We start from the raw sequence: 47,700 nt of genomic DNA, 5'->3' as shown, positions 1-47,700 counted from the left end.
ACTTCCTGTAGTGTATCTGAAGTGGGTTAAAGTGTCCAAGTGGATAAGGGGGCTAAATAGGGAATGCCTTCCGTGGAGGCGTAAAGGCCCCCGCCGGTCCAAGGGAAGGCAAAAATGCCTTCCGTGGAGGCAGGAAGGCTCCCGCCGTGCCCCCTCGCTCCCTGCCATAGTTTGCTCCTCACTGGGCCCCTCTTTCGGCTGCCGCTCCCCCGCGGCTCCCACTGTCTGCCGCCAGGCTCGCGCCCGCCTGGTTTCGGAGGCTCTAGGTGGTTGTCCGCTCAATCAGCTCAAAACACAGCTCAGCCTGTGGCATGTCAATGCCCCGCAACGGGCCGGACAGGAGATGGAAGGCATTTTGGGCCTGGGCAGCGATCGGGTTGCGGATCGTCGTAATCCCCAAGGTGTGGGACAGCTCGGTGTCGTCGAAGCCGACGATCGCCAGGTCCCCGGGCACACGCAGGTGCTGGCGGCGGGCTTCGCACAGAACGCCTGCTGCCACATGGTCGTTCGAGCAGAGGATGGCACTAGGCAGTGCCTCGCTTTGCTGGAGCATGGCACGCATCACCCGCTCGCCGTCCAGAATGGTGTACGTAGAAGGATAATAAAACTGGCGTAATACGGGAAGATTATATTTTTGCATCGCTTGTTCATAGGCTTGCTGCCGGCTGCGGGTATTGATGCTGTAGGTTCTGCCCAGAGCATTTGCGATCCGCGTATGTCCTTTAGGAATTAAATGATCAAGCGCCAAAGTATACCCCTTGAACTGGTCCATCGCTACCGAGCCAATGGCCGGGTTGTCCATGCGCTGCCAGGAGACAATCGGTCCGTATTTGCAGTAGGACTCCACCTCCTTGGCGCTGGTTACACAGGAAATAATGACGAGAGCGTCCACTCTTTTTTGTCTCAGATCTTCAAAGGCCTGCCGCTCTTTGCTCGTATCATCATTTGTTGTATAGATGATTGTCTGGAACCCGTGCTGCTCCGCTACTTCGACAAATCCGTTCAGGAACGGCAGCATAATCTCGTTGATGGAAGATGTAATCATTCCGATCTGCAGGGTCTGGCCTGTGGACAGGGAGATAGCGTTGCGGTTGGGCACATAGTCCAGCTCTTTCATGATTTGCAGGATTGTGGCTCTGGTTTCCTGGCTGACATGAGGAGAATGATTGAGAACCCGGGAGACAGTGGCTTTTGAGAACCCGGATAGTTTTGCTATGCGTTCAAGATTCGACATAATCCTGCTCCTTGTAGAAAAAGATATTTGACATGTAACGCGTTTCATCCTTTAGGATGCACAAGAGGACGATAACCACAGTTTATCATAAGTTCTGAAGCGGAAATTATATGAAGATTACGAATTCAAGAGAAGGCGGGGATGAAGAATGGGTTTGCAATTTCCAGACGGTTTTTTGTGGGGCGGGGCAGTTGCTGCCAACCAGCTCGAAGGGGCCTACAATGAAGACGGCAAAGGCTGGTCCACGCAGGACGTATCACCGAACGGCATAAAGGGGCCAATTACAGAGACCCCCACCGAGGATAATATGAAACTGGTCGGTATTGATTTTTATCACCGGTACAAGGAAGATATTAAGCTGTTTGCAGAGATGGGCTTCAAGGTATTCAGAACGTCGATTGCCTGGTCGCGGATTTTTCCAAAGGGGGATGAGCTGGAGCCGAATGAACAAGGCCTGCAATTCTACGACGATCTTTTTGACGAGTGCCATAAATACGGGATCGAGCCGCTGGTGACCATTTCCCACTATGAGACTCCGCTGCATTTGTCCAAGCACTATAACGGCTGGGTCAACCGCAAGCTGGTGGAATTCTATGAACGTTATGCAAGAGTGGTGTTCAGCCGCTATAAGAACAAGGTGAAGTACTGGCTGACGTTTAATGAGATTAATTCTATTCTGGAGGAACCGTTCATGAGCGGGGGTATTTATACTCCGAAAAAAGAGCTGAGCAAGCAAGATCTCTACCAGGCCGTTCATCACGAATTCGTGGCCAGTGCGATGGCAGTCAAAATCGGTCATGAGCTTGCTCCCGGTGCTCAAATCGGCTGTATGGTGCTCAGTATGCCGACCTATCCGCTGACACCGAACCCGGATGACGTGATTGCCGCTATGGAGTTTGAGCACAAGAACTATTTCTTCGCCGATGTTCATGTACGCGGGTATTATCCAGGTTACATGAAACGTTATTTCAGAGAAAATAACATTTCGATTCATATGGAGCCCGGCGATGAGGAAATCCTTAAGCACACGGTAGACTTCATCTCATTCAGCTATTATGTGAGCACCTGTCAAACAGCGGACCCTGTCAAGCTGGAGGCGCGGGGGGGCAACCTGATCGGCGGGGTGGCGAATCCGTATCTGCAGGCGAGTGAATGGGGCTGGCAGATTGATCCGCAAGGCCTGCGCTACGTGATGAACATGTTCTATGACCGCTACCAGAAGCCGCTGTTTATCGTGGAGAACGGGCTTGGCGCAGTTGATCAGCTTATTACTAACGGCCATGGAGAAAAGACCGTCGAAGACGACTACCGGATCAAATACCTGAATGATCATCTGGTGCAGGTAGCCGAAGCGATTGCTGATGGAGTTGAAGTAATGGGCTATACTTCCTGGGGCTGCATTGATCTCGTCAGCGCTTCTACAGCCGAACTCAAAAAACGCTATGGCTTTATCTATGTGGACCGCCATGACGACGGGTCAGGCACACTGGAAAGGTACCGGAAGAAATCATTCCATTGGTATAAAGAAGTCATTGCCACAAACGGCCAAAGTCTGCAGCGCTAAGGGAGTGTAATAAGAAACGCAATCTGTATGTCACTATTGAAAATATCCTTAAAAAGCCCCCGGCATTTCTCCAGTAAGGAGAGGTGCCGGGGGCTTGATTATTCAAGAGACCGGCTAGGCCGGCTCTTTCGGGTTATTCAACCGGAAGGGCGTTGTCTGTAGTGGTTGCGTCCGCCAGCATTTGGCGAAGCACAGTCTGCAGAATACCGCCATTGCGGTAGTAATCAATATCTACTGTACTGTCAAGCCGTGCGATAACCGGGAAGTCAAATTGGGTACCGTCTTCGCGGGTGGCGGTAACCGTCACTTCCTGACCCGGCAATACCTGATTGCTCAGCCCCGTAATGTTGAAGGTCTCGCGTCCGGTCAGTCCCATGCTGGTCCAGCCATGGCCTTCCTGGAATTGGAGCGGAAGAACGCCCATGCCGACAAGGTTGCTGCGGTGAATCCGCTCGAAGCTCTCGGCGATGACTGCTTTGACTCCTAGCAGGAGGGTTCCTTTTGCGGCCCAGTCACGCGAGCTGCCTGTGCCGTATTCTTTACCGGCGATAACTACAAGATTCTGTCCGGCCGATTGATACAGCATGGAAGCATCGTAGATGGACATAACTTCTTCGCTTGGTAAGAAGGTGGTAACTCCGCCCTCTGTGCCTGGCGCAACGGCATTCCGAATGCGGATATTGGCAAACGTACCGCGCATCATGACTTCATGGTTACCCCGACGGGAGCCGTAGGAGTTGAAGTCGGCCCGTTCTACGCCATGTCCGCGCAGGTATTCACCGGCAGGACCCGAAGTGGTGATGTTGCCGGCCGGCGAGATATGGTCGGTCGTCACGGAATCGCCGAGCAGGGCAAGGACGCGGGCATTGGTAATGTTCTCAATATCACCCAGACCGTCAGCCAGATGCTCGAAGAATGGCGGATTCTGAATGTACGTGGAATTATCATCCCACTCGTACAGTTCACCTTCCGGTACAGGAATCGCGTTCCAGCGTTCGTTGGCTGTAAATACGTTCTCGTATTTGCGGCGGAACATCTCCGGACTTAGGGAGAGGCCGATTGCTTCGCGTATCTCGGCAGTGGTTGGCCAGATGTCCTTGAGGAAAACTGGCTCGCCTTGCGGATCATAGCCCAGCGGTTCTGTCTGCAAGTCGATATCCACGGTTCCTGCAAGCGCGTAGGCAACCACAAGCGGCGGTGATCCCAGGTAGTTGGCTTTCACCTGAGCATGGACACGGCCTTCAAAGTTCCGGTTGCCGGAGATTACCGCAGCTACCGTCATGTCATTATCGGTGATGGCCTGGCTGACTTCATCCGGCAGCGGGCCGGAGTTGCCGATACAGGTTGCGCAGCCGTAGCCGGCCACATAGAAGCCCAATGCTTCCAGCGGCTTCAACAGACCCGCTTTTTCCAAATATTCAGTAACGACAAGCGATCCCGGGGTCAAGCTGCTCTTAACATATCCCGGTTTGGTTAAGCCGCGTTCCACGGCCTTCTTGGCCAGGAGACCCGCGCCTAGCATAACGCTTGGGTTGGAGGTGTTGGTGCAACTTGTAATAGCCGCAATTACAACTGCTCCGGCCTTAAGCTTGCTGGTGGTGCCATTTTTGTGCTGAACTTCTACAGTTTGAGCGATTTTCTCGTCACTGAGGCCATAGCCGCCTTTGTCCACAGGAGTTCGGATAATCCCTTCCCAGTTCTCTTTCATGTGGGTCAGCTCAATCCGGTCTTGCGGACGTTTTGGTCCTGCCAAGCTCGGCACTACGGATGCCAGATCCAGCTCAATGATATCGCTGAACTGCGGGTCCTGTGTATCCGAGGTGCGGAACATGCCTTGTGCTTTATAGTAGTTCTCCACCAGTTCCACGAGGTCATCGGGACGTCCGGTGTTGCGCAGGTAAGCCAGCGTCTCCTCATCTACAGGGAAGAAGCCGATTGTTGCTCCGTATTCCGGTGCCATGTTGGCTACCGTTGCACGGTCCGCCAAACTGATGTTGGCCAGACCCGGTCCGTAGAATTCGACAAATTTGCCGACTACGCCTTTTTTGCGCAGCATTTGGGTAACTGTCAGGGCCAGATCGGTTGCCGTAGCCCCTTCTACCAGGCTGCCTGTCAGCTTGAAGCCAACTACATCAGGAGTGACAAAATAGAGCGGTTGTCCCAGCATGCCCGCTTCCGCTTCGATACCGCCAACACCCCAGCCCACAACGCCGAGGCCGTTGATCATGGTAGTGTGGGAGTCGGTGCCTACCAGGGAATCAGGGTACACTTCGGTTTCGCCATCGATGGTTTTGGTAGCAGCCACGGATGCCAGATACTCCAGATTCACCTGATGCACGATGCCGGTAGCAGGAGGAACTGCACGGAAATTATTAAAAGCAGTCTGCGCCCAACGCAGGAAACGATAACGCTCCTCGTTGCGTTCAAACTCGATATTCATATTGTATTCCAAAGCATCTGCGGTGCCGAAAGCATCCACCATAACCGAGTGGTCGATAACGAGATCCACGGGTACGAGCGGATTGATCTTTTTGGGATCTCCGCCGGCTTTCTTGACGGTATCGCGCATAGCGGCCAAATCAACCACCACTGGTACGCCGGTGAAATCCTGCAGCACAATGCGGGCAGGGATAAAAGGAATTTCCTTGTTGCGGTCGATGTCGCCGGCCCAGCCAGCGAGCTGCTTCACATGTTCTTCCGTGATTGCCCGTCCATCGAACTGGCGGACTGCGGCTTCAAGTAAGACTTTGATGGAAAAAGGCAGGGAGGAGATGTCACCCAGACCTTGATCTTCAAGGGATTTAAGATCGTAGTAACGATAGTTTTTGCCGCCCGACTCCAGGGTGCGGGCCAACGAAAAATGATCCTTGCTTGGCATATATGCGCCTCCTTGTTTCATCTGTTGAAACACCATTTCAATATTGCATCTATTATTAAGTATAACGGTTACACAGGGGCGAGTAAAGTTTTTTTTGCTGTTTTTAAGCCCATATTTAGCTTACCCACTCTATTGTTTCCGCTTTCAGCATCCGGTGGAAATAAGCGGAAAATAACCTTATAGATGTGGCGGGAATATGCATGTGTAGCCGGAATAGTTGTAACTGGAACGATAGAGGTTGGAAACAATAGTGACTGAAACTCAGCCTATATAGATACAAGCCATCCCCCCCCGATGGGAACGGGCCGGATTGGCTCGGATGAAAGGCAAAAATGCCTTAGAATGTGGCGCCCGGGCCGAATTGGCCCAAACGAAAGGCAAAAATGCCTTAGAATGTGGCGTCCTGGCTGAATTGGTCCAAACGAAAGGCAAAAATGCCTTAGAATGTGGCATCCGGGCTGAATTTGCCATAACGAAAGGCAAAAATGCCTTAGAATGTGGCGTCCTGGCTGAATTGGCCCAAACGAAAGGCAAAAATGCCTTAGAATGTGGCATCCTGGCCGAATTGGCCCAAACGAAAGGCAAAAATGCCTTAGAATGTGGCGTCCTGGCCGAATTGGCCCAAACGAAAGGCAAAAATGCCTTAGAATATGGCGCCCGGGCCAGCGGAGCTTGCGGGTGCACTCATTGAGGGACACACGGCTCCAGAGGAAATCATACGCCCCGCCGATTCTATCTGTATAGCGGCCACTTTCTCTTCATATACATAGAAGGAGCAGCAAACAGGGAAAGAGGGGCGGGAAATATAATGGAACAGCAGTGGAAGAAGTGTCTGTACACATATGTAGATCAGATGAACAAGGGGCGGGTAGCCCCCGGGTCCGAGCCGGGCCGGACTACGGTCAAAGATCCCCGTTACTTGGTGGAGCAGGGGGAACGTTCACGGCGGCTGGCAGAATGGTATAGCCAAAGGGGCCTTGTGCCGCTGCGCGCAGAGACCGGAGTGAAAACCTTGCGGACTCTCCGGCAGACGCCGTCCGAGGTGGTGGCAGAGGTGGAGCTGCACAGTGCACTGTATTACGAAAAGGGCGGGATCAAACACCGTGAAGACAAGGTTGAGACGGAGCAGCTCACTTTTGTGCGGGAAGGAAACGACTGGTTGATTGCTGTGGTGGAGCGCAGTGTACCGGAAAGGAGCTCCATACGCCAGCAGCCGCCGGAGCTTGAACTCTCCGGGAGGTACTCCAAATGGGGAGAGGTCTTGCCGGTACCACAGCCGTCACAGCCGCTTCTGAACCGGAATATACTGAAGGGGAGCGGGGGATCACGGGAAGTCCGTTACCGGCGCGAGGAAGCTGCGGCTTATGCGGACCGCTGGTGGAAGGATGGGAATCCGGCCTTCGAAACCTTTGATGTGGACTGCACCAATTATGTGTCCCAATGCCTCTTTGCAGGGGGAGCACCGATCAACTATACTGGTAAAAGAGAAACGGGCTGGTGGTACAAAGGCTACAACGGCTCTCAGGAATGGTGGAGCTTCAGCTGGGCCGTATCGGACAGCCTGCACCGCTATTTAAGCGGGAAACGGGGCAGTGGATTACGTGCCGAGATGATGGATCTGCCGGAGCAGCTGATGCTGGGCGACATCATTCAGTATGATTGGGACGGCAACGGCCACTATCAGCACAGCACGATCGTCACAGCTTTTGATGCCGGAGGCCTACCGCTGGTGAATGCCCATACGGTGAGCAGCCGACACCGGTTCTGGGATTATAAGGATTCCTATGCATGGACCGATAGAACGGCCTACCGTTTTTTTCATATTAGCGACTATCTATAAGTAGAAAGAGGTTATTAGTGTATGAAGAACGACAAATTAACCGTAGGCTTGGTGTACGGGGGCAAATCCGGGGAGCATGAGGTTTCGCTGCAGACCGCTTTTGCCGTAATGAACGCTTTTGACTACGATAAATATGAGCTTGTGCCCTTCTACATCTCCAAAAAGGGGCTGTGGAAAGTCGGCGCGACCCTGACAGCTCCTTACAGCGGTATAGAGCAGCTCAAGCTCGAAGATGCATCGGAGGATGTGGGCGCTGCCCTGAACGTAGTGTTCAGCGGATTGGCCGGTGGGGAGAAGACGGTGGATGTCATGTTCCCGCTGCTGCACGGCACCTACGGAGAGGACGGGACCATTCAGGGCTTGTTCGAAATGGCTAATATTCCTTACATAGGAGCGGGCGTATTGGCTTCATCCGCAGGGATGGACAAGGTTGTAATGAAGAAGTTGTTCGGCGAGGCAGGACTGGATCAGTGCGAATACTGCTATTTCAACCGCAGCTCCTGGAAGCAAAAGAGCCACGAACTGGTTATGGGAGTGGAAGATAAACTGGGCTACCCGGTATTTGTAAAGCCGGCCAACCTGGGTTCGAGCGTGGGGATTTCCAAAGCGGTGGACAAGGAAAGCCTGGTCAAAGCCGTCGAGCTCGCCTTGCGCTATGATACCAAGGTGATTATTGAAGAGTTCGTGGATGCCCGCGAGGTGGAAGTCGCCGTACTCGGCAATGATGAGCCGGAAGCTTCGGTTCCGGGTGAAATTGTCTCTTCCGGAGAATATTACGACTATTCTGCCAAATACACCGACGGCAAGTCGCAAATGCTGATCCCCGCTCCGGTCGATTCCGAAATTGCGGATCGTCTGCGTGACGCGGCGCTGCTGGCTTTTCGGGCGATCGAGGGCAGCGGCATTACCCGGGCGGATTTTTTCCTCCGCAAATCGGACGGCAAAATTCTTATCAATGAAGTGAATACAATGCCCGGCTTCACCCCATACAGTATGTATCCGCTCTTGTGGCGCGAGACCGGCGTATCTTACAGGGCGCTGCTGGACCGTATGATTGAATTGGCACTGGAACGTTACACATTCAAGCAGAACCTAAAATACGACAACGAACAATAACCAGCTTAAGTGGCGGGATGATCCCGGCCGGAAGGAGCGAGGAATATGGGTTTTTTGGCAGAGTACAACACCATATGCAAGTTCAAGAATGAGCAGGAGCTGTACGAGCTTTTGGAATATGGCCGCACCAAAATGGTGAAGCAGGGCTTCCGCGTCTATCCGACCGGCCAGAAGGTCATCGCGTACACCCCGGAGAATGTGGCGGTTGCGATCGTCAAAATATCGGCCTCTATTGCCGAGATCAATTTTCAGGGGCAGGAAGTGACAGCCGTTGAGATGGACCTCGTCCGCAAGCTGAATGAAGAAGAATCCCGCGTGCAGAGCGCACTTGCGCTGGAGATGTTTTTTGGTGAGCAGGGATGATTGTCCGTTTCGGATATGTGGCTATGTCTACGGTGATTCCGGACTGTTCCCCTTCCAAAACAATGACCCTGGCTTCCTTCAACAAATTGGCGGACCGGGAAGCTGCTGTGCGCCGGCTGGAAAGTATCGCCCGCGGCAACCTGCATAACACCCTTCGGCTGCTGAGGCATAACGTAGGATCAGATATCCAGGTGTACCGCCTGACCTCCAAGCTGATTCCGCTGGCCACTCATCCTGATCTGCAGGACTGGGATCCGTTTGCGGGGCTGGCGGATGCGTTCGAGGAAGTGGGACAATATGTGTTGAACCACCGGATGCGGGTGTCCTTTCACCCCGATCATTTCACGGTGCTCAGTACGCCGCGTCCCGAGGTTCTGGAGAGCTCGATCCGCGATTTGCAGCATCATGTGAATATGCTGAAGGCCATGCGCCTGCCGGCAACGGCCAAGAACAATATCCATATCGGCGGAGCCTATGGGGACAAGCCTGCGGCGGCGGAACGGTTCGGGGAGCATTTTCGCAGATTGCCGGCAGAGATTCAAGAACGCATTACGCTGGAGAATGACGATAAGACCTTCAATGCCGTGGAGACGCTGGCGGTGAGCCGGAATCTGGGCCTGCCGATGGTGCTGGACATTCATCACCAGTGGGTGAACAACGAAGGCGAGCTTCCTTGGGAGCTGTGGCCGGATATTCAGCGGACCTGGACAAGCGGACTGGCGCTGAAGGATGTACAGCCCGGCGAGCTGCTGCCGCCCAAGATCCATGTCTCCAGCCCGCGCAGTCCCTCGGACCCGCGCAGCCATGCCGATGGCGTAGAGTCGGCACCGCTGCTGGCTTTTCTGAAGCGGATTGCTGCCGATACGCCGGCGGTGGACGTTATGATTGAGGCCAAACAGAAGGACGGTGCCCTATTTGGACTAATGGAGGCGCTGAAGGAGCTGGCTGAGGCCGGGAACGGAATTACTCTTTTAGACGGAGCCAGCGTTAATATAGAGCCATAAACAGGGACCAATGGAGGCGTGAGGCAAAGAAACAGGCCGACCCATCACTTGATATGTATTCTGAAATAGGGTACGTTGAAGGAAAGTCAATGAGAAGGAGCAAGCGACATGGGAGATTTGCTTACGGGTAAAAATATTGTCGTAATGGGCGTTGCCAACGAACGCAGCATCGCATGGGCGATTGCCGGAAGCTTGGCCGAACAAGGGGCCCGTCTTGCCTTTACATATGAGAATGAGCGGGTGGAGAGCCGTGTGCGCAAGCTGGCCGAGACGATTCCCGGCTCGGTTATTCTGCCTTGCGACGTGACGGTGGACGGGGATATCGATATTCTTGCCGGGGAACTGAAGGAACGTTTTGGTGTACTGCATGGGCTTGTGCACAGTATTGCTTTTGCCAAGGGAGAAGATCTGGAGGGGCGGTTCTCCGATACTTCCCGTGCCGGCTTTGCCCTGGCCCATGATATCAGCGCCTATTCACTGGTGGCCGTAGCGCAGCGTCTGCATCCTTTGATGACGGAGGGCGGATCAATCGTGACCATGACTTATATGGGCTCCGAACGGGTGATGCGCAATTATAACGTGATGGGTGTGGCCAAAGCGGCACTGGAAGCTTCTGTCCGTTATCTGGCCAGTGATCTGGGGCCGGGCAACATCCGCGTCAATGCGATTTCAGCAGGACCGATCCGTACGCTGGCAGCCAAGGGGATCAGTGACTTCAATTCCATTCTGCGGATCGTAGAGGAGAAAGCGCCGCTGCGGCGCGGCACGGACACGGCAGAGGTTGGCGATACGGCGATGTTTCTGATGAGCCGGCTGTCACGCGGTATTACCGGTGAAGTGATTTATGTCGATGGAGGATACCACATCATCGGCGGTTAACATGCCTGATTGCAGTCACCCGTCAGGAAGACGGGGCCTTAAGATGACGAATATGTTTAAGAAAGTAGAGTGAAGCTATGAATCCTTTAAATCCTGATAGCCGAAAAGAACGGGAACCCTATGTAGTGACCAGCAAGGGCCATACTGCAGTAGCGATTAATGCTGCGGCCAAGGCCGGTGAATGGATCAAGAGCAGACAGGGTCTGGTAAAGGAACTGGGCACCAAGACTTCGGCTCAGGATCTGGTGACGGAAGTGGATAAAGGCGTGGAGCAAATGATCCGCCGGCTCATTCTGACCCATTATCCGGATCATGCCATCCTGGGCGAGGAGGGAGTTGAACCGGGTGATGAGGCAGCGGCAGCTGCAATCACGGAAGCACGGAAACATGAGTATTTGTGGATTGTGGACCCGGTGGACGGCACGACGAACTTTGTTCACGGCTTCCCTTTCTATTGTGTATCGATTGCCTTGGTCATTCGCGGTGATCTGACGGTAGGGGTGATTTATGATCCGATCCGTGATGAGATGTTTGTTGCAGAAAAAGGCAAGGGAGCCTATATGCACGGTGTCCCTACTTCGGTCTCTTCGGAAAGCGAACTTGCCGGCAGCCTGCTGGCCATGGGCTTTCCGCCGGACCGGGAATTTGCCCAACCGGCCAATATGGCCGGGCTGCAGAGCCTGTTGCCGCAGATTCGCGGAATTCGTGCAGGCGGTTCGGCCGCGCTGCATTTGGCTTATGTGGCGGCAGGGCGTGTGGATGGATACTGGGAGGTCGGCCTGAAACCTTGGGATTGTGCCGCAGGGGTGCTGCTGGTGCTGGAGTCAGGCGGCAAGGTTACCGATACGCTGGGACGCGCCTATGACATCGGCACATGCCATGTAGTCGCCAGCAATGGCCGGATCCATGAAGATTTGGTAGCGTCGCTGAAAGAAGCGGATGCTACAGGATATAAGCTTTAGGAGGAATGAGTGCATGAGCGAGCAGGATAATCTGGAGCGTAAGCTTAGTGAACTGCTGGAGGACGGTGAAATGGCGCCGGAGGACAAGGTAGCCAGGGAAGTCCGGCAAATCTCCCCCAAGTACGAAATTCGTATCCAGACCAAACTTGATCCTATAGTCGAAGAGACGCTGCGATACCGCAAGATCGGCCGTGAGCTGGATGACCGTTATGACAAATACCTGGAACGGGCCGGTCAATCACCGGGTCCAAAAGATGATTCCCAAGACCGGGAGTCCTGATCAGTGGGATGGAACACAGGTGCATAAGAAGTGGCTTCTGGAGTAAAGAGTAGTTTCCCGAAAGTTTGGGGAGCTGCTCTTTTGCGTACATGGCGGGGATGGTAGAATGGAAATATAACCATTAAGGGGGAACACAATGCTGAATGTATGGAAAAAGGCTCTGACCGCCGGCACAAGCAGCTTGCTGTTGTTGGCAGTGCTGATAACTGCAGGTGGAAGGACGGCTGAGGCTGCCGAGGCTACAACCCCTGCGCAAATCCCGCAGTCCGATGTTTTTCGCATCGTCACACTGGGAGATTCGATTACAGCCGGATATGAACCGGGAATGACGGATCCGAATATCAAGCCCTACGGGTATGCGGAGAGACTGCTGGAGCAGGCTTGGTACCACGGAAGAAGCGCTTTGAGCAACTACGGCATTCTTGGTTTGACTACAGAAGGCTTGCGTAATTATACGGAAGCCATCAAGGATGGGGCGGCCACGCTTCCCGACCGGATTCAGATTGGCATCTCCGATCCGCGGATCGGTCAATTTGCAGCCCAGGCTCCAGGGGTAAAATCAGAGCTGGCTGAGGCCGATCTGGTGACCATTACCATTGGCGGCAACGATGTGAGCAGCCTGCTTTTCCAGGCGCGTGATTTGACCGAGGCTGATTTCAACGCCAGAGTAGAGCAGGTTCTTGCCGCTTACTCGGTCAACGTGAAGGCTGCGCTGGAGAATATACGGATGGTGAATCCGCAGGCGACGATCATGTTGGCCGATCAGTATCAGCCGGCCTCCAAGCTTGCCGCAGGCCCAGCCTATACCAAGCTCATGAGTGCGGCGGCACGTTTTACGGCTAATACGGAGCAGGTGGCCGCAAGTACGACCCGCGACGGGGCACCGGTGGTGGTGGCGCATGTAGCTTCACAGTTTGCCGGGGTAGAGGGACCGCTGACGCACATTATGCGCCTGGAGGCATCGGATTTCCATCCTACGCAGCTTGGCTATGAGAAGATAGCCGGTGTTTTTGCGGGCCTGCAATGGGGCCAATACCGGACGCCGGACGCCACAGCCTTGGCGGACACATCCGCACCAATGTCGATCGTGGTGAAGGGAGCAGAGCTGAACACACCGAATAAACCCATATTAAAGAATGGGCAGAACTTCCTGGCGCTTAGGGATATTCTGAATGCCGTTGGAGCAGAGGGGAAATGGGACAACAAAACCTCAAGCGCCACGATTACTTATGGTGGCAGAACGGTGGTTATTACGATCGGCTCCAAAGTAGTACAAGTGAACGGACGGGATGTAGCCATTGAGACTCCGGCATTTTTGCAAAAGGCCGGCAAAGAAGACAAGACCTATCTTCCTTTAGCATCTTTGGCTACCGGCCTTGGGTTCGATGTGAATTACAGCAGTCATTTGCGGACCGCATTTATTAATCCATAACCCATTTATCTGAAGGCAAAGGTGGATGAAACGTTGTCTATTACAAAATATAACGCTGATTATATCATTACGATGGATGATATCGTTCGGGAAGGGCATCCGGTGCTTCGTACCGTGACGGAACCGGTAGAGCTGCCCTTGCAGGAGAAAGACCGCGCGGCGCTGCAATGTATGATGTTATTCCTGAAGAACAGCCAGGACCCGGAGATGTCGGCGAAATACAAGCTGCGCCCCGGTGTGGGGCTGTCGGCCAATCAGGTCGGACTCACACAGCGGATGTTCGTTATGTATGTAAAGGATGAGAAAGGTAATCCCGTGGAACATGCCCTGGTCAATCCCAAAATCATCAGCCATTCCGTGTCTATGGTCTATCTGCCGGAAAGTGAAGGCTGTCTGTCCGTAGACCGGCCGGTCGATGGTTTCGTCCCCAGATATGAGAAGGTGAAACTGAAGGCCTATGATCTTTCCGGCAAGGAAGTTGTGCTCAGATTCAAGGGCTATCAGGCCATCGTGGTTCAGCATGAAATCGACCATCTGGATGGCATCATGTTCTACGACCGGATTAACCAGACCCATCCCTTCAAGCTGCCGCAAGGTGTGGACATCCGCAGTTTGTATGAGCAGAAGGGGAATTAAAGAGAAAACCGGGCCGCTGTTCCTCCCCGAGGAATGGCGGCTTGTTTGTTATTTATTGTATTTTTATGGGATAATCAAGTGGATGAGCTATATTTAATAACAAATTGGATGGGACTAAGGAGGCTGCAAACATGGGCTGGAGTGAGTTAAGAGTGATACCGAATAATTACAACGGAGAAACGCAGAGAATCGATGAGCAGATTCTGGGTTTGGTTAAACAGCGCAGAGCAATGGCCGGCGGTAAGCGGTTTGTGCCGGGTGCGGAGCTGCTGGAGGAATGGGCGGCCAAATTCGGCATGGAGACGGACCAGCTGATGTTTATCCTGCACAGCCTGAACGATCAGGAGCGGAATTATCATTTGAGGGAGCCGGGAGAACTTCTGGCGGTACTGCCGCTGATGAAGAAGACCATATCCGGTGACTGTGAGTATATGCTGACCCATGTTATGCAGCATAAAGAGGCCAGCCTGGTGACGCTCGAAATCAAATATTTGCTAGAAGAGGATGCCGGCGAGGTCTATCTGAAGCCAAATTTGACACTGGAAGTACTGGGCGGGGAGGAATACAACATTCGCAGACATGGGAGTCATGGAGGCGGGCTGCATACCCAAATGCAGTTCATGATCATACCGCCGCTGCCGGATGACCTGGCGGGTCTTGAATTCTCACTGGTGCCGAGTGCAATATTCCTGGAACGGAAATTGAAGGAAGTGAAGCTGGACCAGCAGGTAGACTTCTATTAAGCCGGAAAGAGGGTGCCACTAGGCCATAGGCCAAGGGCACCCTCTTCATGTTAAGCAGGATTCTATTTCTCCGCAGCCATGGCGCGGAAGGAGTCTTCCGCAGCAGCCAGTGTAGCGTCGATATCCGCATCCGTATGTGCCGTGGTCAGGAACCAGGCTTCATATTTGGATGGTGCCAGATTCACACCGCGGTCGAGCATATGCCGGAAGAAGCTGGCGAAAAGTTCGCCGTCTGTGTCCTGTGCTTCCTCATAGTTGGTAATCGGGTGATCGCAGAAATGGGTGGAAAAGGCGCCACGAATCCGGTTGATCGTAAGCGGGATGCCATGACGGCCTGCTGATTCCTGAAGTCCTGCCGTCAAGCGAACGGCGAGGCGCTCCATCTCGTCGTATACGCCGTCTGCGGCCAGAACTTCTAGGCAGGCAATACCTGCCGAGATGGAGGCCGGATTCCCGGCCATGGTGCCCGCCTGGTAGGCCGGGCCGAGCGGAGCCACCTGTTCCATGACATGCTTGCGTCCGCCGTAAGCACCGATCGGCAGGCCGCCGCCAATGATTTTGCCAAGTGCGGTCAGGTCTGGCGTAATGGCCTCATGATGATCCAGTCCGCTGTAAGTCTGGGTGGAGCCATAGTGGAAGCGGAAAGCGGTAATGACTTCATCATAAATAACAAGTGAGCCGTTAGCACGGGTCAGCTTGCACAGCCCTTCCAGGAAGCCGGGCTTTGGCATCACCATACCGAAATTGCCGACAATCGGTTCAACCATAACTGCGGCCACATCCTCTCCCCAATGCTCCAGTGCTGCACGCAGACTGTCCAGATCGTTGAATGGAACCGTAATAACCTCCTGGGCGATACTTGCCGGGACGCCGGCACTGTCCGGGATTCCAAGCGTAGACGGTCCGGAGCCTGCGGCAACGAGGACGAGATCGGAGTGGCCGTGGTAGCAGCCGGCAAATTTGATGATTTTGCTGCGCTTGGTATAGGCGCGGGCTACGCGGATGGTGGTCATTACGGCTTCCGTGCCGGAATTGACGAACCGTACCTTATCCATTGAAGGGATCGCTGCTTTGAGCATTTGGGCCAGTTTGATTTCCAATTCAGTCGGGGTTCCATACAGGATGCCGTTCTCTGCTGCAGCGGTGATGGCAGCCGTAATATGCGGATGGGCATGGCCGGTTATGATGGGCCCGTAAGCGGCCAGATAATCGATGTAACGATTGTCGTCAACATCCCAGAAATGCGCTCCGCGCGCACGCTTCATAAATACGGGGGCTCCGCCGCCTACGGCTTTGAAAGAACGGGAGGGGCTGTTGACGCCTCCGACGATATGCTGCAGGGCTTCTTGGTACAGGTGCTCTGAGGTAGAACGGTTCATAACATTAATCTTCCTTTCGTCTTCGGTGGGGCAAGGGAACGGGCGAACAGCGTTTATATCCGCTGTCCGCCCGTCTTGTCCCAAGGGGTAATATTTTGTTCGGCTATTGTTCAATCAGTTGCTTGGTGAAGCGCTGCTATCCGGGGTAGCTTCCGGTGATGCTGAAGGTGAAGGCTCGGGGCCACTCAGGGTGTCCTGAACGAACTGCTTCAACTTCTCTTCACTTCTAACACCGAGAACGGCTGATCCGCTGCTGGTTTCCTCTTCTTTGAGCAGTGTCATTGGCGGAATCTGCTCACTGCCGCCCAAGGTGCTATCATATCCCACATTGGCCAGCTTCCACATATCATTTACTGACATATTGGTGTCAATATAAGGGGTGACTTCCGACAGGATCGTCGGCAGCTTCACCAGTGCAGTAGTGCTGATCAGCTTGTCGGCTACGGCTTTCAGAAGACCCCGCTGGCGCTGGGTCCGGGTGAAATCAGAGGTGGCATCATGACGGAAGCGTACATATTGCAGCGCCTTATTGCCGTCAAGATGCTGGAAGCCTTTTTTGAGATCAATATCGTATTCGGGTCCGTCGGCAATGGTCTTGTAGACCATGTCTTTCTCGACCTCATAATCAACTCCGCCGACTGCGTCTACAAGCTCAATGAATCCCTGAAAGTCAGTGTACACATAATATTGAATCGGGATGCCAAGCAGGTCGCTTACGGTCTGCATCGCCGTATTGGGGCCATAAATAATCGCCGCATTGATCCGCTCTTTACCATGATCGGGAATCGGAACATAGGTGTCACGAAGGATTGAGAACAGACTGATCTTTTTCTTTACCGGATCAATGGAGGCCACAAGCATGGTATCGGAACGCGGGATCTCGCCTTTTTTGACGCCTCGGGCATCTACGCCCATCAATAGAATATTCACAGGTTCCGTGCCCTCCCATTTCGGAGGATCGGGGGTGTCCACATCAACGGTTTCCACATTTTGAAAAGGGGAGTTTTCCCCATCCTTCTTCATGCTGTCCAATTGATTGTAGATGGAGGTGAAATAAAAGACCGCACCGCCGATGATAAGGAGAAGCAGTATGGCCAGGATCCAAAGCAACGGTTTCTTTGATTTGCCGGCCTTTGCGTGCCGTTTCTTTCTTGGTGGCATTTGTCGTTCTTCCTTTCGCATTCACATTGTCTACATTATAATTTCTTTTGGGGATACGCGCAATTTAGGAATATTATTGAAACTTTTGAAGGAGTGAACAACATTGAATGAACTGATCATTGGGCAAACCGTACCGGACTTCACCCTTCCGGCATCAAACGGGCAAGAGGTATCTCTAAGCGACTATCTGGGCCGCAAGGTCATTCTTTATTTTTATCCCAAAAACATGACACCCGCCTGTACCCAGGAGGCCTGCGAATTCCGCGATGCCAGTGACCGGATTGCAGCAAAAGGGGCCGTGGTGCTCGGAATCAGTCCCGACAGCCTGGCCTCCCATGCCAAATTTATCGACAAAAACGGACTGCCGTTCCTGCTGCTGTCCGACGAGGAGCACAAGGTTAGCGAAAGCTTTGGAGTCTGGCAGCTCAAGAAGCTGTACGGCAAAGAATTCATGGGGATTGTACGCTCGACCTTCCTGATTGATGAGCAGGGGCGATTAGCCGGGGAATGGCGCAAGGTAAGGGTGAAAGGCCATGTGGAACATACACTGGAGCAATTAGATTAACTACACTGTAAAAGTAAATGATTGTAAAAGTCTATTACATTTCTAACAGCCTTCATACGGTTCCTTCATGTTATAGTTGCCTCATATTACTTCAAATTTGGAGCAAGGCATGGTGATGGCGTATGAACCTGCGGATCGGGCTCGATGTCGGCTCGACTACGGCCAAATTGGTTGTTATGGAGCGGGATTGTATTGTATATCAGGACTATGTAAGACATTTTAGCGATATTAAAAAGGCGGCTCTCTCGCTCCTGTCGGATGTGCATGACCGGTTTCCGGGGCGGGAGGCCGCTTTAGCTGTAAGCGGTTCCTCGGGCTTGTCTTTGTCCAAACTGGGCGGGGTTCCTTTTGTCCAGGAGGTGATTGCCTGCACAAAGGCGATCCGCGGGCGGATCCCGCAGTGCGACACGGCCATTGAGCTGGGCGGAGAGGACGCCAAGATTATCTACCTCAGCGGCGGGGTAGAGCAGCGCATGAATACGGCCTGTGCGGGCGGTACCGGAGCGTTCATCGACCAGATGGCGGCATTGCTGCAGACTGACCCAGGCGGTCTGAATTCGCTGGCGGAGAAGCATGAGCGGATCTATCCGATTGCTTCACGCTGCGGGGTTTTTGCCAAAAGCGATATTCAGCCGCTGCTGAACGAAGGGGCGCGCCGGGAAGACGTGGCGGCTTCCATCTTCCAGAGCATCGTCAACCAGACGATCAGCGGCCTCGCCTGCGGCCGCCCCATCCGCGGGCGGGTGGCCTTCCTTGGCGGCCCGCTGACGTTCCTGCCGCAGCTTCGCGCCCGCTTCGCGGAGACGCTTGGCCTTGGGGAAGGCGAAATCCTGTTCCCGGAGCGGTCACAGTATTTCGTGGCAATCGGCTCCGCGCTGTCGCTGGCCGAGCCGGAAGTGCTGCCGCTCTCCGGCTGGCTGGCCCGGCTCGCGGCAGTCGATTTCACTGCGGATCGCGCGGCCGATGCCGAGCTTGCTCCGCTGTTCGCTACGCAGGAAGAGCTGGACCGCTTCCGGCTCCGTCACGGCAAGGCCGCTGCTGCACGGTCGGAGCTTGCAGCGTACCGGGGGCCCTGTTATCTCGGCATTGATGCCGGATCGACGACCACGAAGCTGGTCCTGACAGGTGCTGCGGACGAGATTCTGTATACCTTCTACGGGAGCAACAAGGGAAATCCGCTGCAATCCGTAAGCGAGGCGCTGCAGGCGGTCTACCGGCGCCTTCCGGAAGGCTGTCATATTGCCGGGTCCTATGCAACCGGCTACGGCGAGGGTCTGGTCCGGGCTGCGCTGAAGACGGATGGCGGGGAAGTGGAGACCGTAGCCCACTACAAGGCAGCTGCGAAGTTCCTGCCGGAGGTGGATTTCATCCTCGACATCGGCGGACAGGATATGAAATGCATCAAGATCCGCGGCGGTGCCATCGACAGCCTGATGCTGAACGAGGCCTGTTCCGCCGGCTGCGGATCCTTTCTGGAGAGCTTTGCCTCTGCGCTGGAGCTCGGAATAGAAGAATTCGCCCAGTCTGCACTGCTGGCGCAGAAGCCGGTTAACCTGGGTTCGCGCTGTACCGTCTTTATGAACTCCAAGGTGAAGCAGGTGCAGAAGGAAGGGGCCTCGCTTGCCGATCTTTCTGCCGGGCTGGCCTATTCGGTCATCAAAAACGCGCTGCAAAAGGTGATCAAAATCCGCAATCCGGAGGATCTGGGACGGCATATCATCGTCCAGGGCGGAACCTTTTATAATGAGGCGGTCCTGCGGGCTTTTGAGAGCCTGACCGGCAGAAAGGTAGTCAGACCCGATATAGCCGGGGTTATGGGCGCTTATGGCTGCGCGCTGCTGGCCAGAGAGAATGCGGCGCCAGAGGGGCGAAGCTCGCTGCTGGGACCGGAGGCGCTGGCGGCCTTCACCTGTGAAGTATCACCCGGCCGCTGCACCCGCTGCGGCAATACCTGTGCGCTGACTATCAGCCGTTTCCCGGACCGCAGCTTCCGTGTTACCGGCAACCGCTGCGAACGCGGCGCGGGGAGAAAAAAAGAGAAGAATACATTGCCTAATCTGATGCAGTACAAATATGAGCGTTTCTTCGCCTATGAAGCTTTGCCGGCTGCCTTGGCAGAGCGGGGGACTGTCGGCATTCCGCGCACGCTGAACATGTTCGAGAATTATCCGTTCTGGCATACGTTTTTCACGAGGCTGCGCTACCGGGTGGTACTTTCCCCGAAATCGAGCAAACGACTCTATGAAAGCGGCATGGATACGATTCCCTCCGAGTCGATCTGTTATCCGGCGAAGATGGCTCATGGACATGTTCAGAGTCTGATCGGCCAGGATGTCGATTTTATTTTTTATCCGGCCATCGTCTATGAGAAAAAAGAAGATGAAGCCGCGCACAACCATTTCAACTGTCCGGTGGTTGCTTCCTACCCCGAAGTCATCCGCAATAACGTGGACGGCCTGAAGGAAGGCGGGGTGCCGCTGATCAACCCGTTTCTGACCTTCGATGATATTCCGGCACTTACCAAAGGTCTTGCCAAAGCCTTTACGAATCTTCCCAAAGAAGAAATCGCCGCTGCGGTGCAGGCTGGACTGGCTGAAGCAGAGCATGCCAAAAGCGATCTGCGCAGCAAAGGGGAGGAGACGTTGTCCTTTCTGGAGCAGACCGGGACGAAGGGGATTTTACTCTGCGGACACCCATATCATGCTGATCCCGAAATCAACCATGGTCTGGCTGACATGATTACGGGTATGGGGCTGGCCGTGCTGACCGAAGATTCGGTCAGCCACCTGGACCACAGCGAGGGGGAAATGACGGTGGTCAATCAGTGGACCTATCATGCCCGCATGTATCGCGCGGCCCGGCTGGCCGCAGGCAGAAACGATCTGGAGCTGGTGCAGCTGACCTCTTTCGGCTGCGGGATTGATGCCATCACCTGTGATGCCGTACAGGACATCATGGAGCGTCACAACAAGGTCTATACGCTGATCAAAATCGACGAGATCAGCAATCTCGGTGCGGCGCGCATCCGGCTGAGATCTCTGATGGCAGCCATGCGGGAACGCGGCAAGGGGGCTGTTCGGCCACAGGCTCCGGGCAAGGAAGAGCCGAATGTGCAATTCACCAAAGCCATGAAGGAGAATTACACTATTCTGGCGCCGCAGATGTCACCGGTGCATTTTGAATTGTTTGAGCAGGTTTTCCGTGATTTTGGCTACCGGCTGAAGATCCTGGAGACTACGGGACCCGAGGAAACGGAGACGGGGCTGAAATATGTCAACAACGATGCTTGTTACCCGGCGATTGTCACCATTGGACAGATTCTGTCGGCGCTGAAGAGCGGGGAATATGATCCGGACCGCACAGCGGTTATCATGTCCCAGACGGGCGGCGGCTGCCGTGCGACCAACTACATCTCCCTGCTGCGCAAAGCGCTCAAGGATTGCGGCCTGGGGCAGATTCCGGTGATCTCGCTGAATGCCTCCGGCATGGAGCAGCAGCCGGGCTTCCGCATTACGCTGAAGATGGCCAACCGTCTGATCGCAGCGGCTTGCTACGGTGACCTCATGATGAAGCTGCTTTACCGTTTCCGGCCTTATGAGGCGGTGGCGGGCAGCGCAGAAGTGTTGTTCAGGGAAGGGATGTTGCGCTGCAAAGAGAGTCTGTCCGCGTTCTCGTTCCGCGAATACAAGCGGTTGATCCGTGAGCTGGTGGCCGGGTTCTGCCGGCTGCCGGTAACTTCGGCGAGCAAGCCGAGAGTGGGGATTGTGGGAGAAATCCTGATCAAATTCCATCCGGATGCGAACAACCGGATCATTGAGATGATCGAGGCGGAAGGGGGCGAAGCGGTGATGCCGGATTTCCTGGACTTCATCTTCTATTGCGTCTATAACCCGATCTACAAAGCGGAGCAATTCGGCAAAAGTAAACGGCTGGGTTACCTCAACCCGCTGCTGATTTCCTATCTGGAGATTTACCGGAAGCCGGTCAAGGCGGTGCTTGAAGAAACAGGGCTGGCTCAAGGGCGCGGGAATATATACGGTCTTGCCGAAAAAGCCAGCCGCCTTGTATCCGTCGGCAACCAGATGGGCGAAGGCTGGTTCCTGACCGCCGAGATGATGGAACTGCTCGATCATGGGGTGAATAACATTGTCTGCATCCAGCCGTTTGCCTGCCTGCCGAACCACATCACCGGACGCGGAATGATTAAGGGATTAAAGGAATTGTATCCCGGAGCCAACATCGCTGCCATTGATTACGATGCCGGAGTCAGCGTGGTGAATCAGGCCAACCGGATCAAGCTGATGATGTCCATCGCATCCGGCCTGGAACAGGCCGCCACTCCGGGGCCGGTCATCAAGCTAGAGAGTGTTCTTCCGCAGCATCGGCCACTGGAAAGTACCGGGAGCGGGCGATGAAGGTACAGACATAGCTTCCTGCACAGCCTGTTGCATTTGAACTTAATCAGCCAGGCCCAAATAGCGGCTCAAGTCCCGGAACTTGGCCGCGATTTGGGCTCTTTGTTGTGCAGTTTAATCTTAGGTCAGCTTCTGTGTAATCCGCATTGATTATAAACAAAATCCCAAAGATGGATACCTTAAAAGGATTTAATTCATGCTGAATTGTTGTTTTCAGAAAATTTCAGTAAATTACATTGACGAATAAATAGTTAAATAGTAAAATAGTTCGCATGCGAAGTATTAAATGTTGAAGTTTACGGAGGTGAGAGGTGTTGGAGGAAAAAGAGCAGCAATTGGATGAAATTGTGTCCTCTTTTCGCCGTATCAGTCATGCTTTTCAGCAGCTGCTGTGGAAAGACGCAGAAGAACTTGAAATCACACCTACACAATTAATGGTGCTGCGGAAATTAACCGTACACCCGGATATTGGAATAACCGAACTTGCAGAGCTGCTTCACTTAGGGAACAGTGCGGCAAGCGGAGTGGTGGACCGGATGGTTAAGGCGGGCCTGATTACGAGGCAGCGTTCGGAGAGCGACCGGCGTATTTTTCATCTGGCGATGACGGAGAAAGGCAAAGAAATCCGGGAGAAAAGCAAGCAGTCCCTCAGAAGGCATCTGCTGCCGCTGACGAACATTCCTGCGGAGGATGCAGGAGAGCTGCTGCGGATACACGGCGAAATCGTGCAAATTCTGGAACAAGGGAGAGGTAAAAAGAAACTATGAGTACAATAACTGCCAACGCTGTTTCAACATCGAAAACTGTACGCAGAGGTCCGGTCATTGCGGCGCTTTTGATCGGGGCGTTCGTAGCGCTTCTGAATCAGACGCTGATGAATGTGGCGCTTCCAAAAATGATGGAGGATTTAAACATTCTCGCCAACACGGCGCAATGGTTAACTACGGGGTTTATGCTGGTCAATGGTGTATTGGTTCCAATCAGTGCGTTTCTGGTGGAGAAATTTACGACCCGCCAGCTGTTTATAACGTCAATGGCTCTTTTTTCAATAGGTACGCTGATCTGCGGAGTGGGCCCCGGCTTTGAAGTTATTATGGTCGGGAGAGTCATTCAGGCGGTTGGTGCGGGGATTCTTATGCCGCTGATGAATATTGTGTTTCTGCAGATTTTTCCGATCGAAGAACGCGGCAAAGCTATGGGACTTATGGCGGTGGCAATGATCTTTGCTCCTGCTGTAGGCCCGACACTCTCCGGCTGGGTTGTTCAGAACTACTCCTGGCGTGTCCTTTTCTTTATTGTATTGCCGCTCGCGATTCTCTCGACCCTGCTGGGGATGAAGACGATGCAAAATGTCGGGAATTTGACTTCTCCCAAGCTGGATAAACCCGGTGTGATCTTGTCCACGATCGGGTTCGGCGGACTATTGTACGGATTCAGTGATGCCGGCACGGATGGCTGGGGCAGCACAACGGTTGTGGTTTGTCTGGTCGTTGGCTTACTGGCACTGGCCTTATTCGTATGGCGGGAGCTTACCTCGGATAAGCCGCTTCTGGAGTTCCGGATTTTCCGTTATAATATGTATTCCCTGACTACTGTGATTAACATCATCGTTACCATGGCCATGTACTCGGGTATGATCCTGCTGCCAATCTATTTGCAGACAATCCGCGGGTTTACACCGATGGAATCCGGGCTTATGCTGCTGCCGGGTGCGATCCTGATGGGGATTATGTCTCCGATCACCGGCATTATTTTTGATAAAATCGGGGCCCGCTGGCTCGCTGTAATCGGCCTGCTGATCACAACCGTTACCACCTGGGAATTCAGTCAGATTAATGATTCCACCACCTATACCCATCTGATTCTGACCTATACGGCGCGGATGTTCGGGATGTCCATGCTGATGATGCCGATTATGACGGCAGGTCTTAACCAACTGCCGCAGCGTCTGAGCTCCCATGGTACGGCAATGTCGAATACACTGCGTACGGTGGGCGGAGCACTCGGGATGGCGTTGTTCGTCAGCCTCATGACCAATCGCACCAAAACAAATATTACCGATGCTGTAGCGAGCGGAGCCGTCTCACAAACCGATAAGGCAGCGATGCTCCATCTTACCAAGGAAGCCACCATTAACGGGATTAATCACGCCTTTGTCGTGGCTACCTGGGTGACAGTAATTGCCCTGGTATTGTCCTTCTTTATTAAAAAGACCTCGCCGGAGCCTGATTTCCTCAAACCGGAAGTTCAGAATACGGCTGAATAAACAGCAAGGAGGTGTCCCTGGCAGCCATGAAAATGGCTACCAGGGACACCTCTTGAGTCGGTTAGGCATTTACACTTGTGACCGCCCCCTTTGGTAAAGGGGAAGTGCCGACCAAGCATTTAAAAAATGCCTCTCATGGAGCGCCCCGCGCGGTTTTGGGCGAAAGGAGAGGCAAAAATGCCTCTCATGGTCCGCCCCGCGCGGTTTTGGGCTAAAGGAGAGGCAAAAATGCCTCACGTGGAGCGCCCTGCGCGGTTTTGGGCGAAAGGAGAGGCAAAAATGCCTCTCATGGTCCGCCCCGCGCGGTTTTGGGCTAAAGGAGAGGCGAAAATGCCTCTCGTGATCCGCCCCGCGCGGTTTTGGGCGAAGGGAGAGGCAAAAATGCCTCACGTGGAGCGCCCTGCGCGGCTTTGGCCGAAAGGAGAGGCAAAAATGCCTCTCATGAAGCGCCCAACGCGGTTTTGGCCGAAAGGAGAGGCAAAAATGCCTCTCATGGTCCGCCCTGCGCGGTTTTGGCCGAAAAGAGAGGCAATAATGCCTCTCATGGTCCGCCCCGCGCGGTACTGTGCCCCCGGCGAGGCAACGGGCAAAAAAGGCTGCTCTTCCAAGTGGAAGAACAGCCTTTTTGTGTTCAGTACATTATTGCTGGCCGCTCCAGCGCTTTAAATGGGGCAGGGAACCAGCCAGCAGGCTGCGTGCCTCTTCCTCAGCCATCCCGTCTTTGATCAGAAATCCGGTGCAGTGATCCATCATTTCCGCTTGCGTAATCTCCGGCTGCTTAAATTCCCCGGCTTCATAACAGTACATACAGTATTCCTGGCTTTTTTGGCCGTTCGTTTCACTTCCGAGAACTTCTGCATTGTCCATCGGCATTCCGCAGCTTTGACAATAGTGGGTCTCCTGGTCCAGCGTATGGCTTTGTTCCATGTCCACTTCACTCCTTAAAGGTTGGCAGGCGGTTACCACTTACCCTTGCCTGCGTTATGTCCATTATAAAGAGACAAACCTGACGGCATATCGTCAGGTTTGTGGATACTCATCCAGGTTTGTCCTGTACTTGGCGGCGATATCCGCCGCAAGCTCGCCCAGCTTGCGGCGGATATGTTCCGGTTCCAGCACTTCTACAGTCGTTCCGAATCTCAGCAGGAAACCGTACAGCCACCCGTCCTCCGGGTAGTTAATAACCACGGTGTACCCGCCGTTGCCGTCAGGTGCAAGCTGAGTTGTGTCAAAATGATCCTCAGCAAGGTGCTTCCCTTCAGGCGCAAAGTGCAGAACCGTCTGTACCGTCCTGGTATTTCTATGCCAATCCGTGCTCCAGGGCATTTCCTGGACCTTCAGCTCCTGCCTTGTAAATTCCCTTGTTTCTTTGACCAGCTCTTTCATGCGCAGGAGTTTGAACAGCCTGAACTCCTGCCGCAGTTCACAGCGGCCGTACAGGTACCAGGCTTGCCCTTTGAGCACCAGGGTATAGGGTTCGGCCGAACGTCTGCTGGCCTCGCCGTCGGCATTCACATAATCAAAAGCAACCACCCTGTTCTCCTCCAGCGCTTCTTTGAGCAAGGCGAGCCGTTCTTCGAGGAGGCGATCCAAGCCCCATGGGGAAAAATCGACGACGAACTGGGTAGTTTTGCTGCGGAAAGCGGCGGATTGGGAAGGCGGAATGACGCTGCTGATTTTCTCCATAAGCAGATTATGCTCTTTTCCCCCGTAAGAGGAAACGCTCTGCAATGCGGTAAAAATATCGGCCAGCTCGCGGTCAGTCAAGATATTGCGGTCCAGCCGGTAGCCTTCCATTAATCCTATGCCTCCGCCGGAGCCCTGAGTCGTAACAATCGGAATCCCTGCGGCGTTGATGGTGTCGATATCCCGGTATATGGTGCGCACGGATACCTCAAACATATCAGCGAGCTCCTTAGCCTGCAGCTGACGGCGGTTCAGGAGCAGAATCACAATAGAAAGCAAACGGTCTATTTTCAAAAAAGGATTCCTTCTTTCAACGTTAACTACAGTTCTGTATGTAACTTTTTAATCATTCTAGCAAACTTTTAAAAATAAAGCATTGCTATCAATAATTAATTCGATTAACATCTAATTAGATGTTTATATAATTAGATTGTGGGGAAAAATCAATGAAAAACACAGCTCTACCGAACACGGGCAATGGATACAGGCGTTTATTTACGGCCGGGATCATAAATGGAATTGGCGACCGCTTCAGCAGTATCGCGATGCTGGCACTGGTTCTGGAGCTCACCGGCTCGGGTATGGCTGTGGGCATATCGCTTGGTATGCGTGTGCTGCCTTATCTTTTTCTGGCACCGCTTAGCGGTAGGCTTGGCAGCAGATTACCGCGTAAAGCCATTATGATTGCAACAGACCTTTTTAGAGTGCCCGTGGCACTGGCTTTTTTGTGGGTGGACGGGGAGAGCAGGCTGTGGGTTCTGTATGCGGCCAGCTTTATACTGGCTTCGGGTGAAGCCATATACAGTCCGCTCCGCAAATCAGCCATCCCGCTGCTGGTCCCTCGTGACAGGTTGTTTGCCGTGAATGGGCTGGAGCAGTTGATGACCGGCTGTGTGCTGATCCTGGGCGCTTTTGCCGGCGGTGCATTATCCCTGTGGTTTGGCCCGGGCATGGCCTTTTTTCTGAATGCAGTCTCCTTCCTGGTTGCAGCCTTTCTCGTTTCCGGGATCAGCTTTCCGGTTCCTTTGGACCCGGACGGGGATATGGAAGGCTCAGCCTTCGGTGCAGACCCGAAGCCGAACATAAAGGGACATCGGCAAGGAAACCCTTGGCGGAGCCTGGGCTTGCTGGTATCCGGCAGCCTTGCCTTGCAGGTCATTATTGGATATGAGCTGCTTGTGCCACTTCTCAACGGTTTGGATAATGTGCTGATCAGCGTGTACGCGGTGCAGGAATTTCATGCGGGCGAGCTTGGAGTGGGAGCTTTTTATGCGGCGCTCGGAATGGGGCTTAGCCTTAGCTTTTTTGCCGGACGTTATTTGAACAGGGGGTTGCTGGCGGTTGCCCTCACAGCCCTGCTGATCGAAGGGGGAATGCTGATGTGGATCAGCGGCAGTGACAGCTTTGCGCTTGCTTTCGTACTGTATATTCTGTTGGCGCTGGCTGGAGGCACGGGCAATGCTTGTCTGGATACGCTGGTGATGAGAGCAACGCCCTCGTCTGAACAGTCCTTCCTGTTCGGGATTCTGTCGGCGGCAGGCAATACGCTTCTGGGATTGTCGATGCTGGCCTCCGGTTGGCTACTGGAGTCAGTAAGCCCGCGTGTGCTGGGGTTTGCCGGGGGAGCCGGATTTGCCTGCATTGCGTTGCTGCTGGGGGGATATGCCCTTTTGCGGGCAAGAAAAAAAGGCTTCAAGAGCCTTTAATCAAGACCTTGCAGCCCTTTGGAAAATAGTTGGAATATGTGCCGGGAGAAGCGCATTAACTTCATAAGGGCGGCAAGATCACCGTTCTTTTGACGGCTCCTTAAGTTTGGATTCCAGCTTCATGCCCGCTTTTCGTCCGGAGAATAAAGCGAGAAGCTGCCGGCGGTAGCGATAGAGGCAGAACAGTACGGCAATGGCGGCCCCGCCGGAGATAATCCACAGGGCGTAGACTTCAAACAGGTGGAAGATCCCCATCCACTGGGGTCCGAAGACCCGGCCAATCCCCAGAAACAGTACGACCCAGAACAACGCTCCGCCGTAGGCATACAAGGCAAACTTGCGAAAAGGGAGGGCGATAATGCCGGCAAAATATCCGGTGAAATGACGTACGCCGGGCACAAAATAGCCGATGGAGATCAGAATGCTGCCGTAGCGCTCAAACCACCGCTGTGTCTTTTCCAGCTTGGCCGGCGAGAACAGAAACCATTTGCCGTAACGCTGGATGAAGGGCATCCCCGCTTTTAATCCGATGAAATAGGTAATCGTCATTCCTATCGTAGTGCCCGCAAAGGCTACAAGCACCAGTGTGGGGAAATCCAGCTTTCCCGTATAAGAAAGAAATCCTGCAAAAGCCATCGTCGTCTCGCCGGGAAACGGCAAGGCCACAAACTCCAGCAACAATCCGAAGAACAACACATTATATCCGTAACTGGCGAACAGTTCCTGTATCCATTTCAGCATTTCCATATAGTCGTCACACTCCATGTGGCAGATGTATTATTCTATTTTAATGCTTGTCTACATACAATCTACCAAACGGTCAGAACCGCTAATAGAATGCTGGAGGTAGAGAAGAAGATGATTAACAAAAGTGCATACCGCCGCCGGATTGTGATCCGCGGGCTGCTTGTTATGGCTATATTGTTTCTGGTAATAAACGAAAGATCCCTATCTTCCCAGAATAAGCCTCCGGCTGCTTCAGTGCAAGTCCTGCCATTATCATCCATGTCCGCCCCGCACGCTGCAAGCACGGATATCAACCCAAAGTCATCTACATCTACAACTACAACTACTACTTCAATATCAAATTCAACCTTAACTTCAGCTTATCTCAAAAATGCGCAGCCGGAGCGTTCACCACAACCACAACAACAATCACAGCCGGCCAAAGCAGTGGCAGCGGCAGCGTTGCCGGTTGCTGCCGCAAAAGGAACAAAAACCGTCTACCTTACCTTTGACGACGGACCCAGCCCAATCACTGCCAAGGTGCTGGAAATTCTGCAGCAGGAGAAGGTGAAGGCGACCTTTTTCGTACTGGGTGAACAGGCAGAAACCCATCCCGAGTTGATTAATGCCATTTGGGAGCAGGGCCACACCATTGGCAATCATACCTATAACCATAATTATCAAGAGCTATACAGCGGATTCCCGGTGTTCTGGAGTCAAATCAAGCAGACAGAGGAAATCATCCGGAGCATAACGGGAATCCGTCCCCAGCTGATCCGTGCGCCTGGAGGAACCTTCGGCCATTTTGATCATACCTATTTCAATTTGCTGGAGCAAGCCGGGTATCGGGTTATGGACTGGACGGCAGACAGCGGTGATTCCAAACGGAGGGGAGTGCCTGCGGCAGACATTGTGGGAGAATCTACGGCGGATCTCCAGTCTTCAAAGGTTGTGCTTCTTCTGCATGACGGGGGCGGACATGAAGCGAGTGCGGAGGCGCTTCCCAGGATCATTGCCAAATACAAGGCGGCGGGCTACGTCTTTGGCCAGTTGAATGAACATATCGAACCTGTACAATTCAGAGTGTCTTCAAAAGCAGGCCTTAAAAGAACTAAGCCCTCTGCTTCGTGGATTGCCGCCCATGTTACGCCGAATGCCGGATTGTTTGCAGCCGGAAAGCCGCTGGTGCTCGAAGTGGGCATGCTGGAGACTTCACTCCAGACAGGGGAATACAGCATCCGGGATGGGCAGTACAGGGTACCGCTTCGGGCAGTCATCGAACGGCTGGGGGGAGAGGTAAGCTGGGACCCGCTCAGCCGCAGCGGCAAGGTCAAATGGAACGGAAATGTCGTAACGGTGGACGTAGGGAAGCAGAAGCTTATTTTGAACCTTCAGAGCGGGCTGCAGGTGGAACATCCGGCGAGGGTGGAATTGATTGGCGGTTCGATCTGGATCCCGCTGCGTGACTTGCTGGAGACAGCCGGGCATCCTCCGCTGAAGGTCAGTGTGACCGACGGGGAACGCCGGGTTAAAGCACTGTAGACCCATTGTGGGAAAAAGCGGGGGAACAAAACCCTTCCGAGGTCTGGACACTCTCATTCGTGGGAAGAATAGATAGCAATAAGTCTATGGCCAAAGGAAGGATGCCTCTTGTCTTTTTCATCTCTGCGGGAAGATCAACCACTGAACAAAAAACGATCGGAACGTGAATCACATCGTCAACCGGGGCAAGTCAAAAGCCGGACGTTCACACATAGCCGCCGGATCTGGAGCCAATGGCTGAGGATGTCAGCTGTAGCAGCCGTATTTGGAGGGTTATACGTTTGGTATGGAGGGGCATCGCTGTTGTTCCTGCTGATGGCCGTGCTTGTGCTGATGTTCGGCGGATTGCTGCTGCAGGTCCTGGGTCCGCGCAGGATCAAGCTGGTCCGCACGATCACCCCCTTATGCCCGGCAGCAGGAGCTGCGGTCCAGGTTCAGGTCCGGGTCAGTTTCTCTGCCCGCTTGCTGCTGCCCTGGATGATTGTTACTGATTATTGGAAGGATGGCAGTCATCAAGAGCTGTTGTTTCCCGGTTTCCGGCGCTCGTTCGCCTACACCTACACGCTGGAGGGGGTTCGCCGTGGCGTCTGCCAATTACAGGGCTGCAGCGTGAGATGGGGGGATCTGCCGGGCTGGTTCACAGGAAGCAGTCAGCCCGAGGGACGGGACAGCTTCAGGGTGTTGCCTTCGCCCCTGTATTTTGGCGGATTCGCTCCGGAAGGAGGATGGCTGCCCGGTGAGACAAGGTTCTCCGGAAGAGGAAGGAGCAGCGCAGACGAGACCATGGAGATCCGTGATTACGCGCCGGGCGATCCGCTTAGCCGGATTCACTGGAAGAACAGCGCCCGACGCGGAACCCTGCAGAGCAGGGTGCCTGAGCGTGAGAAAGGGTGCATGACCTGCGTTGTCCTGGCCAATGATCCACAGAGCTATTTGGCCCCGCCCGGGGCTCTGGCACCCAGGGCTCGCAGGGGGGAGAATCCTGCGGCTTTTGAGAAGGCGGTATCCACTGCCATGGGGCTCCTCCTTGCGGCAGAGAACTCTGGAAGTTATGTGCAGCTCTACAGCGGAGGCTGGCCGGAAGGCATGGCCCGGCATGAAGGGCTCGGCCAAATCCCCGCCAGAGTGCTGCATATGCTGACCGAGATTGCTGCGGATGGCTCACGGAGCCTCGCCGCGCTGCTGGAAGATGCCTCCCGGAGCTGGTTGCCGGGCATGAAGGTCGCTGTCATCACCGGCCAGCTGGAGGAAGAGTCGGCCAAAATTATGGCCCGCTTTCTGGTGCAGGGGGTGAAGGTTGAACTCTATTATGCCTGGGACCACCCGGCACCGGCACCGGCCCATACCGGAGCAGCCCAAGCGACTCTGACGAAGACAGCGGGTTCAATTGGCGACAGTCTGGTCCGGCTGGGGGCGCGGCTGTATTGCCTTGAGGATGCGAAGGCTTACGGGCACAGGGAGGTTGAGTACCATGAGTCACCCGGTAAACCGACGCTTCGATAGGGAGCTGCCGGGGGATTCCGGGTGGTTGGCCAAGGAAAAACCCGGCGGGCAAGACCACGGGAAGCGGCGAATCAGGAAAATAGAGGAGGGTCAGAACGGCCTGGCTGGAATGCAGGGGAAGGTGCCGCTCCATTACCGTCTGCTGTTCTCTTTGCCAATAGCGGGACTGTTTATGGAGTGGCTGCTGCCGCTGTACAGGTCCGCTGAGGCACCGGACACACTCCGTCTGCTGAAAGTACTTATGATAGTGGCCGCAGTACTTCTGCTCTGGGGAATGTTTCAGCTTCCGGGCTGGCTGCTGCTGACTGTCCAGTTCGCCATCGTCACACTGGCATGGGCTTATGTCTGCGCGGGTGAACAAGGCTCAGGCTGGGGAAAGGCCTATGTATCAGGCCTTCCGCAGGATGCTCTTCATCTCCTGTCAGGGAATGTAGCAAGTCTTGGTGAAGCCAGCAGATTGCTCGTCCTGGTTGTCGGTTGGGGGCTGCTGGTATCCTCGGTACAGCAGCTGGCGCTTTGCCGGGGAAACACGCTTCTGTTCACGGTAGTAACTATAGTGTACCTCTTGGGACTGGATATGGCCTTTGAGCTGGATACGGGCACGGATATTGTCATTTCGGCAGGTCTGATTGTCTGGATGCAGGCGATGAGTGCACTGCTCCGCCTGGAGGAGCATGCCCGCAGCCGTGCAATTCCGTATTTACGCTGGGGAGGCCTGTCCCTGGCCGCCGCCGTAACCCTGACCCTTGCCGCTTGGACGGGTGAACAGACCTATGGTTCCCGGCCGGAATCCGGACTTGCCATGCAGTCCGCTTACGGACGGCTGCAGGACTGGGCTGCGGAACAAACATCCGATTATACCGAAGGACGACTTACCGGACGCACCGGCTACAGCTCGGACACCGGAGAGCTGGGTATTCCGCTGTCCCGCAGCACGGATCCGGTCTTCACCGCCGAGACCGAAGAGCGGACCTACTGGCGTGGTGAGAGTCTGGCTTATTATGACGGCCGCCGCTGGATTCGGGCTGCGGGAGACTTTGTACCGCTGAGCCTGTCGAGTCTTCCTGTAACCGATCCATCTTTATCCGGGACACTGGGGAAAAAGCTCCTGCAGCAGCGGATCACCTTTGCTGTCCCGTCCTCCGGTGGACTGCCGCTGTTCAATGCCGGAACTGTGCTGGATGTGGGCGGGATCTCCCTGGCCGACGGGAGCCAGCTTGGCTATATTCTGACCAACAAGGAAAAAGAGATGTTCCGGCTGCCGGAGCTTGCCGCCTCTGCGGGGATCACCGGCTATACTGCGCTGTCTGTGCTGCCGGAGAGTAATCCGGACGTGCTGCGCAGGCTTAACGGAGACGATTCGCCGGAGATTCGGAGCATATTTCTAGAGCTCCCCGGCTCGCTGCCCGGGCGTGTCCGGGAGCTGGCCGGGGAGCTGACCGCTCCTGCCGGGAACCGTTATGATGCCGCCATCGCCATAAGGGATTATTTGCAGCACCGCTTTACTTATACCCTGGACACTGAAGTTCCGCCCGGCGGGGCTGACTTTGTCGATCATTTCTTGTTCGAGACCGGCAAGGGTTATTGTGTTCATTTTGCGACCTCGATGACGATTCTGCTGCGCAGCGCGGGCATCCCGGCCCGCTATGTACAGGGATATGGACCGGGAACGCTGGCGGAGGATGCGGTCCCGCCACGTTATGAGGTGACCCAGGCCGATGCCCACGCCTGGGTAGAGGTGTACTTCCCCGGCGCGGGTTGGGTCCCCTTTGACCCGACGCCGGCCGCCGGGGCCGGAGTCCCTCCGGCGGCCCCGCTTGCCGCTGCGGCTTTGGCCCTGCCGCAGCCGCCTACGCCCGCTGCGCTTCGCGCGGGCGTCCTGCCCGCCCTGCCGCTGGCACAGGGCGGAACCGGCGCGCCGCTGGCCGCAGCGGCGCCCGTGCTCACCGCCGCCGCATGGCGCTGGCGGCGGAGCCTGGCCCTGATGCTGGCCGCGCGCCGCGCCGGCACTGCCAGCCGTGAGCGGCAGCTGCGCGCCGCCGCTCTGGCTTGGCGCGGGCTGGCGGCACGTTTTGGGCCGCCGCCGCCCGGCGTGACCGGCAGGGAGTACGCAGTCTCCCTGCCGATTGACGATGCCAGACTGCGCGAAGCGGTCTGGCAGTTCGTACGCCAGTGGGAGACCCTGGCGTACGGGGGCGCGGCAGCAACAGAAGCGCACGCTGCTGCGGCCACAGATGTCGCCACAGTGCTCACCGCGTCGCCTGCGGCACCACCACCAAGCGCTGCCGCAGACACTGTAGCTATGCCGCGCACGGCTGCCGCTCAATTCGCCCCGCCTGATTCAACGGCAGGCTGTTTTATACACGATTGCCTGCGGATCACATTCCATATGACATGAGCAGCACGTCCCATGCCTTTGATTTATGGCAACCCGGCCCTGCACGCCCGAACCCGGCCCCGTGCGCCAAATCAAAGGCAAAAATGCCTTTGATCCATGGCAAACCCGGCCCCGTGCGCCGAATCAAAGGCAAAAATGCCTTTGATCATACCGAATTCGGCCCCATGCGTCAAATCAAAGGCAAAAATGCCTTTGATCATGCCGAACCTGGCCCCATGCGTCAAATCAAAGGCAAAAATGCCTTTGATCCATGCCGAACCCGGCCCCGTGCGTCAAATCAAAGGCAAAAATGCCTTTGATCATGCCGAACCCGGCCCCATGCGCCAAATCAAAGGCAAAAATGCCTTTGATCCATGCCGAACCTGGCCCCATGCGTCAAATCAAAGGCAAAAATGCCTTTGATCCATGTCGACCCCAGTTTGACCATGTTGACCTCAGTTTGCTCTATACCGACCCCAGCCGCGGAGTTTGGCTGTTTAATATAACGGTTCTACACTGTACTTGGTCAAGGGATGCTTCAAGTCCATGAAGGGATTTTACAGCATCTGAGATATCCAATTGGTGGATTTGTCCTTTCCTTGACGGTAAGAATTATACATGAGTATAATGAATCCAATAATCAAGGGAGGCACGTAATGAACAAGCCAAATGAAATTATCGTTGTTCTTGATTTTGGAGGACAATACAACCAGCTAATCGCGCGCAGAATTCGGGACCTTGGGGTATACAGCGAGCTTCTGCCCTATAATACGCCAGTAGACAAGATCAAAGAGCTCTCGCCCAAAGGGATTGTGTTCTCCGGCGGACCGAGCAGTGTATATGCCGAGGATGCTCCGCATGTTGACCCGGCCATTTATGATTTGGGACTGCCGATCCTGGGGATCTGTTACGGGATGCAGCTGATGGCTCATCAGCTCGAGGGCAAGGTAGAACGTTCCGCCAACCGCGAATACGGCAAAGCCGATGTTGATTTTGTCGAAGGCTCGCTGCTTGCAGCGGGACTTGAGAACCGTCAGACGGTATGGATGAGCCACGGCGACCATGTCGTGGAGCTGCCAGGAGGTTTTAGGCTGGACGCTGGAACCGAAAGCGCACCGATCGCGGCGATGAGCAACGATGAGCGCAAGTTTTTTGCGGTTCAGTTCCATCCTGAAGTTCGCCACTCTGTACAGGGCAACGAGATGATCTCGAATTTCTTGTATCAGGTCTGCGGCTGCGACGGCAAGTGGACCATGGAATCGTTTATTGACGATGCCATCCGGGATATACGGGATAAAGTAGGCGACAAAAAGGTTCTCTGTGCCCTCAGCGGCGGCGTTGACTCCTCGGTTGTGGCGATGCTTATTCACCGTGCGATCGGCGACCAACTGACTTGTATGTTTATTGACCATGGCTTGCTGCGTAAAGGCGAAGCGGAAAGCGTCATGGAGACCTTTGTCGGTAAATTTGATATCCATGTAGTGAAGATCGATGCGAGTGAACGTTTCCTGGGCAAGCTGGCCGGAGTTTCCGATCCTGAGCAGAAGCGCAAAATCATCGGCAATGAGTTTATCTACTGCTTCGATGAAGAGTCCGCGAAGCTGGGCGATTTCTCTTTCCTGGCCCAAGGTACCCTGTACACGGATATCGTAGAGAGCGGAACGGCAATGGCCCAGACAATCAAATCCCACCACAATGTGGGCGGCCTGCCGGAAGATATGAAATTCAGCCTGATTGAACCTTTGAACACCTTGTTCAAGGACGAAGTCCGTAGGCTTGGCGAAGAACTGGGAATGCCGAGTGCCCTGGTTTGGCGCCAGCCGTTCCCGGGACCGGGGCTTGCCATCCGCGTTCTGGGCGAAGTCACAGAGGACAAGCTGAAGATTGTTCAGGATTCCGACTACATTCTGCGTGAGGAAATCATCAAAGCAGGTCTTGACCGTGAGATCTGGCAGTATTTCACCGCCTTGCCGGGCATGAAGAGTGTCGGCGTCATGGGCGATGCCCGTACGTATTCCTATACTGTAGGTATCAGAGCCGTAACCTCCATCGACGGCATGACCGCCGACTGGGCGCGTATCCCGTGGGATGTGCTGGAGAAAATCTCCGTACGCATCGTCAACGAAGTCGAGAATGTAAACCGCATCGTGTATGATATTACTTCCAAACCCCCTGCAACGATTGAGTGGGAATAGTTATAGCCTAAAGAGCATCCGGTTTCGGATGCTCTTTTTTTTAGCTTTAAGGAGCGAAGGCTAAGGTGCACACCTGCGGAACGGCGGATAATCAGCATATATCTGGTAAATTCAACTGAAAAGCATCTAAATTACGAACGATAGCAAAAATAAAGTGGATAATGTTCGTTTTTATCATTGACAACTGATATTGTGTCCACCTAAAATGATAAAGCACAACAACACATATATTCGTATAATTCCAGGGATTGGCCTGGAAGTCTCTACGAGGTCACCGTAATGACCTGGCTACGATTAAGAAGAGTCCTTTCAGTGCAAGCTATATATTCAGGCTTGCCTTGAGCGTATTCACTCTTTTTCCGGGCCGCCGTCTAGATGATAAGATGCCGGCTTTTTGTTGCTGCCTTATACCATATACCTTAGGGGGAGAACAATTTGGACCGCTTTTTCAAGTTGAAAGAGAAGGGCACTACAGTACGAACAGAGATTATGGCCGGTTTGACCACCTTTATGGCAATGGCTTACATTCTGTCGGTTAATCCAAATACTTTAACAGCTTTTGGCCGCATCGACATGGGCTGGTACTCTGTGTTTTTGGCCACAGCGCTGGCTGCGGGTATTTTCACCATTGCAATGGGCCTGTTCATAAATTTCCCGGTTGCTCTGGCGCCAGGCATGGGACTTAATGCATATTTTGCTTCTGTCATCCTGTCTTCCGCAACGACAGATCAACCGTTCACCTGGCAGATGGGTCTGACCGCTGTCTTCATTTCTGGTCTGATCTTTATCCTGCTCACTATTACGCAGGTCCGGCAAATCCTGCTGACTGCCATTCCGGACAGTCTGAAGCATGCTATTACCGTAGGGATCGGGATGTTCATTACCATCATCGGTCTGAAGAACAGCGGATTAATGACGATCGGTGTAGAAGCGGGCAACGACATTGCCGCAGGCAAGTTCACCGACGTGCTTTCCTTTGAAACGGTGATTCATCTGGGCAGCCTGGAGAACACCAATGTCCAGCTGGCCATCATCGGCTTGTTGCTAATTTCCATCCTGATGGTGCTCAATGTACGCGGGGCAATCCTGTTTGGAATCCTGGGTACCACGGTGGCGGGCATTTTTATGGGCGCTGTTGATTTCAACACCTTGTCCAATCCGGAAACACCATGGGTTCCCGATCTGACTCAATTGAACTTCATGGAATTTGACTGGGACGGTATCCTGCACACCGGGATTATCTCAGCCATCGCTACCTTCACTTTTGTAGAGTTGTTCGATACCTTTGGAACGCTGGTAGGTACGGCTCAACGTGCCGGTATTATGGATAATGCTGAAGAGGGCAAAAAGCGTGTCGGCAAAGCGATGTTCGTTGATGCAGTGGCTGTAGCCGGAGGTGCCGTGCTTGGTACTTCGACAACAACCGCCTACGTAGAAAGTGCAGCCGGTGTAGCCGAAGGAGGCCGCACAGGTCTGACAGCGGTAACCACAGGTGTCTGCTTCCTGCTTGCTTTGTTCCTTGCTCCGGTAGCTGCCCTTATTCCGGGTTCAGCAACTGCGGCTGCACTCATTATTGTAGGTGTGCTGATGGCCCAGTCGATCCGCCAGATTGATTTTGAGGATATGGTGGTCGCTATTCCGGCCTTCCTTACTTTCGTAATCATGCCTTTCACCTACAATATCGCCAACGGTATCAGCTTTGGTATTGTAACTTATGTTATCCTTGCTGCTGTTGCCAATCTGGCAGGGAAAAAGAAATATGACATCCACTGGATGATGTGGGTACTTGCCATTCTGATTATCCTGCGGTACTCATTGCTCGGCAGCCAAGGTTAACCCCGGCTGAACTTTCATTTCCGGCTCCTTTCTAATGAAAGGAGTCTTTTTTTCGTGTTTTGGCTCTGTCGTACGTTGTCGGATCTTCACAAACTGTGCAACAGTCTTTTCATCACCTACTATTTAGATTATATTGTTGAAGAGGTGATGAAGGTTGTCCAATAAATTACATAGAGGACTTAGCTACTGCAAAAGCAATCCTTGGCTGGTTGTGCTGTTCCTGCTGGGGGCTGTTATTCGTGTGGTCTACATAGGCTCCATTCCGCCCGGACTAAATCAGGACGAGGCTTCCATCGGGTACGATGCATACTCCATTCTTCATTATGGAATAGACCGCAACGGTATTCATCTGCCTGTTCATCTGATTGCCTGGGGGAGCGGGCAAAATGCACTTTATGCCTATTTATCCTTGCCGTTTATCTGGATGTTTGGCCTGACTCCGGTCTCTGTGCGTATGGTTAGCCTGGTTATGGGATTGCTCGGCATGGTTATCTTTTATCTTTTGGCCAGAAGATTATTTGCTTCCCAAACGGCGGGGCTTGCCGCCATGTTCTTTATCGCCATTAATCCTTGGCACATCATGATGTCGAGGTGGGCGCTGGAATCCAATTTGTTTCCCACGCTGCTCCTGATCGCCGTCTATTTTTTGCTCCTATCCTTTGAGAAGCCCAAATGGTCCTATGCCTTTACGGTTGTGCTTGCGTTATCGCTTTATGCCTATGGTACAGCCTACTTTTTTGTTCCGGTATTTGCGCTTTGCACCGTAATTCTTCTATTGTATAAGAAAGTGTTGAATTACAAGACGATCCTGGGGAATTTCGTGCTGTTTGTTCTGATGGCACTGCCGATATTAATATTTATAGTTATTAACCGTATGAACCAGCAGGGGATTTCTACTCCCGTGTTTTCGATCCCAAAATTGACCGCACCACGTATCGAGCAGGTGTCCTCGCTCTTCGGAGGACAATTGTTCCAAACCGCCGGCAGTAATTTTCGTGAATTTGCCAAGCTGATCTTCAGCGGAAGCGACGGCTTGCCCTGGAATTCGATAACACCTTACGGTTACGCGTATCCGATTGCGCTGCCATTTGTAATTTTGGGGCTTGCGGCAATGGCAATAGCAATCCGTAAGCGCGAACAGACAGGTACCGCCCAGGCTGTAATCCTGATTTGGTTCCTTACAGCTGTCCTGATGGCCTGCGTTACGAATGTGAACATCAACCGGATCAATGTTATTTTCTACCCGGTGATTCTGCTGCTTGTGGCCGGCTTCAGTTGGCTTGCTCACAGATTCAAAAACGTGGCGAAAGTGTCAGCCATTGCGTTCGGTATATTTTTTGTTTTTTTCACTTCCGTTTATTTTCGGGACTTCCCGGGGGAGATCGGACCTAACTTCTATGAATCCATCGGAGAAGCGATCCGGTATGCCTCGGAATCAAGTGAAGGCACGGTGTATGTGACGAATAGGGTGAACATGCCTTATATTTATGTGCTTTTTTATGAGACCCTCTCTCCACATGACTTCCTTAATACCGTTAATTATGCCAATCCCGGAGATGCTTTTCAGCAGGTGACGTCCTTCGGAAGATATGTGTTTGGAAGTCCGCAGATTGTTGAGGGAGAAGCGGCAGCGTATATTTTCTGGAACGGTGATCCTGTTCTTGCAGACAGCACCAATTACACAATCAAAAAATTCACCAACTATACGGTCGTTACGCCGAAGTAGAGCCGTACCAAAACTTGAGATTACTATTGATGAGGTGAGGATGGAACGATGATCAAGAATATACGCGCGGCTGCACTATCCTTTGTGATGCTCCTGTTATTCACACTTCCGGTAACAAGCATTTATGCCGAAGGAAATTTATTGCAGAACCCCGGCTTCGAGGAAGGCGAAAACGGTATCCCGTCCAGTTGGACACAGGATGCATGGATTGCGGAGAAAAGCGCCGGTTATCTGTCGGTGCAGTCGGAAGAGGTTCGTTCAGGCAGCCAGGCGGCAGTCATTGAGAATCTGGAGCCGAACCATCTTAAATGGGTGCAGACGATTCCGGTTGAACCGGGCAGCTACTACAAAATATCCGGATATACCAAGGTCGTAAACAAAGCCGGCGGGGGGCTGGGCGCGAACATCTTTGTCCTCGGCATCGGCGGCGGCTACCCTGGTACAACGGATACGTCAGGTGATTGGCAGTACCTTGAATTCTATGGGCAGACCGGAACGGAACAGCGTGAACTCGGCATTGGTGCAGCTCTGGGCGGATATGCGAATCTGTCACAGGGCAAAGCCTATTTCGATGATCTGTCCGTAGAAAAGCTGGATGCTGCTCCTGCAGGTGCAACGGTGATTTCGCTTGATTCCGGCACGGCCGTTCAGGGCGGAACCCAGGAAGCGGAGGCTCCGCATAAAGTGTCCCCGGCCAAGATGCTGATTCTATCAGCTTTGTTCAGTGTTTTGTTTGCAGTTCTCTATTTAAAAGCTTTCCGCAATGACAAACTGCTAAAGACGCCGGAGAATATCTACGCCAAAGGGCTGTACGCCGCTCTTGGAGTTGCCCTGATCGTGCGGATCTGGATAGGCCTGACCGCAGAAGGGTATCAGAATGATATGAATACGTTCATCGCCTGGGGCCAGCGGCTGGTGGATTTGGGACCCGGAAAGTTTTATGAAGAGGGATATTTTGCTGACTATCCACCCGGTTATTTGTACATATTGTACCTGCTTAGCATCATTCGCGGGATATTTGGTTTTGCACACGGTTCAGGCGGAGAGAATCTGATCTTTAAGCTGCCTGCGATTTTGTCCGACCTTGTACTGGGAATAATGATTTACCGGATCGGCAGTAAAAAGCTGGGGAACGGCATTGCCTTTGGCCTGATGCTGCTGTTCCTGTTCAACCCCGCGGTGCTGATTAATTCAGCAGCCTGGGGGCAGGCCGATTCCTTTTTCCTTATTTTCCTGCTGCTTAGCATTCATGGAGCGGCGAACAAAACGTTTGTACGCGCAGCGATCTGGTTTGCACTGGCTACGCTGATTAAACCGCAGGCTTTAATCTTTACTCCGGTACTGCTGTTCGCATTCTATCATCACCGGGCCTGGAAGCAGCTGGGGATCGGTGCCCTGTACGGGCTGGGGATTTTTGCTGTACTGGCTGCGCCATTCTTCTGGAACAGCGGCGGATTCGGAGTGATTGAGCTTTACAAAAACACGTTGTCCTCTTACCCTTATTCGACTGTCAATGCGTTTAACCTGTATGCACTGACCGATCCGCTCTGGTCATCGCTTGATCTAACCTGGCTGGGCATTCCATACCGGATCTGGGGGTTCATCTTTATACTGGCGGCAGTTGGGCTGGCGGCATATTATTCCTTCCAAAAAGACCGGCTGGAAATGTCCAAGGCCTATTTCATTGGCATGCTGTTGATCGTTGTTGTGTTTGTGCTTGGAACGAAAATGCACGAACGGTATCTGTTTCCGGCTTTGATTCTGTGCCTGTTTACTTATATTCACAGCAAGGATCGCCGTTTTCTAACCTTGTTCCTCGGCTTCAGCTTAACTCAGTATATTAATGTCGCTTACACGCTGGCTCATCTGAATGCGGACAGCAACCCGCCGACCGATGGGATTGTGCTGGTGACTTCGATTGCCAATCTTGGTTTGCTGCTGTATATGTTGTACATCGGTTACGATGTGTATGTCCGTCAAAAGCCAAAATCGCTTCCTGCGCCTTATACAGACACGGAAAGACAACGCGAGGACCTTGGGATTGTGGCGGATATACGGCCACTTCCGGAGAGAGCCGTGGAGTCACGGATCAAGCTGGGTCGCAAGGACTGGATATCCATAGCAGTGATAACAGGGATTTATGCGGCAATCGCCCTGTTTAACCTGGGGTCTACGCAAGCGCCGAAGACCTTATGGGAACCGGCAGCCGCCGGGGAGAGCTTTTATGTGGACTTGGGCCAGACTACACCGCTGGAACGGGTGAATATCTTCGGAGGTGTAGGCACGGGCAAGTTTAAGCTTGAATTCGGCGATTCGCCGGATACGTGGGGCAACCCGCTGGATGTGGACGAAGAGGTCGGCAATGTATTCATTTGGAAAAGCCAACCCTTGAACGTGACCGCCAGGTATGTGAAGTTTACCGTGACTTCACCGGGGTTCACTCTAAATGAAATGGCTTTTTATAAGCAGGGCGGGGACAGGATTCCGCTTCCGGTTGCTGCCGTTGTGCCGGATGGCGCAGCTGCCAAAAGAGGACTGGCGGGTAATCTTTTTGATGAACAGGCCATGATTCCTGAGTATTCCGGTTTTATGAACAGCACTTATTTTGACGAAATCTATCATGCCCGGACCGCTTATGAACACGCGCATGGAATTGTTCCTTATGAGAATACCCATCCGCCGCTTGGCAAGCTGCTGATTGCTGCAGGGATGGAGCTGATGGGGGTGAATCCATTCGGCTGGCGGATTATGGGGACTCTGTTCGGAATCGCCATGCTGCCGCTGATCTATATCATGGCGCTGCGTTTATTCAGGCAGACCCGGTATGCTGCGCTTGCCGCCGGATTGTTCGCGCTTGATTTTATGCATTTTACCCAGACCCGGATTTCTACAATTGATGTGTATGGCGTATTCTTCATTATGTTAATGTTCTATTTTATGCAGCGTTACTATACCCTGAACTTCCACCGGATGCCGCTTAGGCAAACGCTGGTGCCGTTGTTCTGGTCCGGCCTGTTCTTTGGGATTGGGGTAGCTTCCAAATGGATTGTGCTGTATGGAGGAGCAGGCCTGGCCATTATGCTGGCGCTGTCGCTAATTGACCGTTATCGGGAATACCGGGCTGCCGGACGTGTGCTTACGGAAGGGACAATCGGCGATAAGGAGCTGAAGGAGGCCTGCGGCTCGGCTGTCAAAGGCTTTTGGAGCAAAACCATTCTTACATTGTCCAGCTGTATTGTGTTTTTTGTGATTATTCCTGTAATTATCTACAGCTTGTCCTTCATACCGGCCTTGTCGGCCTCGGAACAAGGGTTTACGGTGAAGAGATTGATTGATGCCCAGATCAATATGTACGATTACCACAGTGAACTGGTGGCTACCCATCCGTTTTCCTCATCCTGGTGGGAATGGCCGTTTATGAAACGTCCGGTCTGGTTCTACAGCGGCGGGGAAGGTTTGCCGGAAGGCACGGTCAGCAGTATAGTTACTATGGGGAATCCCCTGATCTGGTGGACCGGGATTTTTGCAATGCTGGTAACTCTATGGTTCACCCTGCGCCGTAAAGACAAGAATCTGTACATGATGTGGATCGGCTTCTTTTCTCAATATGTGCCATGGATGCTGGTTCCGCGTGAGACGTTCCTGTATCACTATTTTGCGATGGTACCCTTCATGATTCTTGCGATTGTATATATAATGAAACTGCTTGACAGCAAATATCCCCAGGCCAAATATGTGCGTTATGCCTACGTGGTTGTGGCGGCCTTGCTCTTTATCGCTTTTTATCCGGTGCTGTCAGGAATGCAGGTTGACGGAAAATATGTAACGAATATGCTGCGATGGTTCCCTTCCTGGGTATTCTAGCGGCATTGCATCATCAAACTTTAGGAGGAACCCAGGTGAAAGCCAGATATAGCGTAATTGTCCCGATGTTTAATGAGGAGGAAGTCATTAAGCATACCTACGAACGGCTCAGAGCAGTAATGGACGAATGCGGCGATACCTACGAGCTGGTCTTCGTCAATGACGGGAGCCGTGACCGCACAGCAGAGATCATACAGGAGATCAGCAGCCGGGACACACATGTGAAGCTGATTGATTTCTCCCGTAATTTTGGCCATCAGGTCGCCATTACTGCGGGAATGGATTATGCCGTGGGGGAGGCGGTTGTCGTTATTGATGCCGATCTCCAGGACCCGCCGGAGGTTATCCTGCAAATGATCGCGAAGTGGAAAGAAGGGTATGAGGTCGTTTATGCGAAACGTCTGAAGCGCCACGGAGAGACTCTTTTCAAAAAAGTAACCGCCAAGCTCTTTTATCGGCTGCTCAGCAGCATGACCAGTGTGGAAATCCCGACCGATACGGGTGATTTTCGCCTGATAGACCGTAAAGTATGCGATGTGCTGCGTGGTCTTAAAGAAAAAAACCGTTATGTCAGGGGACTGGTAAGCTGGGTCGGCTTCCGGCAGACAATGGTTGAATACGTACGTGAGGAGCGTTTTGCCGGAGAAACAAAATATCCCCTCAAAAAGATGATCCGCTTTGCGCTGGATGGCATTACGTCCTTTTCGCACAAGCCGCTGAAGATTGCATCCTACGTTGGATTTTTCCTGTCCTTCTCCAGCTTTATTTATTTATTTTTTGTATTGTTCCAGAAATTATTCACTTCCTGGACCATCCCAGGCTGGGCTTCGGTAGTGGGTATCAATCTGCTGTTCAACGGCATCGTGTTAATGCTGCTGGGAGTGATCGGGGAATATATCGGGCGCATCTATGATGAGTCGAAAGACCGGCCGCTGTATATTGTCCGTGAGACCAAAGGTTATCCAACCGGAGAAGCCGGACAATTCCAAGAGGATAATGAACATGTCCGATAACAATTTGCGTGCAGGGGTTGTGCAGTTCCTCAAATTCAATGCTGTGGGACTGCTGAATACACTGATTGATTTTGCAGTGTTTACACTGCTTCATTCGCTCGGGATGGTCTATACACTTGCCCAGGTTATCTCTTATAGTGCGGGAACCGCCAACAGTTTTATTCTCAATAAAAAAGTAACCTTCAAAGACCGCAGCAGCAAGCAGAAGGGGGCGGGCCGCTTGCAGCTGGTTAAGTTTATAGTGCTGAATGTGGCGGTTCTGGGCATATCGCTGCTGCTAATGCATCTGTTGACAGACAAACTGGAGGTACCGGTGCTGCTTGCCAAAGTACTGGCTACGTTCATAACCGTTATCATTAATTTCTTTGGCAGCCGCAAGTGGGTATTTTAGAATGAACGGAGATACTTGAACAAGGAGGCGAAAATATGCGCAAGGTTTCCTATCTTATTATTCTGGCCGGGATTCTCCTGATGCTCTATCCAAAGGGAAGCGAATGGTATAGCAATTGGCAGGAACAGAAGCTGCTGCAAGAGGCAGAACTAAGCTATAGTGAAAGTACCCCTGCACCCGTTGATCCTGACCTGAAGAGCAAATACGCCCAAGTGACCCAGCTCCTCGCGGAGGAATCCGTATTGGATGAAACTGCTCAGGCCCCTGTAAAAGAAGAGCCTGAGGTCAAAGTAGGGGGCAAAGTGATTGCGGTGATCGAAATTGACAAAATCAATCTGAAGTTGCCTGTCCTGGAGGATGCCACCAAAGCCAATATGAAACATGCGGCTGCACATATGATTGAGACCGCCCCCATCGGGGAAAGCGGCAACGCGGCTATTGCCGCTCACAGAGCGCGTACCAAGGGAAGGTTGTTCAACAGATTAAATGAAGTGGCCATAGGTGATGAAATCACCGTTAAGACTAGCGGTGAAGTCTATACTTATGAAGTATATGATATTTCCATAGTGGAGCCTACCGATGTATCTGTACTGGATGGGAATAACGAGGATAAGATTTTGACACTTATAACCTGCGACCCCCTTGTAGATCCTACTCATCGCCTAATAGTCCATGCCAAATTACCCTGATTAGCCGAAGGTTTGTCGTTTAATCGGGAATGGAAGAGGAAATTGATAAAATTTAAGGGAAACTAGTGTTTTAGACCTTGTATATACAGAAAAATATGGTAGAATTATAAATAGAAAAGCTAAACACGATAACGGCAAACCTGTCGAAAGATAGGGACGCAAAGCTAAAGGGCCTTCCCGTCACCGGATGGCAGCCAGTTACCGAATGAAGAGGCTTTTTTTGTTTATCCTGGATTATGTCTATCAATTTTTCTATAGCAGATAGAAGTAGATAGAGCTTATACGACAACGGCAAACCTATCGAAAGATAGGGACGCAAAGCTAAAGGGCCTTCCCGTAAGGATGGCAGCCAGCTACCGAAAGGGGTTTTATCTAATGAAAAAGTTTTATTTGATGTTGCTGACAATGTTGATAGTAGTAACTTCTGTTCAATTCACTGCTGCTCCAACCGCAAGCGCGGATGCAAGCTGGCTGGACACCTCCAAATTAAGCGAAGGCATTATCGGGATTCAATATGATGTTCCTAAGGACAAGCGCATCAAAGTGATGATTACCAAAGACAGCAAGAGCTACACCTATAATATGTTTTCCTCCAAACAACTCGAGACTTTTCCGCTGCAACAAGGGAACGGTGCATATAAAGTATCTGTTCTGGAGAACACTACAGGCAACAAGTATAAATCCTTGTATTCAGAAGTAGTAGATCTATCCCTTGATAATGCGGCTGCTGTATATCTTAGCTCGGTTCAGAACGTGAAATGGAGTTCATCCGACAAAGCCATCCTCAAAGCCAAACAACTTACCCAAGGCAAAGCCACGGATGAGGAGAAGGTTAAAGCGATTTATAACTACATCGTAACCAACGTGAAATATGATTATACTCTTGCTAATACAGTAACAACCGATTATATCCCGAATATCAATAATACTCTGACCAATCAAAAAGGGATTTGCTACGATTACGCATCTCTGTTTGCCGCAATGCTGCGCAGCGTGGACATTCCGGCTAAACTGGTTATGGGGAATACAAGCTATGTGACTCAATATCATGCCTGGAATGAAGTACTGCTGAATGGCAAATGGGTAACTATTGATACAACGGTAGATGCAGGTTTGGTTAAAGGCAGTAAGACAGTAGAACTGATCAAGAGTGCTAGTAAATACAGCGCAGCGAAATTCTACTAATTGATCGAGATAACAAACGATATGAATATATAAAACAACCGGCTGAATTCTAAGCGGTTGTTTTTCTTTTATTTAGGGGTTGCTTTTATATTAGTAGATAGGGTATTATAGATAAGCGCTGAGGGACAATGACAAGCTAACGAATGAATAAGATAAATGACTTCGAAAAAAAGCTTGCATTTCTAAACTCAGTATGATATATTATAAGAGTTGCTGGTGACGAGCTAATCGCCGCTAACAACGAGCTTGATCTTTGAAAACTGAACAACGAGTGAGTGGGAATTCACGAAAGTGAAATCTAAACAAAGAGGATTCTTACAGCATGCAAATGCTGGAGATGAATCGGTAGAGAATGCAAATTCTCGTCAGATGTTTCAAAATGAGCAATCGCTCTTTTCAATACTAATTGGAGAGTTTGATCCTGGCTCAGGACGAACGCTGGCGGCGTGCCTAATACATGCAAGTCGAGCGGAGTTGTTTTGGGAGCTTGCTTTCAAAACAACTTAGCGGCGGACGGGTGAGTAACACGTAGGCAACCTGCCCC

General features: G+C 52.9%; 37 protein-coding genes, 1 rRNA gene and 3 riboswitches. Of the genes, 30 read left to right on the top strand and 8 right to left on the bottom strand.

What is annotated here, in order from left to right:
• Positions 1–26 precede the first annotated feature (26 nt).
• Positions 27–182: a hypothetical protein gene (locus IEY53_RS31505; RefSeq protein ID WP_189031877.1), complete on the bottom strand. Its 156-nt coding sequence runs from the start codon at positions 180–182 to the stop codon at positions 27–29.
• Between the two features lie 80 nt (positions 183–262).
• A complete protein-coding gene (locus tag IEY53_RS31500) occupies positions 263–1,234 on the bottom strand; it encodes a LacI family DNA-binding transcriptional regulator (RefSeq protein WP_189031875.1) in 972 nt (323 codons plus the stop codon).
• Positions 1,235–1,382: 148 nt separating this feature from the next.
• Here IEY53_RS31500 and IEY53_RS31495 point away from each other — a divergent pair, with 148 nt between their 5' ends.
• Positions 1,383–2,798, top strand: a complete 1,416-nt coding sequence (locus IEY53_RS31495) for a glycoside hydrolase family 1 protein (RefSeq protein WP_189031873.1) — start codon at positions 1,383–1,385, stop codon at positions 2,796–2,798.
• 133 nt (positions 2,799–2,931) lie between these two features.
• Here the strand turns inward: IEY53_RS31495 and acnA are convergent, their stop codons facing one another.
• Positions 2,932–5,676, bottom strand: coding sequence for an aconitate hydratase AcnA (acnA, locus tag IEY53_RS31490; protein WP_189031871.1), 2,745 nt, complete (start codon positions 5,674–5,676; stop codon positions 2,932–2,934).
• A 319-nt stretch (positions 5,677–5,995) separates the two neighbouring features.
• On the opposite strand from acnA, the gene IEY53_RS31485 reads away from it, so the two are divergent.
• From IEY53_RS31485 to IEY53_RS31435, 11 genes are all read left to right on the top strand, one after another.
• Positions 5,996–6,367, top strand: a complete 372-nt coding sequence (locus IEY53_RS31485) for a hypothetical protein (RefSeq protein ID WP_189031868.1) — start codon at positions 5,996–5,998, stop codon at positions 6,365–6,367.
• A gap of 114 nt (positions 6,368–6,481) precedes the next feature.
• Positions 6,482–7,516 (top strand): amidase domain-containing protein, encoded by a 1,035-nt coding sequence (locus IEY53_RS31480; protein ID WP_189031882.1) that lies wholly within the window; start codon positions 6,482–6,484, stop codon positions 7,514–7,516.
• Positions 7,517–7,537: 21 nt separating this feature from the next.
• Positions 7,538–8,632, top strand: a complete 1,095-nt coding sequence (locus tag IEY53_RS31475; RefSeq protein WP_189031866.1) for a D-alanine--D-alanine ligase — start codon at positions 7,538–7,540, stop codon at positions 8,630–8,632.
• Between the two features lie 45 nt (positions 8,633–8,677).
• Positions 8,678–8,995, top strand: coding sequence for a hypothetical protein (locus IEY53_RS31470; protein ID WP_189031865.1), 318 nt, complete (start codon positions 8,678–8,680; stop codon positions 8,993–8,995).
• Positions 8,992–9,999 (top strand): UV DNA damage repair endonuclease UvsE, encoded by a 1,008-nt coding sequence (uvsE, locus tag IEY53_RS31465; protein WP_189031864.1) that lies wholly within the window; start codon positions 8,992–8,994, stop codon positions 9,997–9,999. The genes IEY53_RS31470 and uvsE overlap by 4 nt, the downstream gene beginning before the upstream one ends.
• Before the next feature lie 108 nt (positions 10,000–10,107).
• Positions 10,108–10,878: an enoyl-ACP reductase FabI gene (gene fabI / locus IEY53_RS31460; RefSeq protein ID WP_189031863.1), complete on the top strand. Its 771-nt coding sequence runs from the start codon at positions 10,108–10,110 to the stop codon at positions 10,876–10,878.
• 77 nt (positions 10,879–10,955) lie between these two features.
• On the top strand, positions 10,956–11,840 hold the full coding sequence (locus IEY53_RS31455; protein ID WP_189031862.1) for an inositol monophosphatase family protein: 885 nt from the start codon (positions 10,956–10,958) through the stop codon (positions 11,838–11,840).
• A 13-nt stretch (positions 11,841–11,853) separates the two neighbouring features.
• Positions 11,854–12,120 carry a hypothetical protein gene (locus IEY53_RS31450; protein WP_189031861.1) on the top strand — a complete coding sequence of 89 codons (267 nt, stop codon included), beginning with the start codon at positions 11,854–11,856 and terminating at the stop codon, positions 12,118–12,120.
• 136 nt (positions 12,121–12,256) lie between these two features.
• A complete protein-coding gene (locus IEY53_RS31445) occupies positions 12,257–13,552 on the top strand; it encodes a stalk domain-containing protein (protein WP_189031860.1) in 1,296 nt (431 codons plus the stop codon).
• Positions 13,553–13,591: 39 nt separating this feature from the next.
• Positions 13,592–14,188 (top strand): peptide deformylase, encoded by a 597-nt coding sequence (gene def / locus IEY53_RS31440; RefSeq protein WP_189031879.1) that lies wholly within the window; start codon positions 13,592–13,594, stop codon positions 14,186–14,188.
• 131 nt (positions 14,189–14,319) lie between these two features.
• Positions 14,320–14,931 carry a hypothetical protein gene (locus IEY53_RS31435; RefSeq protein WP_189031859.1) on the top strand — a complete coding sequence of 204 codons (612 nt, stop codon included), beginning with the start codon at positions 14,320–14,322 and terminating at the stop codon, positions 14,929–14,931.
• Between the two features lie 62 nt (positions 14,932–14,993).
• Here IEY53_RS31435 and IEY53_RS31430 read toward each other — a convergent pair whose 3' ends face one another.
• Complete coding sequence (locus IEY53_RS31430; protein WP_189031858.1) at positions 14,994–16,310, bottom strand: glutamate-1-semialdehyde 2,1-aminomutase; 1,317 nt, start codon at positions 16,308–16,310, stop codon at positions 14,994–14,996.
• 114 nt (positions 16,311–16,424) lie between these two features.
• Positions 16,425–17,471 carry an LCP family protein gene (locus IEY53_RS31425; RefSeq protein WP_189031857.1) on the bottom strand — a complete coding sequence of 349 codons (1,047 nt, stop codon included), beginning with the start codon at positions 17,469–17,471 and terminating at the stop codon, positions 16,425–16,427.
• Positions 17,472–17,574: 103 nt separating this feature from the next.
• Here IEY53_RS31425 and bcp point away from each other — a divergent pair, with 103 nt between their 5' ends.
• The 4 genes from bcp to IEY53_RS31405 all read left to right on the top strand — a co-directional run bounded on the left by bcp (position 17,575) and on the right by IEY53_RS31405 (position 24,717).
• Positions 17,575–18,036: a thioredoxin-dependent thiol peroxidase gene (bcp, locus tag IEY53_RS31420; RefSeq protein WP_189031856.1), complete on the top strand. Its 462-nt coding sequence runs from the start codon at positions 17,575–17,577 to the stop codon at positions 18,034–18,036.
• A gap of 122 nt (positions 18,037–18,158) precedes the next feature.
• Positions 18,159–22,451, top strand: a complete 4,293-nt coding sequence (locus IEY53_RS31415; RefSeq protein WP_189031855.1) for a 2-hydroxyacyl-CoA dehydratase — start codon at positions 18,159–18,161, stop codon at positions 22,449–22,451.
• Positions 22,452–22,762: 311 nt separating this feature from the next.
• Entirely contained in the window at positions 22,763–23,218 is a 456-nt protein-coding gene (locus IEY53_RS31410; protein WP_189031854.1) for a MarR family winged helix-turn-helix transcriptional regulator, read from the top strand.
• The gene (locus tag IEY53_RS31405; RefSeq protein WP_189031853.1) at positions 23,215–24,717 is read left to right on the top strand and encodes a DHA2 family efflux MFS transporter permease subunit; all 1,503 of its coding nucleotides are present in this window, start codon (positions 23,215–23,217) and stop codon (positions 24,715–24,717) included. Before IEY53_RS31410 ends, IEY53_RS31405 begins: the two co-directional genes overlap by 4 nt.
• Before the next feature lie 639 nt (positions 24,718–25,356).
• On the opposite strand, the gene IEY53_RS31400 is transcribed toward IEY53_RS31405, so the two are convergent.
• Entirely contained in the window at positions 25,357–25,644 is a 288-nt protein-coding gene (locus IEY53_RS31400) for a zinc ribbon domain-containing protein (protein WP_189031852.1), read from the bottom strand.
• Between the two features lie 93 nt (positions 25,645–25,737).
• Positions 25,738–26,697 (bottom strand): helix-turn-helix transcriptional regulator, encoded by a 960-nt coding sequence (locus IEY53_RS31395; protein WP_189031851.1) that lies wholly within the window; start codon positions 26,695–26,697, stop codon positions 25,738–25,740.
• A 152-nt stretch (positions 26,698–26,849) separates the two neighbouring features.
• On the opposite strand from IEY53_RS31395, the gene IEY53_RS31390 reads away from it, so the two are divergent.
• On the top strand, positions 26,850–28,109 hold the full coding sequence (locus IEY53_RS31390; RefSeq protein WP_189031849.1) for an MFS transporter: 1,260 nt from the start codon (positions 26,850–26,852) through the stop codon (positions 28,107–28,109).
• Between the two features lie 78 nt (positions 28,110–28,187).
• Here the strand turns inward: IEY53_RS31390 and IEY53_RS31385 are convergent, their stop codons facing one another.
• Positions 28,188–28,856 (bottom strand): DedA family protein, encoded by a 669-nt coding sequence (locus tag IEY53_RS31385; RefSeq protein WP_189031847.1) that lies wholly within the window; start codon positions 28,854–28,856, stop codon positions 28,188–28,190.
• A gap of 111 nt (positions 28,857–28,967) precedes the next feature.
• Between IEY53_RS31385 and IEY53_RS31380 the strand changes: the two genes are divergently transcribed.
• The 13 genes from IEY53_RS31380 to IEY53_RS31320 all read left to right on the top strand — a co-directional run.
• Positions 28,968–30,377 carry a polysaccharide deacetylase gene (locus IEY53_RS31380; RefSeq protein ID WP_189031845.1) on the top strand — a complete coding sequence of 470 codons (1,410 nt, stop codon included), beginning with the start codon at positions 28,968–28,970 and terminating at the stop codon, positions 30,375–30,377.
• Positions 30,378–30,485: 108 nt separating this feature from the next.
• The gene (locus IEY53_RS31375; RefSeq protein WP_189031843.1) at positions 30,486–31,880 is read left to right on the top strand and encodes a DUF58 domain-containing protein; all 1,395 of its coding nucleotides are present in this window, start codon (positions 30,486–30,488) and stop codon (positions 31,878–31,880) included.
• Positions 31,849–34,278: a transglutaminase-like domain-containing protein gene (locus IEY53_RS31370; protein ID WP_189031842.1), complete on the top strand. Its 2,430-nt coding sequence runs from the start codon at positions 31,849–31,851 to the stop codon at positions 34,276–34,278. Before IEY53_RS31375 ends, IEY53_RS31370 begins: the two co-directional genes overlap by 32 nt.
• Entirely contained in the window at positions 34,275–34,577 is a 303-nt protein-coding gene (locus tag IEY53_RS31365; protein WP_189031840.1) for a hypothetical protein, read from the top strand. The genes IEY53_RS31370 and IEY53_RS31365 overlap by 4 nt, the downstream gene beginning before the upstream one ends.
• A gap of 336 nt (positions 34,578–34,913) precedes the next feature.
• Positions 34,914–36,452: a glutamine-hydrolyzing GMP synthase gene (guaA, locus tag IEY53_RS31360; protein ID WP_189031838.1), complete on the top strand. Its 1,539-nt coding sequence runs from the start codon at positions 34,914–34,916 to the stop codon at positions 36,450–36,452.
• Positions 36,453–36,663: 211 nt separating this feature from the next.
• Positions 36,664–36,763, top strand: a riboswitch (purine riboswitch).
• A gap of 124 nt (positions 36,764–36,887) precedes the next feature.
• Positions 36,888–38,288, top strand: a complete 1,401-nt coding sequence (locus IEY53_RS31355; protein WP_189031836.1) for an NCS2 family permease — start codon at positions 36,888–36,890, stop codon at positions 38,286–38,288.
• 154 nt (positions 38,289–38,442) lie between these two features.
• Positions 38,443–40,014 (top strand): glycosyltransferase family 39 protein, encoded by a 1,572-nt coding sequence (locus IEY53_RS31350; RefSeq protein WP_189031833.1) that lies wholly within the window; start codon positions 38,443–38,445, stop codon positions 40,012–40,014.
• A 48-nt stretch (positions 40,015–40,062) separates the two neighbouring features.
• Complete coding sequence (locus IEY53_RS31345; protein ID WP_189031831.1) at positions 40,063–43,878, top strand: glycosyltransferase family 39 protein; 3,816 nt, start codon at positions 40,063–40,065, stop codon at positions 43,876–43,878.
• Between the two features lie 35 nt (positions 43,879–43,913).
• Positions 43,914–44,891, top strand: coding sequence for a glycosyltransferase family 2 protein (locus IEY53_RS31340; RefSeq protein WP_189031829.1), 978 nt, complete (start codon positions 43,914–43,916; stop codon positions 44,889–44,891).
• A complete protein-coding gene (locus tag IEY53_RS31335) occupies positions 44,881–45,282 on the top strand; it encodes a GtrA family protein (protein ID WP_189031827.1) in 402 nt (133 codons plus the stop codon). Before IEY53_RS31340 ends, IEY53_RS31335 begins: the two co-directional genes overlap by 11 nt.
• A gap of 35 nt (positions 45,283–45,317) precedes the next feature.
• A complete protein-coding gene (locus IEY53_RS31330; protein WP_189031825.1) occupies positions 45,318–45,971 on the top strand; it encodes a class D sortase in 654 nt (217 codons plus the stop codon).
• A gap of 123 nt (positions 45,972–46,094) precedes the next feature.
• Positions 46,095–46,177, top strand: a riboswitch (cyclic di-GMP riboswitch).
• A 74-nt stretch (positions 46,178–46,251) separates the two neighbouring features.
• A riboswitch (cyclic di-GMP riboswitch) is annotated at positions 46,252–46,332 on the top strand.
• Positions 46,333–46,346: 14 nt separating this feature from the next.
• Positions 46,347–47,156 (top strand): transglutaminase-like domain-containing protein, encoded by an 810-nt coding sequence (locus IEY53_RS31325; RefSeq protein ID WP_189031823.1) that lies wholly within the window; start codon positions 46,347–46,349, stop codon positions 47,154–47,156.
• 403 nt (positions 47,157–47,559) lie between these two features.
• Positions 47,560–47,700 (top strand): 16S ribosomal RNA (locus tag IEY53_RS31320); the annotation flags it as partial.

The organism is Paenibacillus albidus (genome assembly GCF_014644435.1).
GTDB classification, from domain to species: Bacteria; Bacillota; Bacilli; order Paenibacillales; family Paenibacillaceae; genus Paenibacillus_AQ; species Paenibacillus_AQ albidus.
This window is presented reverse-complemented; position numbering and strand designations above follow the sequence as displayed.

Bases quoted from the DNA above. Each gene is read 5' to 3' on its own strand.
- IEY53_RS31500 (WP_189031875.1), bottom strand. From the start codon at position 1,234: ATGTCGAATCTTGAACGCATAGCAAAACTATCCGGGTTCTCAAAAGCC.
- IEY53_RS31495 (WP_189031873.1), top strand. From the start codon at position 1,383: ATGGGTTTGCAATTTCCAGACGGTTTTTTGTGGGGCGGGGCAGTTGCT.
- acnA (WP_189031871.1), bottom strand. From the start codon at position 5,676: ATGCCAAGCAAGGATCATTTTTCGTTGGCCCGCACCCTGGAGTCGGGC.
- IEY53_RS31485 (WP_189031868.1), top strand. From the start codon at position 5,996: ATGAAAGGCAAAAATGCCTTAGAATGTGGCGCCCGGGCCGAATTGGCC.
- IEY53_RS31475 (WP_189031866.1), top strand. From the start codon at position 7,538: ATGAAGAACGACAAATTAACCGTAGGCTTGGTGTACGGGGGCAAATCC.
- IEY53_RS31470 (WP_189031865.1), top strand. From the start codon at position 8,678: ATGGGTTTTTTGGCAGAGTACAACACCATATGCAAGTTCAAGAATGAG.
- uvsE (WP_189031864.1), top strand. From the start codon at position 8,992: ATGATTGTCCGTTTCGGATATGTGGCTATGTCTACGGTGATTCCGGAC.
- fabI (WP_189031863.1), top strand. From the start codon at position 10,108: ATGGGAGATTTGCTTACGGGTAAAAATATTGTCGTAATGGGCGTTGCC.
- IEY53_RS31455 (WP_189031862.1), top strand. From the start codon at position 10,956: ATGAATCCTTTAAATCCTGATAGCCGAAAAGAACGGGAACCCTATGTA.
- IEY53_RS31450 (WP_189031861.1), top strand. From the start codon at position 11,854: ATGAGCGAGCAGGATAATCTGGAGCGTAAGCTTAGTGAACTGCTGGAG.
- IEY53_RS31445 (WP_189031860.1), top strand. From the start codon at position 12,257: ATGCTGAATGTATGGAAAAAGGCTCTGACCGCCGGCACAAGCAGCTTG.
- IEY53_RS31435 (WP_189031859.1), top strand. From the start codon at position 14,320: ATGGGCTGGAGTGAGTTAAGAGTGATACCGAATAATTACAACGGAGAA.
- IEY53_RS31430 (WP_189031858.1), bottom strand. From the start codon at position 16,310: ATGAACCGTTCTACCTCAGAGCACCTGTACCAAGAAGCCCTGCAGCAT.
- IEY53_RS31425 (WP_189031857.1), bottom strand. From the start codon at position 17,471: ATGCCACCAAGAAAGAAACGGCACGCAAAGGCCGGCAAATCAAAGAAA.
- IEY53_RS31415 (WP_189031855.1), top strand. From the start codon at position 18,159: ATGAACCTGCGGATCGGGCTCGATGTCGGCTCGACTACGGCCAAATTG.
- IEY53_RS31405 (WP_189031853.1), top strand. From the start codon at position 23,215: ATGAGTACAATAACTGCCAACGCTGTTTCAACATCGAAAACTGTACGC.
- IEY53_RS31400 (WP_189031852.1), bottom strand. From the start codon at position 25,644: ATGGAACAAAGCCATACGCTGGACCAGGAGACCCACTATTGTCAAAGC.
- IEY53_RS31390 (WP_189031849.1), top strand. From the start codon at position 26,850: ATGAAAAACACAGCTCTACCGAACACGGGCAATGGATACAGGCGTTTA.
- IEY53_RS31385 (WP_189031847.1), bottom strand. From the start codon at position 28,856: ATGGAAATGCTGAAATGGATACAGGAACTGTTCGCCAGTTACGGATAT.
- IEY53_RS31380 (WP_189031845.1), top strand. From the start codon at position 28,968: ATGATTAACAAAAGTGCATACCGCCGCCGGATTGTGATCCGCGGGCTG.
- IEY53_RS31370 (WP_189031842.1), top strand. From the start codon at position 31,849: ATGAGTCACCCGGTAAACCGACGCTTCGATAGGGAGCTGCCGGGGGAT.
- IEY53_RS31365 (WP_189031840.1), top strand. From the start codon at position 34,275: ATGAGCAGCACGTCCCATGCCTTTGATTTATGGCAACCCGGCCCTGCA.
- guaA (WP_189031838.1), top strand. From the start codon at position 34,914: ATGAACAAGCCAAATGAAATTATCGTTGTTCTTGATTTTGGAGGACAA.
- IEY53_RS31345 (WP_189031831.1), top strand. From the start codon at position 40,063: ATGATCAAGAATATACGCGCGGCTGCACTATCCTTTGTGATGCTCCTG.
- IEY53_RS31335 (WP_189031827.1), top strand. From the start codon at position 44,881: ATGTCCGATAACAATTTGCGTGCAGGGGTTGTGCAGTTCCTCAAATTC.
- IEY53_RS31330 (WP_189031825.1), top strand. From the start codon at position 45,318: ATGCGCAAGGTTTCCTATCTTATTATTCTGGCCGGGATTCTCCTGATG.
- IEY53_RS31325 (WP_189031823.1), top strand. From the start codon at position 46,347: ATGAAAAAGTTTTATTTGATGTTGCTGACAATGTTGATAGTAGTAACT.